Origin of the sequence: Mesorhizobium sp. WSM4313 (assembly GCF_002294725.1) — a bacterium.
Classification (GTDB): Bacteria; Pseudomonadota; Alphaproteobacteria; order Rhizobiales; family Rhizobiaceae; genus Mesorhizobium.
On record NZ_NSFT01000012.1, the window covers coordinates 1 to 57,671 of the forward strand.

Here is a 57,671-nt window from a genome sequence, read left to right on the forward strand (position 1 = left end):
TGCAGATAGAATGCTGAGACCCGTCGAAATTGGCCACTCCATCTTGAATCAGTCTCAATGTCTGGGAGGCACTCTGAAGTGTGTAATGAACTAGGCCCGATTAAACCGCCAACGCCGCGATACGAAGTGGTTTTGCAGACCGGCTTGCGCGTTCCAATGCGGGACGGCGTTGAGCTCGCCACGGACCTGTATCGGCCTATTGGTTACACTGGGGAACTCGGGTCAATCCTTATCCGAACTCAATACGGTAAGACGCCCTATCGCTGTCCGGTTGAGCCTCGCCACAAAGTGGCAAGAATGTTTGCTGGACAAGGCTTCGCCGTACTTGTGCAGGAGCTTCGTGGAGTCTTCGATTCCGGCGGCGTATTCACCCTCATGGAGAATGAAAGGGACGACGGTTATGACACGCTGTCCTGGATTTCGCAGCAGCCATGGTCGAATGGACGCGTGGGCACATATGGGTGCTCGGCGCTTGGTATCGCGCAGGTTTTGCTGGCGCAGTTGTGCCATCCAGCCCACCGATGCGCAATTGCGCAGGGATCGGGCGGCGCGAACGGCTCTGCCGGAGGGCGATATCGCAACGGGGATCTCCGTCTCGGCGGTGCGGTGGAGGTTGCCGCGTTTGTCCCCTGGTTCCACCAAACCGCAGCGAAGGACCGGTCCCGAGTGCAACCGAAAAGCGATGAGGAGTATCAGCGGGCTTTCGCGTCGCTGCCGCTCGTCAACATGCTTAAGAGCCTTGGGGGACCGCCGACTGACTGGGAGGACTGGGTCTCGCGTGACCCAGGCGATCCCTGGGGGGATCGGAATGGGATGCTTAGCGAGGACTCGACCATCGACGTCCCAGCCCTGTTCGTGAACTCGTGGTACGACGTGGGGGCTGCCGACGCGCTTCACCAGCAGCGCGTTTTTAGTGCTCGCGGATTGAGCCCGGCGGCACGCGATCACCAACATATCATTCTGTCGCCAGCCACGCATTGTGGCACCGAGAGTCTCAAAGCCCCGACGGTTATCGGCGAGCGCGAGCTGGGCGACGCGCGCCTGGATTGCTGGCAGATCTACCTGGACTGGTTCGACTGCTGGCTGAACGACAAGCCCGACCGGATCGAGGGAATGCCCCGCGTCCAGTACTACGTGATGGGTCGCAACGAGTGGCGTGCCGCGTCAGAATGGCCCCCTCTTGGTGTGGAACTGCAGCACTGGTTCCTCCGCAGCGGCGGGAATGCCGCGACCCGTCTAGGCGACGGGACTCTTGATGTAGAGCCTCCGAGTGCCGACGAGCCGGCTGACACGTTTACCTACGACCCTGGGGATCCGGCGCCGTTCTTGGGGATGGACGGCGGGAAGTCAAGTGGAACTACTATAGGACCCCGCGATTACCAGGACGTCCAGCTTCGTCCAGACGTCCTCTGCTTCACTTCACCGCCCCTCACAGAGGGCATGGAGGTTACCGGATTTGTCCGGGCGGTCCTCTTCGTCTCTTCTTCGGCCCCGGACACGGACTTCGTGGCCAGACTGTTGGACGTACATCCCGATGGCCGTGCGATTGACGTGGTGGACGGGATACTGCGCGTCCGCTATCGCGAGGGCTTTGATCGGGCTGTTTTCATGGAACCGAGCGTTATATGCAAAATCGAGATTGATCTCGACGCCACAAGTAATTGGTTTCCGGCCGGCCATCAAATTCGCCTGGAAATCACTAGTTCGGCCTTCCCGCGGTTCGACCGCAACCTGAATACGGGAGGTAACAACTGGGACGAAACTGAATGGGTAGTGGCTCGGAACACGATTCATCACTGCGAGCAGTTCCCCTCCCACGTACTGCTTCCTGTGATGACAGCGATGGGGTCCCATGCCGGCAAGGCGAATTTGAACAGCTTGCCGCCTGGCTAGCCTACCTCCACTATTTCAAACAAACGGTGATAACAAGCTGCGATCGGTCGGGGAGCCCGTCGCTTCTCACATCAAGCAGCTTGCCCCATCGGCCCGCGTCAATCAGCATGGAATGGGGGTCCATGGATCGGCACATAATGGCGGTGAGACTCACAATTGATGTTTTGCACAGCGGCGTAGGCGCGCTGTCACATTGATTTAAGCAATAGGGAAATTGGGGTGGCAACGCGCCATCATTGAGTGCCGGACCTGCTAGAGAAGCACGGTTGAGTTTCTTTTCAAACAACTTAGCAACGGCACAGAGTTCATCGTTGTACTGTGAATGCGACGAACACACCACCGTGCAGATAGAATGCTGAGACCCGTCGAAATTGGCCACTCCATCTTGAATCAGTCTCAATGTCTGGGAGGCACTCTGAAGTGTGTAATGAACTAGGCCCGATTAAACCGCCAACGCCGCGATACGAAGTGGTTTTGCAGACCGGCTTGCGCGTTCCAATGCGGGACGGCGTTGAGCTCGCCACGGACCTGTATCGGCCTATTGGTTACACTGGGGAACTCGGGTCAATCCTTATCCGAACTCAATACGGTAAGACGCCCTATCGCTGTCCGGTTGAGCCTCGCCACAAAGTGGCAAGAATGTTTGCTGGACAAGGCTTCGCCGTACTTGTGCAGGAGCTTCGTGGAGTCTTCGATTCCGGCGGCGTATTCACCCTCATGGAGAATGAAAGGGACGACGGTTATGACACGCTGTCCTGGATTTCGCAGCAGCCATGGTCGAATGGACGCGTGGGCACATATGGGTGCTCGGCGCTTGGTATCGCGCAGGTTTTGCTGGCGCAGTTGTGCCATCCAGCCCACCGATGCGCAATTGCGCAGGGATCGGGCGGCGCGAACGGCTCTGCCGGAGGGCGATATCGCAACGGGGATCTCCGTCTCGGCGGTGCGGTGGAGGTTGCCGCGTTTGTCCCCTGGTTCCACCAAACCGCAGCGAAGGACCGGTCCCGAGTGCAACCGAAAAGCGATGAGGAGTATCAGCGGGCTTTCGCGTCGCTGCCGCTCGTCAACATGCTTAAGAGCCTTGGGGGACCGCCGACTGACTGGGAGGACTGGGTCTCGCGTGACCCAGGCGATCCCTGGGGGGATCGGAATGGGATGCTTAGCGAGGACTCGACCATCGACGTCCCAGCCCTGTTCGTGAACTCGTGGTACGACGTGGGGGCTGCCGACGCGCTTCACCAGCAGCGCGTTTTTAGTGCTCGCGGATTGAGCCCGGCGGCACGCGATCACCAACATATCATTCTGTCGCCAGCCACGCATTGTGGCACCGAGAGTCTCAAAGCCCCGACGGTTATCGGCGAGCGCGAGCTGGGCGACGCGCGCCTGGATTGCTGGCAGATCTACCTGGACTGGTTCGACTGCTGGCTGAACGACAAGCCCGACCGGATCGAGGGAATGCCCCGCGTCCAGTACTACGTGATGGGTCGCAACGAGTGGCGTGCCGCGTCAGAATGGCCCCCTCTTGGTGTGGAACTGCAGCACTGGTTCCTCCGCAGCGGCGGGAATGCCGCGACCCGTCTAGGCGACGGGACTCTTGATGTAGAGCCTCCGAGTGCCGACGAGCCGGCTGACACGTTTACCTACGACCCTGGGGATCCGGCGCCGTTCTTGGGGATGGACGGCGGGAAGTCAAGTGGAACTACTATAGGACCCCGCGATTACCAGGACGTCCAGCTTCGTCCAGACGTCCTCTGCTTCACTTCACCGCCCCTCACAGAGGGCATGGAGGTTACCGGATTTGTCCGGGCGGTCCTCTTCGTCTCTTCTTCGGCCCCGGACACGGACTTCGTGGCCAGACTGTTGGACGTACATCCCGATGGCCGTGCGATTGACGTGGTGGACGGGATACTGCGCGTCCGCTATCGCGAGGGCTTTGATCGGGCTGTTTTCATGGAACCGAGCGTTATATGCAAAATCGAGATTGATCTCGACGCCACAAGTAATTGGTTTCCGGCCGGCCATCAAATTCGCCTGGAAATCACTAGTTCGGCCTTCCCGCGGTTCGACCGCAACCTGAATACGGGAGGTAACAACTGGGACGAAACTGAATGGGTAGTGGCTCGGAACACGATTCATCACTGCGAGCAGTTCCCCTCCCACGTACTGCTTCCTGTGATGACAGCGATGGGGTCCCATGCCGGCAAGGCGAATTTGAACAGCATCGCTAGGTGTTTAGATTGTGGTATTCGGCTTTGCCCCCCGCCTTGAACGGGTTGTTTTGAAGTGCTGCGCTTCGAGATGATGACAAAACGTGGTCTGTGTGAACAGCCACAAGCATCAGGAAAGGAAGCGCAGCATGAAAAATTATGCCGGACTGGACGTCTCCGTGAAAGAGACCACCGTTTGCATCGTGAGAAGGGCGCCGAATTTGCCGAGAGATGAAGGTTGCTAGTCATCCGGACGATCTTGCTGACGCATTGAAGAACCCCGCATGGAATCTCGCCCGGATCAGGCTTGAAGCCGGCCCCTTATCCCAATGGTTGGTCTGGCGGCAGCCGGACTACGTGACCTGTATCGAGCCCCGTCATTCCAAGGCGTTCTCAAGGCACAGGTCAACAAGACCGACCGCAACCATGCTCGCGGCATCGCGCAGATATGCGGGTTAACCTGTTCCGGCCCGTGCATGTCAAGAGTAAGCGGTATTCTCGGGCCACGGCCTTGAGCTCGAGCTTGTTGATGTAGACCCAAGGCAGGAGATCGTCGATCTGGCTGTTGGGGTGGCCGTTGACGATCCTGGTGAGGACATCGGCGAGATAAGCCGAGCGGTTCGACACCATTGAGCTTGCAGGTTTCGATCAGCGAGGCGATGACTGCCCAGTGTTCGGCGCCGCCGTCAGAGCCTGCGAAGAGCGCGTTCTTGCGGTTGAGCGCGAAGACTGATTCATTATGCACCCCCTCTTCAAATGGCGGGAAACAGCGATTTCTGATTATCGTCGTTGATGATACGCGGAGATTTGCGCGCCAAATCGGCCTTGATCCGTTCATCTTCAAGGTCGCTGGCGCGGATCTGGTAGGGCGCGCCGCGCATGACCTGCTCGGCTGGTAATATGCCGTCCCTGACGAACCGGCGGATTTTGACGTGCGACACGCCAAGCTTCGCGGCCGCGTCCGACATGGTAAGCCACTCGCCGTTCTTGTCGGAAGACCGATAGCCGCTGATCTTGTGCACCGTGCGCAGGGATTGGACGCGTCGCGCCGTCCAGGTCTTTCCCTGACCCGTCTTCATGCCCATGCGGTTGAGTGTGGCGGCGATTTCGGCATCCGACCATCGCGTTGCCATGGATCGCATGACCGCCAGAGCCTCCTCAGGCGTACTCTGGCCATGCTCTCCGGATTTGGACTTGCGAACCCTTACCTGGGAATGCTGGCCCCCATGCCAATGGATGGTCAGGATCACATCGCGCGCGTCGTCATCGACGTCCGCCACAATGTCCTTGATGAGCGCGCGCAGCAGTTGCTGACGGAACCGCATATCGACACCCGGCGCATTCCAGGCGGCTTCGAGATCCTGGGCGAGGCCGGTGAAGTCAGGGATCGCGTCGACAGGCTCCATACGCTGGACTTCACTGAGCCGGGCCTCGCAGGTCTCCACGCGCCTGAGCCTAGCTTCCCAGTTCCTCTCGAGCTGGGCCGCTATAAGCCGGTTCTCCGGGTCGCAGGCGGCGTAGCGGCGCTCGGCGAGCGATGCCTCATAGCGTGCCTGCTGCAGGTCCATCTCGATCATCTGCCGCCGCCTGGCTTCGCTCTCCAGCTGCATCTGTTCAGCCTCCAACGCCGCCTCGATCGCCATCGGCGCAACCGCCTCCAAGGCTTCGCGGGCCACCGCCGCATCGGTGCGAAAGCCGTTGAACGACATGCATCGCGCCTGCGCCATCATGGTGTTCTCGCAACGATAGACCGGGTAACCTTGGCCACGTCCGGCATACGTGACAACCAGTCTTCGCCCGCATCGACCACAGGAGAGAAGACCCGGGAGCAACGCGCGACCGCCGCGGCCCGACTTGACGCCGCCGGCTTTGCCATAGGCGTTGGCGGCGAGAAGTTCCTGGTTCCGTTCGTACTCGCTCCATCCGATATAGCCTTCGTGATGCTCCTTGAGCACCACCGCCCAATCGCTGGCCGGCTTGTAATGACCATAGCTCTTGCGGACGCGGCCATCCACGATCTCGGTGCGCTTCTCGCTCTTACCATAGACATAAGCGCCGGCGTAGAACGGGTTCTTCAGGACGGAGATCACGTTGCGGTAGCGGACCGGAACCCAGGCGAAGGACACCATCTTCTTGCCGTCGGAGGGTCTGGGGAAATGCACGCCATCGTCGATCATCGAGATCAGGACCTGGCGGGCACTGCCGAGTTCGCGGAAACGCGCGAATATCAGGCGAATGGTCTCCTGCAGGCGTATATCGGGATCGAACCCGAGACCGTAATCCCGGTGCCAGACGTAGCCGAAGGGCACAGAGATGCGCAGTTCGCCGCGCTGTGCCTTGGCGCGGTCAGCTTCGTACATGCGAGCACGCAGCACCCCGAGTTCGAACTCGCTTATGCTCCCCTTCATGCCGAGCAGCAGGCGATCGTTCGGCAGTCCCGGATCGTAGACTCCGTCCAGATCGATCACCCGTGCATCGACTTCGCCGCACAACTCGAGCAGCCGATGCCAGTCCGGTCCGTTGCGAGACAGGCGGGACGCCTCCAGGCAAAGCACAGCGCCCACATGACCGGTGCACAGATCGTCGACCAGGCGTTCGAAACCGGGACGTTCCACAGCTCCACTTGCGGTGCGTCCCAAGTCCTCGTCGATCACCTCAACCTTGCGGAATCCCCAGCGCCGCGCGACGTCGACCAGCTCATATTGCCGACGCTGGCTCTCAAGATTGAGCTGCACTTGCGCCTGCGTGGACTGACGTACATAGACAACGGCCTTGCGCTTGAGGATGGTGGCCGGAATCAGATTACGGCTCGTCATCGCGGCTCTCCTCCGTCACGATACCGGCGGCGGCCATCAGCACATTGGCGAGCCGGGCGATCACGATCGTTCGTTGCGCTGCGCTCAGCCCGACTAGCTTGTGCGAGTCGAGCGCATGCTGAGCTGGCGAACGATCACGAGAGATCGTGTCGGTGGCGGCAAGGTTCTCATTTTGAGTCTCCCCGATGATGAAACCATCCGGAGAGCCTCGCCGGAAACGGCGCTGGATCAAGAGCTTGTTCAGTTCAAGCAGTGCAGCAAGCGACGCGCGCGGGGAGCCCAGATCCATTGCTGCGCACGGGACTTCGACCTCCTGCCCAACATGGGCAGAATGACCCCGAGATTGCGATCGGACGGATCGAGCGTTCGACGGTGTTGCTGTCGATCTCGATGCGGCCGTCGTCAAGGAAGTGCGAGAGGCCTTCCCAGCGTGAGAGCGTGTAGCGGATTGCCTCTGCGAGCTTGGTCTTCTGACTGATCAGGCCGAGCTTCTCACGCAGCCAGGGTTCGAGATCGGCGACGATGGCGCGGCTTTTGTCCTGACGCATCGCGCGGCGCTCGTTGGCCGATCGGCCACGGATGTCATCCTCGATCTTGTAGAGTTCGGCGATCCGTCTCAGCGCGTCACTGGCGATCGGCGCGGGACCGGCTGCTGCCAGTTCATAAAAGCGCCGACGGACATGCGCCCAGCAGAAGGCGAGCGTGACGCCGCTTTTGTCGGCCAGCACGCGATAGCCGCCATAGCCGTCGACCTGCAAGATTCCGGTGAAGCCTGCGAGATGAGCGATCGGACGCTCGGCCTTTCGGTCCGGCGCATAGACATAGGCGACGCCCGGCGGGTCGCTCCCCTCCCATCGTCGGTCATCGCGGGCATAGGCCCAGAGTTGACCTGTCTTAGTCTTGCCGCGGCCGGGATCGAGCACCGGCGCGGTCGTCTCGTCGGCGAAGAGTTTTGCCGAGGACTTCAGCTTGCCAAGCAGCCGCTCATGCACCGGACGCAGGTGCCAGGCGGCGCGGCCGACCCAGTCGGCGAGCGTAGAGCGATCGAGATTGATACCCTGCCGGGCGTAGATTTGCGCCTGACGATAGAGCGGAAGGTGATCGGCATATTTTGAGACCAGCACCTGGGCGACCGTTGCCTCGGTCGGAAGACCACCCTCGATCAGCCGGGCCGGCGCCGGAAGCCTGAACCACGACGTCCTCGCAGGCGCGGCAGGCATATTTGGGCCGGCGCACGACGATTACACGCAGCTGCGCCGGAACGATGTCGAGCCGCTCGCTCACGTCCTCGCCGATCCGATGCAAGCCATTGCGGCAGCATGGGCAGGCATGGTCCTCGATGTCGACGACCATCTCCACGCGCGGCAGATGGGGTGGCAGCGCGCCCCGGTTGGCCCGGCGCCTCGTGGCCTTTGCTTGCCGCTCGGCGGGAGCAGATTGCTCCTTCTCTTCCTCACCGGCGGCCTCGATCTGCTCCGCCTCTTCGAGCCCCAGCAGCAATTGATCCTCGGGGAGCGTCTCGGCACGCCGGCCGAAGCGGTGACGCTGCAATTCCTTGATGATCTGAATCAGACGGGCATTCTCGACGTCGTGCGCCAGGACCATCGCCTTCAGCGCGTCCGGATCGTCGGGAAGCTGGTCAGCCGTCATCGCCATGAACGGATCAGACCATATTCGCCGACAGCCCGCGACAGCGGAATCTAGGCTGATTCACTTCGTCGCGGGTCAGCCCGCCTGGGCTGGCACGCGGGTCCGGCGCGCCTCATGGACTCGCCGCCAGTCGAGACCTTCGAGTAGCGCCGAGAGCTGCGCGGCCGTCAGCCGCATCATGCCGTCATGCACTTTCGGCCAGCGGAACTCCCCATCCTCCAAACGCTTAGCAGGCAAACCCCGGTGCCATCCCAGAAGATCAGCTTGATCCGGTCAGTCCGCTTCGCCCGGAAGACGTAGACGGCCCCGCTGAACGGATCGGCCCCCATTGTCTCTCGCACCAGCGCCGCCAATCCCTCCGCACCCTTGCGGAAGTCGACGGGCTTCGTCGCCACCATGACCTTGACCGCACCCGTCGGCCCGATCACGACGTCGCCTTCAGCGCGCGGATCACTGCGGCCACCGTCTTGGTATCGGCGCCCCGGCCGACGCGCATCGCGATGCCGTCGATCTCAAGCTCGATCATGCCGGCATCTCGGGTGGCTTGCCGTTTCCGCTGCTTCGGTGAACGGCTGGCTGCAGGTTCCGCCGCCGCCACAACCGCCGGCACAAAGGCAGGAGAATCTTGCTGCACCGAAGCGGCCTGTTTGCGCGCTTCGCGGCGCCAGGCGAAGACCTGCTGCGGCCTGAGACCATAACGGCGGGCGACCTCGGAAATGATCGCATTCGGCTCCAGCGTCTCTGCGATGATCCGCGCCTTGTCATCCACCGACCAGTGACGCCGACCGCCGGCACCGTTGATCACCTCGAAACGCCGAAGCTGCCGCTCCGGGTCAAGCGTAAGGTCAAGTCCAGACACAAGCCGATCTCCGATCCCAATACAGGATCGGCAACCTCACAGATCGCGACCACTCCCGAAAGGTGGTCCGGAAACACCGCTCTGATGTCCGCTGTCAAGGTTTGGAACGCATGAGGTCGCCCGATCCGAGGAACGGCTGCTCATTCTGATGATCGCGCATGGGTGGGGAGGCGGAACTGAAGGACGTCGGTGATCAAGCTCTGATGCGCGGGTTGGCTACCGCATTCCCGATTGTGCGTCCGGGGCTGTTCCTATCTTACTGCGGGCGTCGGTCGATTTGCCGGCCACAAAGCGTCTGACGGGCATTCCCCTGCCGTGGTCCCGCCTCCGCCCATGCGCGATATGTGCGCCATCGCGGCGAGCGATCAGGTGACGCGCGCCTCCCTTGCGACTGCCCACATAAAGCCGACCAGTTCACGGGCGATCGCGGTGCAGACGACCGTTGTCCGTTTGCCCCGAGCGCTCAGCATGCGGTAGCGGGCTGTCAGGCGGGACTGCGCCTTCCAGGCGATCTCACGCACCTTCGGTGACGCCTGCTCCAACCGGTATAGCTTCGCCTTCCCGACCTTGGGCGGATGTCGATAGGTCCAGGCGCTCTCGACCAACATGTGGCGAACCCGACCGTTGCCTGCCTTTGTGATGCCGCCGCGCCGGACTGTCTCCCCGGTTGAGCGCTCGCCGGGGACCCGACCGAGATATCCCATGAGCTGGCGTGGGCTTTCGAACCGGCTGGCGTCGCCGACTTCGGTGACGAACGTCACGGCGACAATTAGGTCTACCCCACGCAATGTCTGAAGCGCCCACACGATCGGTGCCAGCGACCAGGCCGGGACGAACTCTTCGATCACACGCTCCAGCCGCTCGACCCGCTCTTTCGAGACGCGCACCGCCTCGACCATCTCCTGGAGTGCGATCTGATGCGCGGGATGATCGAACCTTGTTCCTGAAGCCAGCGTAGATAGCGCATCGTCCAGCTCTTCTTTCGCGGATAGCTACGGCCGTGCTTGAGCATGAATGCGCTCACCTGCTGGCGATGGACCCGCAGCGTCTCGACCGCGCCCGCCCGCGCGCGAACAAGATCCCGTATGGACTCGTGCCCTTCATCGGGAACCCACACCGCGGTCAGCTCGCCGGCGCGCAATAGTCGGGCAAGGGAAATGGCGTCTCGACGGTTCGTCTTCACCCGATCGCCGGGCTTCCTTGGTATCAATGATGGTGCAACCACGGTGCACTCGTGCCCGAGCGACCGGATCAGGCGATAAAGGCCGTACCCGGTCGGCCCAGCCTCATAGCAGAAATGCACGTAATCAAAGCGGCTGGCGATCCGGCCTATGACCCGCCGCATGCTGGTCGCCGACGCGTCGACCTCACCGAAGAACCGAACCTCTCCTTCCCGGCCTGCCTCCGCAATCGCAATAGCGTTCTTAAGCTTCGCAACATCGATTCCGACAAATGCTTCTCTATAATCCGCCACGGCTCGTCCTCCTGTGGTGAGGATCGGCTCGGCCCGTCCGAGCAACCCTCGGACGCGCAGTGTAGGGCGAGCCACCTCATCGGCAGAGGCGGACATACGGTCTTACTGTCAAGACGCTGACGACCCAGAATCGCCGGGCGCTGCTGACGGCCCTCAAGTCGCTTCAGGAAAAGGCCATCGCCATCGAGAACGACATCCGTGGCCTGTTTCGTAACTTCGGTCTCAAAGTTGGCATTGTCGACGGCCGGCAAATTCGCGGATCGCATCCGGGACCCTTCCGGTGACATTCCGGAACTCGAGACATCATGGAGACGTTGCTCACCGCCCGTCGGAAACTTTGCGAGCAGTTCACGGTGCTACACGAAAGACTGTTGTCGATCGTGAGGGGTGACACGGTTTGCAGGCGGTTGATGACCGTGCTGGGCGTCGGCCCTATCGTTGCACTGGGTTTCAACGCCACGGTCGATATTCCTGCCCCCTTCAGGAATTCGAAGGACGTGGGGCCGTATCTCGGTTTGACGCCGCGGTTACATCAATCAGGCTAGGATAATCGCGTCGGCAGGTCAGCCTAGGAAGCTTGAATGGGATTGACTTCAACACGCCGAATAGACAAGTCCAGGCATTTGGTGGAGCGGATTGAGAGTGAAGCGCTCGGGCTGGGAAGCCCATGCCTTGCAGATGAACTCGTAGGGTGAGACCTTTGAGGGCCTTCAGCCTGCGGCCGAAATTTGTAGGCCGCAACAAAGTCGGCAAGATGCCGACGCAGTTGGTCATGATCGTCGTAGTGGAAACGCTTGCCCGTCGCGTCCTTGATGGTGCGGTTCATTCGCTCGACCTAGCCGGTGGTCCAAGTATGCTTTGGCTTCGTGGTTCGAAGCACAGCGCGACGATGCGGCCCCCGAACGTGCTTGCGGGCTTCCTGGCGCCGCGACGAGCGCTTGCAGGCGCTGACGGTCGCTGGCCAAAACGGTGAAGGGGGATGCTATTGCGCATGCATCTAACTCGCACGCCAAACCGCAAAACGGAATCCCGAAATCGGACTCTTTTGATCCGATCAATCCACTATGAGACGCCGATTCCGAAATAGCGGGTGTGGGCGACATTGAGGATGCGATTGATCAAGCTTACGAAGCTGTGTCCGCCGGCCGTTGCAGCTGTGCCATAACTGGAGTGTATACCAAGGGCCGGCACCGAGTTCATCTCTAGGACAAACGGTTGGCCTGAGCGATCGATCCGGAAATCGACGCGGGCATAGTCCCGGCAGTGGCAGGCACGGAAGGTCGCAACCGAAATATCCCGTAACATCGTCTCAAGCCCGCTCTCGATTTTCGCCGGGCAAATCTTGGGCACCGCTGCGGCCGCCACGTACTTCGCATCCCAATTCATAACACGCGTTTCGCGGTCACCGAAGTCCTGCTCCACTAGAGGCAAAACTTCGGGCTCCCCGTTTCCGAGCAACGCAACGCAGATTTCCCGCCCCTCGATGTATTCCTCCACTAGCGCATCCTGAGCATGCTGCGTGACGATCACTTCGACGGCCTGCCGCAACTTAGAGTGTTCATGTATGATCTGCAATCCGAAGCTGCAGTCCTCCTCCCGCGGCTTCACTACCACTGGGAATCTCAGGTCGCCGGTGTTCTCGGTGCCGCGACGCATCACGCGAAAGTTCGGAGTCGGCACGCCCTGATCGCGGATGAGCATTTTGGTAATGACTTTGTCTCCCGTCAGCCCAATCCCGAAGGGGCTACATCCAGTGTATGGAACACCGGCCATCTCAAGCATGGCAGGAACATGAGTGTAACGCTTTTCGCCCTGAATTCCCTCCGCCAAGTTGAAGACCATTCCCGAGGGGCGACCTTGCGGATCAGGTGGCATGAACCGCTCGAGACTGGCGAGCAGTCCTTTATCGCCTTCACACACTACCGTCTCGTGGCCGCCCTCTTGAAGTGCCGCCACCACATCTTCCAACGTGCCGCTATGCGGCCAAGGCTGCGGCGGCTGCGGACAAGGCTGACCGAACCGGTTAATCACACCGTTGAAATCACTGTTCGTTACGATGGCTACTCGCATGAGCTATCTCCTTTGACGTTTGTCTGCTGTCACGAAACCAATGAAAACTGGATGGAGGCCAACCGCTATATCAACATTGACGACCTGCACGAGTACAAGAGGCTCGAAGCACCATGGCTGACCCTTTTCACAACCCCCTCCACAAACATAGGTCCACCACCCGGTTCCCTCTCCGGTTCCCGACCCTTTCCGCTGGCGGTGCTCTTTTTGCCCAAGTAGCTCGAAAGACGGCGAGTTGGGTTGCGGTACCATCAATAAAGCCTTATGCAGGGTTTATGCCAAAACAGATGATAACCGGCGGATGAGAGCGCTCCGACGCGAAATGATCGCTTCAAAAACCGTGCCAACCTCGCAAAATGCACGTCGGCCAGTGCTTTGAGTTTGATATCAAACTTACGGTCATATCAGGTACTAAACTGGCCCGCACAACCACTATGTCGCAGGCGCGACAAAATCCGACAGAGATCGTATCCCAGGGGACGAGCGGCGACCCATCCGCAGTCTTTTGACGCTCGCCGGTCCCTTACATCGAGCCCTGGCGTCCAGAATTGAAGTTGGGCGAAGGCGATCCGCATAATCGTATGCCCGGCCTGGCCGGCTTCAACGTGCGAGCGCTGCAGCAGTTTCAACAATGATGGCGAGTCGGCATAAATCTTCTTGAGAGGCTGGCGCTTAATCCCGGAACAAACGCGGCAATCAGCACTTCGCCTTGCTCATTTCGATGACGGCCATAGTGTTATTGCGCGCTTCAAAAGCTGGACAGCGATTCCGCTAATTCCCGGACAGCGTTTTCACAAAAGTCCGACAGTTCGTCGAGGTTGGTCCTCGGCAGCCTGGTTGCTGTAGGGCTGATTGATTTCGGTGTTCTCGGAGTCGGTCAAGAGGGCCGAGGCTTTTTTCTTCGGATGCTCTCGCCCTGAAGGGCGATGCGGTGTGCATTGTGCACGAGCGGTCGTGTATAGCGTCGGCGACCGTGCTGTCGTTAATAAGGTCGTGCCAGCTTGCCACGGGGACCTGGGCGGTGATCAGGGTGGATTTTCTCTGATAGCGCTCCTCGACGATTTTCGAAGAGGTGGAAGCGCTGCTGATCGGAGAGAGCATGGTTGCCGAAGTCGTCGTGGATGAGCCAAGTGGACACGGGTGAGCTTGTCGATGAGGCGGGGAAAGGAACCATCGATGCGTCGCTCTCGAACAGGATAACAGTGCGGCTTCGGAAAAGTCCGGACAGGCTTTCCGGTAATCTCAATGATGAGATCCGCGCCCGCCGTTCCAAAAAAAGGTTCGGCACGAAGCCCGCATTTTTTGCACTGGGCTTACGGCGTGCTGATCCACTGTTTCGTCATTACTATTCCCGAGCCTTGCAACCGAGCCGGAAGCGTCAGGCGAATGCAGGATTCCTGCGCTCGTAGAGCGTCCCAGCTTGGTCAGCACAACCTGACGATACGCGCCATCTTGGCGGCAAAGGCATTTGACGCAGCTGAATTGTCACGATCAGACGGCAGTTGGATCCTCATTGGATGGCCAGTGTTGCAAAAATCACAGGCTGGAGATCGGACTTGCGCCCTGGTGAATTTCCGCCACCGCATCGGGGTCGGTCTTCAACCCGGCAACTTCGACTTCCCAATTATAATAGAGACCGCGGCCGGGGCTTTGGCGGAGAGGGTCAGTCCTGGCGATGCCTCTCTCGAGCCGGCCTACATTGCAGCTGCCAGGCGGTTGGTTGAGCGCGGAGCCGTCGCGATAACCAGGGACTGCGGCTTCAGTATCTGGTGCCAGGCTGCACTGGCCACGTCTGTCAAACTTCCCGTGGCCATGTCGAGCCTGCTACTGGCGCCCACGCTCCTCCGGCAGCTTCCGGCCGGCGCAAAGCTCGCCGTCTGGCCGCAGACTCAAGACACTGCGGCGAAGAGCTGCTGGGCATGGATTCATCCGCAGGGGCAAGAGTAGCCATCGGCGGCATCGAAGGTAATACGCGGCCGGCTAGTGTTACCGAAATGGAGTCCCCGGGTTGCAGTCTGTGTCGCGACTTCGCGCCGCACATCCCAAGATTGACGCACTCCTATTTGAATGTACATTGTCCCCGATGGTGACGTCAGCAATCCGTCGTAGGACAGGACTGCCCATCTATGACGCCGCGCCCCTTTATCGAATGACATTCGCGTCCGTGGCTTGACCGCTTGGAGGCCGTCAGGTGCTTGAGCGCGGCAGTCTCAAGTTTTAAGGGGTGGCAGCGTGGAATCTGCTCCTCGCGAAAGAAGGAAGCCCCAGGCGACTTTCGATCGTATATGCCGCGGCTAGGACGGAGGTGTCGGAATAGCGCGCGCCGACCAGTTGTAGCCCGACGGGCAGCCCTTGATCATCCAGGCCCGATGGAATCGATGCTGCTGGTTGCTGGGTCAAGTTGAAAGGGTAGGTGAAGGGCGTCCAGTCCACCCACCCCTTGTAACTATCATCCGGCACATTTCGCCCGACGGGGAACGGCGCGATAGGCATCGTCGGTGTGACCAAGAGATCGTAATTTTCGTGGAACTTCGCCATCAGAGCGGAGAGCTCGAACCGCATCGCCTCAGCTTCCTGAAATTCGGTAAGGGTGATCTTCAGCCCGCGTTCGGCACCTTCCAGAAAGCCAGGATCTAGTAATTGTCTTTGCTGTTTGTTCATTCGTGACACAATACGGGCGGCGCCAGCGAACCAGAATGTAGAAAACACCTCCACCGGATCCGCAAATCCCGGATTGACTTCGGCCACCTCGGCCCCAAGAGCTCGAAGCTGGTCGATCGCATTATCGGTAACGTTTTGGATATCTCGCGCCACCTTGACATAGCCGAGGTTCCGACTGTAGCCGATCCGCAGGCCCCTGATGGTGGTCTTTGCTGGATCGGGGTCGAGACCTAGGTACGCCGGACCCGCATAGCCATCGCGAGCGTCCTTTCGTGCAATCACATTCATCATCAGGATCGCATCCGCAACGGTGCGGGTCACCGGCCCCAAATGAGACAGCGTTGTCATGGCGCTAGCTGGCCATTGCGGAACGATGCCGAAGGTTGGCTTGAAGCCGAAGGTCCCCGTGAAGCTCGCCGGTATCCGGATTGATCCCCCGCCGTCGCTACCCTGATGAAGAAAGCCAAGGTTGAGCGCAGCCGCAACTGCCGCCCCTCCCGACGACCCGCCTGGTGTCAGGTCAGGATTCCAGGGATTGCGGGTGATCCCGTAGACCGGGCTGTCTGTTACCCCTTTCCAGCCAAATTCTGGAGTGGTTGTCTTGCCCAGGATAACGCCACCGGTCTCACGGATACGGGCTGGAACAGGGGCGTCTTCAGTCCAGGGTCCCTCGGTGCTGCCGGACAATGAGCCACGTCTTGTCGGCCAGCCTCGTGTCAAGGTGAGGTCTTTGATGGTGGCCGGAATGCCATCTAGTACTCCGGCTGGTTCCCCCTTCATCCATCGACCCTCCGAGGCCCGGGCAGCAGACCTGGCCCCTTCGTGGTCGACGAGGCAAAATGCGTTCAGCGCCGGGTTGTTGGCGTCGATGCGGCTGAGACAGTCATCGACGACTTCAACAGGCGAGAGCTGCCGCCTTCGGTAGAGTTCCAGGCATTCGCACGCCGACAGACCCTCAAGAGATGTTGGCACGGATGAACGAGTTTTCATTTTACGAGGTCCGCTACATTCAAGCCTGGCATAAGACGGCAGTTATTCATTCGTTCTGCGGCCCTTGTCAGACCGATCATCAAGACGTCGGACGGGATCCCAACGTGTTCTCTACGAGCTTGATCCAGTACGATGTTCCATAAGGAATCGCCTCGTCGTTGAAATTGTAGGCAGGGTGATGCAGGCCGGCGCTGTCACCGTTCCCGCACCAGACGAAAGCACCCGGCCGCGCCTGCGCCAGGAAGGAGAAATCTTCCCCCCCCATTACCGGTGGCGTCTCGAGCACATTGTTTTCACCGGCCACGCCCTTGGCCGCGCTTCTCGCAAGGTCGGTCTGCTGGACCTCATTGAAGAGAATTGCGTCGAAGCTCTGAAATTTAATATCTATCTTCGCGCCGGTTATCTGGGCGATGCCGGCGACCACTTCGCCCACCCGCTCCTTCACGAACTTGCGCACCTCCGGCTTTAGCGTCCGCATGGTGCCCACCAACTCCGCTGTTTGCGGAACGACGGGGACTAGTCTCTGCCCGGACTGGAACTGGTGGAACGAAATTCCTGCCGAGTCGACAGGGTCAATGTTCTGAGCCAGGATATGCTGCAGGGCCGTCACAAGCTGAGCGCCGACCAGAATCGGATCGATGCATTCATGAGGCCTTCCAGGGTGCCCCCCTCGCCCTTCAATGCTAATTTCTATGCTATCAGTTGCCGCCATCACTGGACCTTGCCGGATTCCGAAGACACCTACCGGCAAGCCCGGACGATTGTGCATTCCGTAGATGTGCTCGATGCCGAACCGCTCCATCAAACCGTCATCTAGCATGGCAACGGCGCCGGTACCGATCTCCTCGGCAGGTTGGAAGATCATGACCGCCGTTCCAGCGAAATTCCGAGTATCGGCAAGATAGCGCGCGGCACCCAACAGCATCGCGGTGTGGCCGTCATGCCCACACGCATGCATCAAGCCCTTGTTCTTGGACGCATAGGGCAGATCGGTCGCTTCGTTGATCGGCAGCGCATCCATGTCAGCGCGCAATCCGATAACCTTTGGGTTACCGTCGCTCACGACGCCGTTGCCCTTGATGACGCCAACGACGCCGGTTTTGCCGATGCCGGTCGCGACGGCGTCGCAGCCGAATTCGCGCAGGCGCTCGGCGACAAATGCCGAAGTACGGGGGATGTCGAAGCCCAGTTCGGGATGTGCATGGATGTCCCGGCGCCAAGCCACTATCTCGGGGAGAAACTCTGCGACGCTATTGAGAATTGCCACGGGGACTTTCCTTTCTTGCCGGTTGCAGGCGAATTTCACGCTTTGTCCTTGCGAGAGCCGGGAGACCCGTTTCCGCGCTGCCGGGAGCACAGCATCCTCTGTGCGACGTAGGCACCCCAGCTATTCCGCCGACTGAAGCCGCTCCAATTAGCCGGGGACCGACAATCCTGAATTCCGCTCCGCCCAGAATGTAGCAAGTGCCAAAGAGCTTGGTTGCGCGAAGGGCGCCTTGGTCCCGCAGAATATCATCGTTTTTTGGTCATTGGCGCATAACACCTGCAGGCTGAGAGGAGGTGCCCTGGTATATATGCGGGACCATTCAAAATAGGACAGCCGACATTCAGAAGTGCGGGACAACTGCGACCCGCGGAAGGCGCGTGGTGGTTGCCTGGGCGGGCTCTTTTGAAGGCTACTCTTCAGCAATTGGCAGAGCAAACGACGCCTTGATCCGATCCATTACAACGATTGTCTTGAACCCCTTTACTTCAAGATGTTCGTAAAAAAAACGACGGGTAAACGCCTCGTACTCGGCCATGTCCTGAGCAGAGACCGTAATAATAAAATCCGCTTCACCCGTAACGTAGTAAGCGTTCATGATCTCAGGCGTCCGCCGAATTGCCTGCTTGAAACGATCGATGATATCGGCGCGATCGCGCTCGAGAGTGATGGATACCAGCAGGAGCAGGGGCCGACCGACGGCTTCCGGTGAAACTATGGCAACGTCCGCTTCGATGACGCCAGCGTCTCGAAGTCGCTTTAATCTCCGCTGACAAGCGGTAGCCGATAGTCCGGCAAGTTCGCCCAATTCCTCTGTCGTAAGGCGATTGTTGCGCTGCACGACGTTGAGAATCTTCCGGTCAATTCGATCCAGATCCATTCACAATCTCTGCTCATGATGATATCGGCCAATGCCAAGGCCGCCAGTCCGTACGTCCAAAATGTAGCAAGTGCCAAACGCCCTCTCGGCGCTAAAGTCGGTCCAAGTCGCAGAAAATCGGCGTTTCTTTCGCCATCTGCGCACAATACCGGCATAGTATAACTATCTGAGGGGTGCCGCTGAATCGATGGGCGTTGCTGGTGAGCAGTTGCGGGCCAGCGCAAGAACGGCAGATTCGATCGGGTGGGGGCGATCCCCGGTCGAAAAGATCCTACCGATCTCGTTGCTCAGGCGCAGAAAACATGAGTTGCAGCACGCTCGCATCAGTTCGAGGCAAGCGTGTTAGGGAGCGACATCACCAAGGGTGTCGGCGTTGCAGCATAAATCGGAGACCATGAGAGTCAGGCTATGAACCGGCCCCGGCTTTCGGATGCCTTACGGCCCTCGCGCGTCGGCCGCGAGTGAACTATGATCCGCATGGGTGTGGGGCTGGAGGAGAAGGTCGTCGGCTCAGTCAGGCTAACGTCGCTCCAAGCACTGGTAAGAAGCCCTATCCGCGGTCTGAGAATTACCCAAATTGATCTCTCGTGAGGCAGTTGTTGCAGCTGCATTCCGTCGAGACGCTTCAGTGATCCGCGAGAATGGCTCGCGATCTCTGCGTGAATCGCGGTTTGGCGCAGGAATGCGGCGTGGGAGACCGAATGTTAGACCAAAGTCGGCACGAGCACCGTGTAAAATGGGCAGGTCAGCGCAGACCAGTCTGGCGGCATTCTTACCCTTGCCGGAACGATCGCCTGAACAAGGTAGCTCAACCGCCGTCCGCACTCCCAGGAGAGAAAGCCATATGCTTCCCTTGGACATCCTCCGAAAGGAGTTTCCAGCCACAGCAAACGCCATCTACATGGATGTCGCGAACCAGGGCCTCATATCAAGCACAACATTGGCTTCAATCGAGCCTCATTTGAACAATCGGCTGCATGGCCTAAACGACGAAGAAAGAATGCTCGAACACGTCGAGCGTACTCGCGCTAGGTTCGCACAATTTATCAATTCAGATCACGATGAAATTGCAATTACCAAGAATGCATCGGAAGGCATCAACATCATCGCTAATGCGATCGATTGGAGAGATGGAGACAACGTCGTTCTATGCCCAAAATTGGAACACGCAAATAATATCTTGCCATGGATTCAGATCAGAGACCGCTACAATGTCGAGTTGCGAGTCGTAGAGCCGGATAACGGCTCAATTCCCCCTGATGCATTCGTAAAGGCGATTGATTCTCATACCCGCGTTGTTGCCTTGGCGACGGTGACGATGGTTCCGGGGTTTCGGACCGTCATGGAGCAGATATCCGAAGCCTGTAGGCACTACGGTGCATTTCTTTTGGCGGACGCGACGCAATCTGTTGGGATACTCCACACCGACGTCAATCGACTTGGCGTAGACGGTGTAGCAGTGTCCACTGTGAAGGGTTTGATGGGTCTTTATGGATCGGGTTTTTTATATTGCCGTAAAGAATGGGCCGATCGGCTGAGCCCGGCCTATCTTGCGCGCTTCAGCGTAGATTTCGGAAACGCGCCAGAATCAGCTCCGGTACCTAGTTTTGTAAAGTTGCGCTCTGGCGCGCCCCGCTTTGATATCGGGCATTACAACTTCCCTGGCATGTTGGCTGCATATGCATCAATGGGCCAGCTACTTGATATCGGAACCGAGGCGATCGACCAGAGCGTTACCTCACTCGCAAAACGTATGGCCACTGGTCTCTTAGATATCGGGCTTCCGGTCTGCGGCGGGCCACCAGGCGCTCACACTGGAAGTATCGTAGCCGTTGGCGATTCCAGCGATCTTGTTGAAGGGCGCCCAGTCGACGCCCGCATTCGGTCGCTTCACGAGCATTTCACGAAGAACGGGGTAATCGTCTCAATACGCAGAGGCATGCTCCGGTTTTCCCTGCATCTTTACAACACCGCCGATGAAGTCGATCGCGTAATCAATCTGGCCAAGAGCTGGTCGAAGTAAGAGCGACACGGCTAGTTCATGCACACAGGAGAGTACATGTCGACCCAGAGCGCCGAGACTATCGGACTTCTCCAAGATCTTATAAAGATCGAGAGCATCAATCCATCGCTGTCGCCAAAAGGTAGTGGAGAGCAAGGTGTAGCCAAGTTCCTCGAGGGTTTTTGCAAGGAGCGGAAGCTGGCTTACGGGATACAGGAGGTGGCCGATGGTCGCTCGAATTTCCTGACCTGGGTACCTGGGAAAGAACCCGATAGGCGTATTCTATTCATTGCTCATATGGATACCGTTCCTATCGATAGGTGGGAATCAGATCCATTCTCGGGTGAGCAACGGGACGGGCGAATATATGGGCGAGGTAGCTGCGACACAAAAGGCTCACTTGCAGCTATGTTGATTGCGCTTAGCTCACTTGGTGAACGGCAGCCCCGGGCCACGGTTGTTGTGGCAGCCAGCATTGACGAAGAGTACCGCAAACTTGGCGCCCGCGCTATAGCCGATTCCGGTGTCGCTTATGAGGGTGCGGTAGTCGGTGAACCCACCGAATTAGAGCTCGTTGTAGCTCACATGGGTTCTGTCCGCTGGCAAATCGAGGTTCAGGGTGTACCGGCTCATACGTCGAAGCCTCATCTCGGAGTGAACGCGATCACGGGCATGGCCAAGGTGGTATTGGCACTTGATGAGCACCATCGATCCCTTGTGTCTCGGGCGCAGCACCCATTGGTAGGGTCATCACAGCTGACCGTGAGCCTCATCGAAGGAGGTTTGGAACTTACCACTGTACCGCCGGTATGCCGTATCTGGGTCGATCGGCGTCTCATACCCGGGGAGCGGCCGCAGGACGCGTTGGCGGAGGTAGAAAGCATACTGGAAGGCCTTCGCCAGGGCGAAGACAAGATCAATGTTCGGTCATTGCTTCCCGCATTGGAAGACCCGCCTCCAATCAGTTCCGGGTCGAGCAAAATTGCAGCAGTCGCAGGAGCGGCTTGTGCCCACGTCGCGGGGACCGGAGAGCAGAAGGGAGCCACCGGCGGCTCGGATGCAAATCAGCTGTCATTGGCTGGGATCCCGTGTGTGATTATCGGACCCGGGCGTACTGCCCAAGCCCATACGAACAACGAGTTCGTTGAAATCGATCAACTGACCAAGGCTGCTGATTTGTACCAGAGAATCATGCTCACATATTAGGAGTGGCCGGCCTGATGGGGGTGCTCAAACCCCGTCCATTGGGCCGCGGACGCCCCGGATGCTGCATGAGCGTGGCGGCCGCAACGTCCCGATCTTCGCTGGTCTCGTCGGCGCTTCCCACGTAGATCTTGCCGCCCGTGCTTGAAATTCTGTTGCGACAGGCAGAGTGCGTCTTCACCATAGGGAGGGCATGATCTTCCACCGGAGACGCAGAGCCACCGAAAATTTGGCGCTCATATGCGGATAACGTACGGCAAGTGCCTAGGAAATGCAGATTTTCCGCGACAAGAAGAAATCCTCGGGGAAAACAGCCTCTTGTGACGTGATACGAAGAGAAAGTATGCGGACAGGACGAATGCCTGATCCGTTCGAGGAATGCCTGTTTTGAAGGACTCGACGAGATGAAATATGAGAAGCCATTTCCGCCCGAGGAGTTTCGGCGTCGTGTTCATGACGTGAAGCAGCGGATGGAGCGAGCGGGGCTGGACTTGCTGATCTGCCAGGATCCCGCGAATATGTATTGGCTTACCGGCTTTGACGGCTATTCGTTCTACGTGCCTCAGGTGGTCTTAGTGCATCTCCAGTCGGACATGCCCCTCTGGTTCGGACGTTTCGTCGATGTAAATTCCGCTTATATAACGACGGATCTGCCTAGAGAAAATATAAGCTCATTTTCCGATCATAGACTTCAACATCCAGAATTACATCCATTTGACGATCTTTGCGAGCTTATCAATTCGCGCGGCTGGGGATCTGATCGAATCGGTGTCGAGCTTAACGCCCACTTCTATACTGCCCGAGCACATCAACATCTCGTCAAAGGCCTTCCGAATGCAAAATTCTCTGATAGCCGCGAATTAGTCAATTGGGCACGGCTTATAAAATCTGACCTTGAACTAGTCTACATGAGAGAAGCGGGCCACCTTGCAACGCATACGATGCAGACGGCAATCGCTAACCTAAGGCCTGGAGTGCCGCAACATGAGGTCGTCGCGGAGGTGTACCGGGCCCAGACACGAGGGGTGGACGGTAAATATGGCGACTCTAGCGGTCCTCCTCTTATCCAGACTAGCGAACAAACGAACGCTCCGCACCTCAGTTGGACCGAGGAGCCCTTGCCGACCTCTGGCCTGGTTCTCATGGAGTTCGGCGCCACCCGACGCCGCTACTGTGCGCCGCTGTGCCGCACCGTCCACATCGGAAAGCCACCCGCAGAGGTCTCGCGTCTTGCTGAGGTTATAGTGGAAGGCGGGGATGCTGTGCTCGAGATGGCAAAGCCTGGTACCGTCGTTGAGGAGCTTAATGCGGTGTGGCAAGATATCCTCAAGCGGAACGGGTATATCAAGATAGGCCGCTCCGGCTATTCAATCGGACTCAACTTCCCGCCGGAATGGGGCGAACGCACGGTTAGTATTCGCGCGGGCGACAAGACCATCCTACAACCAGGAATGTGCTTCCATTTTCAGTCGGGGGTTAGGCTCGAAGGGTTCGGCGCCGCCATCTCTGAATCATTTATTGTAACCGAAAGGGGCGGTGAGCGATTGGCAGATGTTGATCGCCGCTTGATCGTCGTGGACTAGGTGATTTGGATGTGACCCAAATCGTTTTGCGATCTCACTGGGTCCGTTCGAAGCCGGTTGAAATTTGTTTCTGCGGCGAGCGGATGAACGGATCTAGCTTAAGGACGGCGCTGTCTGAGAGGTGCGGCATGCCCAACCTCTGGGACAGGAGAATCTCGCCTAGCACATGAGTTCTCTGCATCAGCGGAGATTAAGATCCGTAGGCCGAAATGAGCCACCTGTGACGCGAGCGCGGCGTGAACGTTGCCCCATTCTACAAATGCGCGGATGACGCAAGAGGACTTAGCTTTTGAGGAGCATTGAGGACGAGTTTACGCGCGCCTGAAGCGGGCTCTTGCCAACCCTGCGCGCCGGTGGGAACGCGAGTATGGTCCGCCCCGTCCGTGCAACACGTCGCGACATCAGCACACGTTGTTCCCGATAGATGGCTCGGCAGCGAAGCTCGCCTTTTGCCCGGGGCTCGCTTCATCCTTTTCTGCTGTTTCGTGCGACTTCACCACTTCACCAAGTGAATGTCTGGGTTATCGCGGGGACCTCAATTTCGGGACCCCAAGACCTCCTTCCGAATGAAGTCGTCCGCGATGCCATCGTGTCTGAAGCGGTCGCGGTCACCCTGCACAGTGCCGGACGAAAGTAGCCTTGCGGCGAGTTCCGTCTAAGATTCGAGGCGGTTGCGCCTGCGTCAGTGCGCCTGATCGGTGTCGGTCGAGAACTTAATGCCACGAGGCCAGATCGGGAACTCGGGATCGGGAGATCGGCGCTGGAACCAACTACTTTCCGCGCCGCCGGCGACCAGCGCGACCTTCGCTCGCGGTCGCTAAGCCTCCTGGCAAGTGAAGTTGTGAGCCGTGTCCAATTCTACGCGAATTGGCTGCTGTTTGCAGGAATGCAGCTAAAGGGGCATCAACTGCGCTGCCGATCGGCGCTGTGGCAGCAATAACCTAAAGGCATCAGCATACCATTGGAGTCTTAGATGAGGGGTACGTCAATCACGGCATTACGCAGGCTCAAACGGCCAGACCTTTTGCGTGGTGATGCGTATCTGAACGGCGCCTGGCTCTCCAAATCAGATACTCTTGCCGTGTTTGATCCTGCCAGCGGTGACGAGATCGCTCAAGTTGCGGCTTGCGCAGACGCCGACGTTGACGACGCGGTCCATTGCGCAAGAGCAGCGTTCCTCAAGTGGCGCGACATGCTTCCGTTACAGCGTGGTGCATATCTGCGGAAATGGGCGGCAGGCATGCGGGAGAGCGCCGAAGACCTGGCTGTCATCATAACGGCCGAGCAAGGAAAACCGATTGCTGAAGCCCGCGGCGAAGTTTCATACGCTGCCGGCTTTTTAGATTGGTTTGCAGGGGAAGGGGAGCGGGCTTACGGCGAAACGATTCCCAGCCATCTCCCCGCAAGCAGGCTGGCCGTGCATTTGCAGCCGATCGGGGTGACTGTCGCCATTACGCCATGGAACTTCCCAGCGGCAATGATCACCAGAAAGGCTGGAGCTGCACTGGCCGCTGGCTGCACAATGATTGTAAAGCCGGCACCCGAAACGCCACTGTCGGCCCTCGCGCTTGCCCGCCTTGCCGGGGATGCTGGCATTCCGCCCGGCGTGTTTCAGGTGATCACGGGCGAAGCTCCGCCACTTGCCAAACGGCTGTTGTTGCATACCCACGTGCGTGCGTTCTCTTTTACGGGCTCCACCGAGGTCGGCAGAATCCTTCTCGAGCAATCCGCGAAGACAGTGAAGAAAGTCTCGCTCGAACTTGGCGGCAATGCTCCTTTCATCCTTTTCGGCGATGCGCCGATCAACGCTGCGGTCGCCGGTTGCATGGCAGCCAAGTTCGCGACATCCGGTCAGGACTGTCTCGCGGCAAACCGGATTTATGTGCAGCGAGAGATTTACGAGCATTTTACGGAAAAATTTGCCGAGGCCACCAGTAAACTAAAGGTCGGGCACGGATTGGAGCCAGGTGTCGACATCGGTCCGATGACAAAGACGTCTGGTGCTGACAAATGCAGGCACCAGGTTTCTGAGGCTCTAGCAGCCGGGGCTCGAATGGTAGCAGGCGCACAGCACAATTCGCTTGGCGGGAACTTCGTCACGCCGGCCGTGCTTGCTAATGTGACCGATGACATGGTGATTGCGAAGGACGAAACGTTTGGACCTGTCGCTGCAATCCTGCCCTTCGACGACGAACGGGAGGTGGTCGCGCGAGCCAACAATTCCGAGATGGGACTTGCGGCCTACGTCTATACCCAAGATCTCAACCGAGCCATGCGGCTCTCCGACCGGCTCGAATATGGCATGGTTGCCGTGAATACTCCAAAATTTACGGGGCCGGGCATTCCGTTCGGCGGCTGGAAACAATCCGGCCTTGGTCGCGAGGGCTCAAGGCACGGTCTTATCGAATATCTCGAACCCAAATACCTCTGCATCGGCAACATCGCGGCCTGAAAGGAAGCATTCAATGACCATCAACATCAAAGAGATCACCGAAAAGGACCGCAACTCGGTCTTGCATCCTTTCACTCAGCTTAAAGATTTCGCCACTGGCAAGCTCGGCGACCCAACGATCGTGGTGACAGGGAAGGGGATCCGCATCCAGGACGCGCATGGCAACCAATTTATCGATGGCTTTGCCGGCCTATACTGCGTCAATGTCGGGTATGGCCGCACGGAAGTCGCCGATGCGATCTCGCGTCAGGCCTATCGCTTGGCGTATTACCACTCCTATGCGGCGCACACGACCGACGAGCTTGCGATCCTCTCCGATCGCCTTGTGAAGATGGCGCCGGGCAAGATGAGCAAGGTGTTCTATGGCATGTCCGGCTCGGATGCGAACGAGACCCAGGCCAAGCTTGTTTGGTACTACAACAACCTGCGTGGCAAGCCGACCAAAAAGAAGATCATCTCCCGTGAACGCGGCTATCACGGCTGCAGCGTCGTGTCGGGCTCGATGACGGGCATGAGCTTTTATCACGACCACATGGACCTGCCACTTCCGCAGATTGTTCACACGGGTGTTCCACATCATTACTGGGGCGCAACCCCGGGCGAAACCGAGCGCGAATTCTCCGCTCGCCGCGCCGCCGAGCTTGATCAGTTGATCGAGCGGCTCGGCCCGGACAACGTCGGCGCCTTCATTGGCGAGCCCGTCCTCGGCACAGGTGGTATCACGCCTCCGCCGGAAGGCTATTGGGAAGCGGTACAGACGGTCCTCAAAAAACATGATGTGCTGCTGATTGCCGATGAAGTGATCACAGGGTTCGGCCGCACCGGTTCCATGTTCGGCTCACAGCACTATGGCATCGAGCCAGACCTCATCACGATCGCTAAAGGTTTGACGTCGGCCTACTTCCCGCTTTCAGCGGCAATCGTCGGTGAGAAGGTGTATAAAGTCCTGGAGGATGGAGCCGACAAGGTCGGGGCATTCTCGCACGGCTACACCTACTCTGGTCATCCGATCGGCGCCGCCGCGGCCAACGCGGTCCTCGATATTGTCGAGAAAGAAGACCTCCCCGGCAATGCGCGTGACGTCGGCGCGTTTTTCCAGGCGCAGTTGCAGGAGAGGTTCGCGCAGTTGCCGATCGTCGGCGAAGTGCGGGGCGTCGGTCTTATGGGCGCAATCGAGTTCGTTGCCGATCGCGACAATCGGAAGCGTTTCGATCCGGCGCTCAAGGTAGGTGCGCGAATCTCGAAGGCCGCCCGTGACCGTGGTCTTATCGCTCGGGCCATGCCGCACGGGGACATTTTGGGCTTTGCTCCGCCGCTGGTTACAACCAAAGCTGAGGCGGAGGAGATTGTTGCAATCGCAGAAAGCGCCGTGCGCTCGGTTATGGATGAGCTTGTTCGCGAGAGTGAGAAAATCTGAATGAGTTGGGCCATCTTGTCGTAATCAAGGCGCAAACTCAAGCGACGGCCTGATCGGCTTGCGGGGCTGCCAGCTGAGCTGGTGCCGCGTTCCGCTCATTGAGTTTTCGGCGGAATTCAATGCAGACACTGCTCAGGAGGAACTGGTGGCCAATTCGACCGCACTCAATCCCTGGGAATGGCCTGAAAGCCATTGGCGGCGGCGCATCAACAAAGTCAGAGCGGGCAAGGCACTAAGACCAATGTGGCCCGGCGGTAAACGCTGTGCCTTCGCCATCTCGTTCGACGTCGATCATGAGTCGAACGAATTGCGCAGGGGAGGGCGATCGCTAAGCAGATTATCCTGGGGTCAGTACGGGAGCCGACGAGGGATGCCTCGGGCTTTGGAACTCTTGAGAAAGTACGACGTTCCGGCGAGTTTTTTCGTTCCCGCTGTGATCGCTCAGTTGTATCCAGACGAGCAACGCGCAGTTGTCGATGAAGGCCATGAAATTGGCATGCACGGCTGGATACACGAGCTAAACTCGGAACTGAGCGCAGAGAGCGAGCGCTCTTTAATGATGAGGAGTGCCGACACTCTTGAAAAAATCACTTCCAAACGCCCGACGGGAATTCGAACGCCTTCCTGGGATTTTTCCGACGCAACTCTACGGATCATACGTGAAACCGGATTGACATACGACTCATCCCTTATGGCCGATGATAGTTGCTATGAGCTGCTGGAAGACGAGGAACCCACGGGAGTGATTGAAATACCGGTCGAATGGATTCGAGACGATGCCACTTATCTTTGGATGAGTCCCGATGGGTCTTCACGGCCAGATTTATCAGTCGACGACGTGCTTTCTGTATTTATTCGGGAGTTCGAAGGGGCCTATCAAGATGCCGATTTATTTCAGCTGACTCTGCATCCACACGTCATTGGATATCGCTCACGGATCTGGATCGTAGAAGAATTAATTCGACGCGCCAAAGCAAAGGGTGACGTTTGGTTCGCCACACATCATCAGGTCGCCGAGCGTGCGTCCTCATGTCTCTGAAAACTCTCAGACAGGAACGCCGGTAGAGTGCGGTGTTCTTGGGGCGGCGCAAGCCGTCCTGCGCCTCGACCGTTGCGGCGGTCACCAATGGATTTGGAATGACGCGGATCATCCGCTGTCCGGTATTCGCTTTCAGAGCGGGTACAGTGGGAGTTCTTATCTTGGAGGAGGACTACAATCTTGATTGACACGACCTTTGCCGGAAAAACGGTGCTGATTACCGGCGGGTGGCGCGCTTGGCCCGGCCAGTGCCAAACTGCTGGCGGCGGGTGGAGCGGATTTGGTGTTGGCTGACCTGTCGCAAGAGGCTCTGGACCAAACTCTGGCCGCCTGTCCTGGTGCCCGTTGAGTTGTCTGCGACGTGACCGATCCGGCGATGCTGGAAGGGCTGGTCGACCTCGCCCGCGAGAGCTTTGGCCGGCCGGTTGAGGGCTTGGTCGCGGCCGCTGGCATTACGGTGCGATGAAGCGGCTGATAGACGTGAAGGGTACGAAGCCATGTTCAGCTTCAACGTCGGGGCCATTTGGCGAATCTGCAAGCTGCATCCCGCAGATGCGCGAGCTTGGCCGCGGATCGGTGGTGCTCTTCAGCTCGACTGCTGGTCTGCAGGCCTCGAAGGACGTGCCGATCTATTCGGTGACCAAGGCGGCGGTTGTGATGATGACTCGCACGCTGGCGCTGAACCACGCGGCAGAAATATCCGCGCAAACTGTGTCTGCCCCGGAACCATCGCCAGCCGTTGGCCGAGGCCGGCGTCGCCTTCGCCCGGGGAGAAGCGGCACAGGTCGAGCGCCGGACGAAGATCATCGCTGCGCATCCGATGGGCCGAATGGGGTTGCCGTCCGAGGTGGCGACAGCTGTCGGCTATCTGCTGGACGATGCGGCGGGCTTCACCATCGGCGCCGCGCTTACGGTCGACGGAGGCAGCCTTGCCTAAGCTCCGGTCAGAAACACTGTCGTCGTCACCGGCGCGGCGCGCGGGATCGGTGCCGCAACAGCGGCGTGGCTTGGCTCGGAAGAGGCGTGGGTGTTGCTAGTGGATGTTCTGGATAAAGTGCACGACACAGCTGCGGGCCTTGGCCAGACGGCGCTCGTCTGCGATCTGGCCATGCCCGACGCCGCAGGGCGGGTTCTGGCCGCCTTGGATGCCGCAAGGATCGAGACGCTCGACGTCCTCGTGAACAATGCCGGCATTGGCGGTTCGAAGTCGCTCGCCGATACTGACGATGCCTTTTGTTCCCGCTGATCGATATCAACTTGCGTGCAGTCATCAGCCTGACCCGCGAGTTGCGGCCGCGGATGCGCCAGCCGGGCGGGCGGATCATTAATGTCAGCTCGATCCTCGGGCTTACGGGCTATCCCGGAACGGTAGGCTATTCGGTGGCCAAGGCCGGGATCGCGTATCTCACGCTCCAGCAGGCCGGCGAGCAGGGCCTGTAGGGTATAACCGTGAATGCGGTGGCGCCCGGCGTGGTCCCCACCGACATGACTCGAGCGCTGCACGTACGCAGCTACCAACGCCTGATGGTCGCGCCAATCCGCTCGAGCGCGTCTCCTCGCCGGAGGAGCAGGCGGCGGTGATCGCCTTCCTGCTTCGGACGACGCGTTCTACGTCTCGGGCGCAGTGATCCCCGTCGACGGCGGCTCCCGCCTGTCACAGTAGAGAAGAATAGCGCAATTTAAGCCTATACACAGGATGGCCCTGCAATTCCCGGATGCAGACCGACTCTGCCGGTAACCGGTTCCGGTGGTCGATCCTGTTAGCGGCGCCATTACCCGGCGCACATTTGATCGCGGTGGTGGGCAAGTTGAATTTACCCTTCGCGCGCTTCCCAGCGATCAATATGGCAGTGTCGTACTGCTCGGTCATTGTCGCAACGGTCGCGTTCAGCGTCGGCGCGAACCACAGCGCCTTGGCCACACCAGGTTGTAGCAGACGGATCGCCTCAGTGACCCGCCGAAGAAGCTGAGGCCGTCAATCCAGTCGGGCAGCTTTTGAGTCAGAGTTGGCAAAGGCTGCTCGAACTGAACGACTGTTGAGGAAAGCCTTTGCAGGCGCGGCGGGCGCGAGCACCGCGGGGAGCCGCAAAAAGGCACGCGGAGAGCTCTGCTGAGGCTGCAGTCAACTCAGCGTCCTTGGGAGCATATTGAAGTAGTATTTGCCCATCTCTCCCTGTTATGGCGATTTGAGAAGCAAAAAGCCCGTTCAGCGTTTAGCTTGGAGAATGTGCCCACTGCACTGCTCGCCCGCGAATCACCGATATTATGCAGATTTAGGAGCTCGACGCCGATCTCCTGCATTTGTTGGCGAGGATTGCTGGAAGAGTACCCATTCAATGCACTAAAATCCTGGAGTGGTCTGATCCTCATATTGTAAGTGTAGGCTGGCCTGATGCGGCTGGTTCCAAGTCTTCACAAAGGTTCCAACTACGCCTCCTCCCAAGGCGCATCGGCCCGGCAGCGAGTTCAATCTCCTGCCGGGCGTTGTAACTATTTGCGCACATTGGCCGATTCGGACCTTCAACGGGTTGGGCGGCTGCTGGCTGTCGGAGCAATGTAAAACTGGCTCATAGGCAAGAGTTAGATTGATGAGCAGTCTTGCGGACCAAGTCGCCGATCCAAATTCGCCAGGAGCATTTGCGCCCCTCAGAAATCCGAGCTTTCGTTCAATCTGGTTCGCCACGCAGGTCAGCTCGCTCGGCTGGTTGATGCAGACTGTTGCCATCAGCTGGCTGATGGCTACGATTTCGACTTCCGATCTGATGGTCGCGCTGGTTCAGGCTTCTTCAAACCTGCCAGCGTTCATCTTATCCGTCTTCGCCGGGGCCTTGGCTGATAATTTCAGCCGGCGCCGGGTCATGTTCGCCGGCCGGTGCCTTATGGTATTGGCATCTGCGATGCTGACGGCTTTTGTGGTGCTGGGCTTTGTCGATCCGTGGATGATCCTCGGCTTCAGCTTCTTGATCGCATGCGGCGGCGCTCTCCACGATCCAGCCTGGCAGGCCTCGGTTGGCGATATGGTGAACCGACGCGACGTTCCCGCCGCCGTCACGCTCCTCTCCGTTGGCTTCAACACTGTTCGGACCGTAGGCCCGGCGCTCGGTGGCATAGTAGTTGCCTCTTTTGGGCTGATGACGGCTTTCGCCGTAACCAGTCTTACCTATCTGGTCCCTTTGGTAACCATATGGCGCTGCAAGTGGATGGTTCGCTCATCACCTCTCCCACGTGAGTCGATGAGGACGGCGATCTATGACGGGCTACGCTTCACGGCGATGTCGTCGGAGATTAAGACGGCGATCACTCGCGGAACCCTCTTTGGTCTGGCGAGCATCGCCATTCTCGCGCTGCTGCCGCTGGTTGTCCGCGACCAGCTGGGAGGCGGACCGCTCGCCTATGGCACGCTCATGGCCGGATTCGGGACAGGCGCCGTCTTCGCCGGCATCTCGAACAGCGTGTTCAGACGGAGCTTGTCACAAGAGCGGCTGATGACGCTCGCATGCGTCGCCTGCGCGGCATGCTCCCTTTCGCTTGCGCTGACTTCTTCGATTGCAGTGGCGGCAATTGCACTCGCCATGGGTGGCGCGGGCTGGGTCACCGCCTGGTCCGGGGTCGGCGTGACCGTGCAACTGGCAAGCCCGCGCTGGGTCGTGGGGCGCACCATCTCGATTTACTATGCATTGATCGATGGCGGCATCGCAGCGGGCAGTTGGGTGTGGGGCACGGTGGCCCAGAACCATTCACTGACCTTGGCACTGGAGGGCTCCGCTGGAGCCCTTCTGCTGGTCGCCGCCACGGGCCTCCTGTTTCCCCTTCGCGAGCGCCGCGAATCCGATCCAGATGCTTTGGAGGACTTCGACGCACCGGCAGTCGCCCTCAATCTCAAGCCAAGAAGCGGTCCCATCGTGGTCAAAGTCGAGTACCTAGTGCCCGAGGAAAATCGCGAAGCATTCCTGGAACTCATGCGGGCGCGCCGGCATGTGCACAGTCGCGTCGGCGCTCGTCATTGGACTCTCCAGCGCAACCTTCAGGAGCCTATGCAATGGATAGAGACATTCCGCACGCCGACCTGGACCGACTACCTTCGCCTGAACCATCGTCTCACGGAAGCAGACAAGGAATTGGGTAAACAAGTGCTGAAATTGCATGCAGGACAGCTTCCGCCTAAAATCATGCTTTTTATCGAGCGACCAACAAGCTCGGCCCTAAAGTCCGATGAATCAGCACGTTATTTTCTCCGACACTGACTCTTCGAGGTTAACCCCTTGTATCTGCACGCAGAGGACTTTGTGCGATGGAAGCGACTGAGCCTCGAACCGGATGGCCATCCGGTTCGAAGCAAGGCGAAGTCGCCCGACACCCCTCCGGCCACAACCGTGGGTGAGCCTGGGATCTTCGCCTTCGTCACGTACGACCGAATAGTCGCTTGGCTCCAATCGCACGCACAAGGCAGGTTACCGTGAACAAGACTATCTGTGGAGTGGATGTTTCGAAAGACTGGCTCGATACCCATGTCGTGCCGAGCGGAGCGGCGGGCCGCTTTCGCAACGATGCGGCAGGCATAGCCGAGCTTGCTGCCTGGTGTTAGGTCAATGGTGTCGAGCTCGTCGTCATGGAGGCCAGTGGCGGCTACGAACGGCTTCCCTTCCTGCTGTCGTGGGAGTTGGGAGTAGCCTGCGGCATGGCCAATGCGAGGAGCGTACGCTGATTCGCCGAGGCGATGGGCTTCCTGGAGAAGACCGACAGGATCGACGCCGCCGTCATCGCCCGCTATAGCGAGGTCAAACGGCTGCAGCCGACGCTGCCGCCGAGCGCGGCCCAGCAGCGGCTCAAGGCGCTGGTCGCCCGGCTTTCCCAGGTAACCGCCGATCTCACCGTCCAGAAGCAGCGCAAGAGCGCTGCCACTGATGCCGATACCATTGCCTGCGTATTCCGATGAAGCCGGCCACCGATTCCGATTTGAAGCCGGCCAGTCATTCCGATTTCATTCCGGCCAGCATTCCGATTTGAAGGCGGCCATTTTTCGGTCTGATCCTGGGTCTCGTTGATGTTTGGGTTGGGTTTTGTTTCAGGTCAAGCTGACGGATAAGCCCGAAAGCGGCACCATGCAAGAATACAATAGGTCCACCGGTTCCATTCTCGCAATACAAAGTCGCGACGGCCCCAATCAATATGCAATGTTCGGTGATCATTGTTTCCTCAGCAAAAGCGAGCCAGATCGGTCTGCATTATGCATATGGGAAGCGAGGCTTCTGGTATTTACTTCATAAGCGTAGCAGCGTCTACAGGCCTTTTGCGCCAATTGCCCCCTAGCCGAACGCAGGAATTCGGCGTAGGCGCCCCAGTTCTTCAACCGCGAATTTGCAGGAAATTCCTAAACAAGCGCGGTGACCGTCTAGTGCATCAAGTTACGCGCGGAGCATCCTCCCCAATGCCTGCATCTGCGGCCTTCTAATCCGATCAATGTGGTCGCAAGCGGGGTGCGACCCGAAGCGCGCAATCACCATCTCCGCCTTTGGCGCTATGTACAGGTTCTGGCCGTAAAGGCCCCGACCTTCAATAGCATCAAGCTCGTCGTGTGATACCCACCATTGGCTTCGGTATGTATAGCCGAATGGGAGGTCCGGCTTGGCGGGGTGGTCGAGATCTTGAAGGTCGTAGACAACACTCGCGGGAACCAGTTGCTTGCCATTACACGAGCCTTCACATCGCATCAGCTCGCCGAAACGCGCCAAGTCGCGCAACGTCACATTGAGTCCGCTATGCGCCCTCGGCATACCGTTTGTCGGGTCGATCTCGACATAGGCGTCTTCTTCGCAGCCCAGTGGCAACCATAAGCGCTCCTCCAACAGTTGTGCGAACGACCGGCCCGTTGCGCGCGACATAACCCAAGCCATAACATTGGTATCGACGCCTTTGTAGACAAATTTGCCGTGCGCCCCTTCCTTTCGTATGGTACGCAGGTATTCGCATCTATATGACTTGTCTACACTTGTGTAATCTTCAGTAAAAGCAACGTTAGTTTGCATGTCCATGACTTGGCGGAGCGTTGCATCTTCCCACCCTGTACCTCGTAATTCCGGCACAAACTGCGATATTGTCTTCCTGTCGTCGAGAATGCCCTCATGCACCAACGCCGCGGCTAGGGTGCCCGCATACGATTTGGTGATTGACTGACACGAATGTTGTACGTGCGGCGCGAGTGCGCCGAAGTATCGTTCGTATATGATCCGCCCCCGATGCAGGACCAAAATGCCGTCGGTGTAGGTGTCGAATAGCGCCTCCTCGAACCGGTTGGTGCGGTCGTCCATGTCGACGAACGTGAGCCCATCGATTTCGGTAGACCTGTTGCTGCACTCAAGCTGCGACGGTCCGCCCCGCCCTCGCCACACTTGGACTGTGGGCCGCAGCTCACGCATATGCGATAGCGACCAGCGAAGCTGAGGAAAGGTCCAAACAGTTTCATTCTCGAATGTTACACGCTTGTCTGGCGGCGGCGGCGCACCGCGCATCCAGCCAAATTCGCGAGGATCCGATGCACGGCCGTCCAGGTATTGCTGTCCGTCGAATTCGAGTACGCTCTCCGACGCGTTACCGACGGTTTGCCGTTGTTTGAATTCTGTCATACATGGGATCCAATTTCATGCCTAGGCGCCCCCGGCGCCAGCTGGCTATCGAGAGTTGCGACCCAACCTCGGGAGTTCGGACTGGACTAAATCACAACATGTTATGATCATAGCAGCGGCAGGCGCGCATTCTATGCGAAATGTCCTCGACAACGCAGCAAATCAGCGTTGTATTGCGGCCGGCGCATACTTGCGGCCCCGCTCTCGCGTGGCAAGTAGGACCTAACTTGCCGAACGCTTCCAGCTACAAGAGGCATGAGCCATCATGCGCAGTATGCCGAGTACATCTCGATTAAACCGGGTCCGAACGGGTTGACAATTGTAACGCGTCTCCGCTGTCCGAGCTACGATGAGTCAAAAATTCTCTGGTCTATCAACGATGTTGACCCAGAGGGATACGTGCGAACTCGCAAGGCAAGAAATCGCGAAATGGCATGGGCGACTCTGCATGTTGGCGACGCGATAGTGGATAACGCCGTCGCCTTCGTAGGTGGGCTCGGCTTGAGTCGTCGCATGCGACGTCTCGAAGCAACCGCCCTGGTCAATAGCGACGTCGACCAGCTCCGAGCCCTTCTTCATGCCGGACATCATTTCGCGGGTGACGAGCTTTGGCGCGGCAGCACCGGCGATCAGCACGGCCCCGACCACGATGTCGGCAGAGAAGCATTCTTCCTCGAGCGCCCCGACGGTTGAGTAGCGGGTGCGCACACGGCCGGCGAAGAGGTCGTCGAGATTAGGGAGGTCGAGATTAGGGAGGTCGAGATTAGGGAGAGAGAGGGGCTTGGACCGCAGTTCCCACGTGACCAGAGTCAGCCCTGCAAGGTGTAATTCAACGCGCCAGTCCAGTTTAGATCCTTCCAAACAAGACGTCTTGTGGCGATGCAATCTGCAGCCTTCGGAGTCCAGCGAGTTGGCGAGTTCGCCGACCTCTCTGAGGCCAGGGTATCCGTGCTTTGTGAAATCGCCAGAGCGATCCGGCGAAAGCCAAGGGTAGTTCGCAGGAAACCTGCATCATCGAACTCGATTTCGCTGAATGCCAACAATGCAGAGCGATAAGGTGTCGTTCGTTAAATGACGGACCGGGATGGGTCCAATCAGCAGGGAGCAATGGCGCACCGCTAAGACACTCCTCTCGGTGGCGACGAAGGTAGCTTTCAAGAAAATAAGAACGAGAAAAAAGGGAACTATAGATGAACAATCATGTAACGACGGTCGTAGTTGCAGTCTCCATGGCGGTTGCGTCGATGTCTTTGTCAGCCAAGGCTTGCGCCGGCGAAGTCCTTGATCGTGTGCTCGCGGCACAGACATTGACGGTAGCGGTCGGGTCCGACTGGGGAGCCTTGTCTCACTTGAACGACCAACATGAACTCGACGGTGATGATGTAGAGGTCGCGAAGGGCATTGCGGACTACTTGGGCGTGAAGATCAAATTCGTGACCCCGGGCTGGGATATCATTCAGGCAGGCCAGTGGGGGGGGCGTTGGGACATGGCCATGGGTCAAATGACGCCGACCAACGATCGCGCCAAAAAATTCGCCTTCCCGGCCATGTACTTCTACGAAGGCGAAGTCGCTGTCGTTCACAAGGATAGCAAAGCGACGAAGCCTTCCGACCTGGAGGGCAAGATCGTCGGCGTCCGAGCGGGAACTCTTGGCGATTTGTATGCCAATCACAAGCTCACACCGGCATGGATCGGCGCTAAGCCAATACAATATCAATTTACAGCGGGCCAAGTGAAGGCTTATCCAAGTGCTAACTCTCTTACGCTTGACGACCTGCGCCTCGGCGATGGTGTTCGTCTCGATGGCGTCATTACTGAAGGAACGACGGCGGCTGCGGCAATCAAATCTGGCTATCCATTGAAGGTTATTGGCGATCCCTTATTCTACGCCCCGGGCGCTGTCACAATCGAGCGTGGCGATAAGGAGTTTATCGACAAGGTCGCTGCCGCGGTCAAGAAGATGAAGGATGACGGCACTCTTGCTAAACTCTCGGTCAAGTGGTTCGGGGGGGATTTCAGCGTCGATAAATAACATGACACAATCGTGGGCGTCCCCTTCCCGGGGGCGCCTCTTCTTAGGAAGAAAATGCTTATGCTTTACCACGATACAGTTGAATCTGAGGTGCTCGTCCACAAGCCATGGTTTATCGGCTGCATATTTGCAATTGTGCTCGCGGTTTTTCTTATCTTCAACGTAGCGGGCACCACGATGGGCGAACTCCTACGGCCCGTGATTGGCGATCACGCACAAGTGAAGTTTTACAGTCGCATTGCGATCGCTTTTGTAATTGCCGCAATGTTCTGCCTCAACCTCGTGCTGATTGGTTTTGTCCCGCTCAAAATCCAAATCGGGATCGTATGGTTTGAGTTGGTGCTACTGTTCCTTTCGCTCTTCGCGGCATTTGACTTAAGCATGCCATTTATTTGGGCAAACCTGCCATTTCTAATTACGCAGGGGGTAGTTACTACAGTTTACGTATCAGCGATGTCACTGCTATTTGCGTCGGCTATCGCAATAATCGGCGCGATTGCGAAACTGTCAAGCAACGGCATGGCTTACGCGATAGTCAGCTTCTACACTTCATGCTTCCGGGGTCTGCCGCTTCTCATGCAGGTTTATCTGATCTACATGGGCTTGCCCCAGGTAGGTTACGTTATTAATGCCGTGCCTGCAGGCGTGTTGGCGCTTTCGCTATGCAGTGGTGCCTACATGACGGAGATCTTCCGTTCGGGCATAGCCAGCATCGATCGCGGCCAGTGGGAGGCATCCCGGTCATTAGGTTTCGGCTTTGCGCTCACAATGCGCAGAATCATTCTGCCGCAAGCGCTTCCGGTTATCATTCCCCCGATGGGAAACACGTTCATCTCAATGCTCAAAGACAGCTCTCTCGTTTCGGTTCTTGGCGTTTGGGAGCTGACGTATCTAGCTCACTCACTCGGCCAGCCAACCTTCCATACTATGGAGATGCTAGTAACAGCGGCAATGATTTATTGGATTTTATCCGCCTGCCTGGAACTGGTCCAATCCCGGATCGAGGACCATTTTGCCAGAAGTAAGAAGCGATGATCGTGAATTCATTGGTCAAGCTAAAAAAGACGTCTAAGTTGGTTCGGCCATTTTCAAGGCACTTACAGATGCGCCAATGAACAAGAGAGATGCAATATTGAGCGACGAAGTCATCGAAGCTAAGAATGTATCCAAATGGTATGGTGCCTTCAGAGCACTAACTGACATCAACCTAACCGTCCGCAAGGGCGAACGTATCGTCATCTGTGGGCCCTCAGGCTCGGGAAAGTCGACGCTGATCCGTTGCGTCAATCGGCTCGAAGCGCACCAGGATGGCGAGATTACCGTCACTGGGATTAGGTTACATAACAAAATGCGCAACGTAGCTGAAGTTCGCAAAAGCGTCGGCATGGTTTTTCAGCACTTTAATCTTTTCCCGCACATGACCGTGCTGATGAACTGTATGGCGGCGCCGATGTGGATAAAGGGCGTTCCAGAGGGTGAGGCTAGAAAGATCGCGCTTAAATTCCTAGAGCGCGTGCGCATTCCCGAACAGGCGAACAAATATCCGGCTCAGCTCTCCGGGGGACAGCAGCAGCGCGTCGCAATTGCCCGGTCCCTCTGTATGGAGCCTGCAGTCATGCTCTTCGATGAGCCGACCTCCTCGCTCGATCCAGAGATGGTCGCTGAAGTGCTCGAGACTGTGACCGGACTCGCACGCGACGGCATGACCATGGTATGCGTCACCCACGAGATGGGCTTTGCGCGCGCCGTGGCCGATCGAGTAATCTTCATGGATCGAGGTGAGATCGTCGAAGAGGGTACACCGCACGACTTCTTCAGAAACCCGCAGCACGAAAGAACGAAATTGTTTCTCAGCCAGATCTTGTCGCATTGAGGGAGCCATCCTTCAACGAGGCCGTTCGACCGAGTTACTGTGTATCGAATGCGTTGCCTCAGGCCAGCGAGACAACATGTGCGGATATTGTATTCGTACGTATTGGCTGACATACATCAGAGCGTTCTCGGCAAGCGCCTCGTTCCCGGAAGCGCGAGAGTAGGATCCCGCTGAGCTTGTGCGCAGCCCACCGTGCCAGTTCGCGTCCAGGCGCGCTGAGGATTGGCTCGCCACACATGATCAGGTTGCAAGAGTGCGGCCTCAACCCTCTGCCCGCAACCGACCACAATCTGCAGACGTCGTCCTCTGGCAGATTCCCGACCATCTTTGGGTGAACCAAACGGATCAACACATGTTAAAGAACATAACCTTCGACCGCCACAGCTCCGACAAGCTTAAGAGTGAGGTCACGATCGACATTGATAAATGGGGGGTTCCTCATATCAAGGCTCAGAACTTGCACGACCTATTTTTCGCGCAGGGTTGGAATGCAGCTCGAGACCGCCTCTGGCAAATTGATATTGCGCGCAAACGAGGTCTCGGTCTCCTGTCACGAGACTTTGGCCCCGGATATTTGGAGCAGGATCGGGCGGCGCGTCTCTTTTTATTTCGCGGAGCCATGAGTGCAGAATGGCAGGCGTACGGCCCGGATTCCGAAGAGATATGCTCAGCGTTTGCCGAGGGGATCAATTCCTACGTAGACAGTTGCCATGACGGTTTGATTGCCTTGCCACCCGAGTTTGGCCTCCTCGGTCACACTCCCGACTATTGGAAACCCGAAGACGTCGTTCGCGTGCGAACGCACTCACTAACCCGAAATGCGATTTCGGAGCTTCTGCGCTGCAGGGTGATGGCATTGGCAGGTGTGGAACGAGGTACCCGCCTCGACAGGTTGAGACAAGAATTGTCACCTCCGATAGCGCCACGACCAGCGGAGGGCCTTGACCTCGCCTTTATGACAGATCGAGTACTGCAGGATTTTCGCTTGGCAATCTGTCCCGTCTCATTCTCGAGGGAAAGACTTGCAGCAAGTCTTCAGGAAGCTGACCGTTGGACCCGCGTAACACCGAGTGATGAGATCATGCAGACGGTGTTCCAAGAGGGCTCAAACAACTGGGCCATATCCGCAACAAAAACCACAACGGAGCGACCAATCCTTGCTCTAGACCCGCATCGCAAGCACGTCCTTCCGTCCATCAGGTATCTTGTACACCTGAGTATGCCCGGGCTCGATGTAATTGGCGCTGGAGAGCCTATGATCCCAGGAATCTCCATGGGTCACAACGGGACAGCCGCCTTTGGTCTGACTATTTTCGGCGCTGACCAAGAAGATATTTATGTTTACGAAACCAAGAGTGAGGGAAATAAATACTTATATAAAGGGGCCTGGGAGCAGGTGAAGACTATACACGAGAAAATTCCAGTTCGCGCCCACACCGACCAGGAGGTAAAGCTTCAGTTCACACGCCATGGACCCATTTTAAACCAAAATGCTGAAAAAGACCGCGCCTTCGCACTGAGAACCGTATGGATGGATCCCGGCATGGCACCTTACATGGCCAGCTTGGCCGTAATGCGCTCTAAGACATTTTCAGAATACACCTCCAGTCTAGCAAACTGGGGTTGTCCTTCAGTTAATCACATCTATGCGGACACGTCGAATGTAATTGCGTGGAAACCGTCAGGTGCGGCTCCGGTCCGAAGAAATTGGGACGGCCTGCTTCCGGTTCCAGGAGACGGTCGGTTCGAATGGGAAGGGTATTTGTCACCGGACGATGGGCCGTTCGAGATGAACCCCGCCAAAGGTTTTGTCGCCACTGCCAACGCAATGAATGTTCCGGAGGAATGGAGTAGATCGCATCCTGCTTTTGGCTACGAGTGGTCTGACAGCAGCAGACATGATACCCTTCATACAACTCTCTCACGATCAGAGAAGATCTCGTTGCGGGACTGCATGTCGCTGCAATGTTCGGTGTATTCGCCGATAGCAGTTCGTATTCTTGCGAAACTAGACACTCTTCTCGGTTCGGTTGCAAACATGCCTGCGTTGCACTTATTTTCTAACTGGGACCGGCATTTGGATGCGAGTTCGCCAGCCGCCGCGTTCTTTGAGATTTGGCTTAGCAAACACCTTGGCCCGACAGTAGCTCGCTTAGAAAGCGCTGACGATGAAGTGTTGGCACTGCTCGTGCCTTTACAGCCTTCGGCCATAGCCTCTTGGCTCGAACAGGCAGAGCCTAGTGAAAAGTTGAAGCATTCCATAATGGAATCCCTAACTTCTGCCTGGAGTGAATGCATATGTCGATTTGGCGACGATTCTGCCTCATGGGCATGGGGCAGTATACATAAGCTTGATTTGCGCCACCCTCTGCAGGCACTGACGTCTGAACAATGGTCGTTGGGCGCCATAGCCCTCGGCGGAAGTAGCTCAACGCTCAATTTTTCGAGTTACCGAAGCGGCCAATTCTCTGTTTCAGAAGGACCGTCAGTGCGGATAATCATGGACGTTGGGTCATGGGATGACAGTCTCTTTATTAACAATCCAGGTCAGTCGGGTGTTCCGATCTCAAGTCATTATCGTGACCTCAATCACGATTGGCAACGGGGCGAATACAAGCCCTTGTTATATTCAGAGGAGTCCATACGGAGGGAGCTCGAACATAGGGTCGTCCTGTCTCCCGCTGACTGTTGAGGATGCGACAGTATAGGCCGCTTACCATTGTAGCAGGAACATATCGGTCGAACTCACCTGGCGGCAAGGTGAGGATCGACACTTTAGCGCCCGCCGGCCGACTTTGATATTGACAGCGGAACGCCCGGCCGGAATCTGGATGCGCTTGTGGGGCAATGATCCCGCTGGTGTGCGGCGACCACCCCTGATCGTCACGAGCAGGGCCGTCGCGGCCTCCAATAATGTTGCAGGAGACTTAGAAGCGGGATGTCCCGCATTGGCAATTGCTCTGCCTTGGGGCCATAGGGAAGAGGGGTAAGGTGCTGGCCCGACCACCGGAGAGCGCGTCTGTTACTACAAGGCTCGATCGCGGCCGCATCACGGCCCTCGGCGGCTGCCGATAACGCGCGCTTCGGGCGCTACCAGTACGCATTGGCGATAATCGCATCTGCTGTAGGAGAGCACTTGATTCGAGACTGACAGTGCGACGGTCAACAGGGTTCGCTATCATTGTCGAGCCGAGTTCAAGAATGGACACATACCTCAGGGAGGACCTTTCAGGGGGCAGACCATTGTCTGTCTCCTCATCCGAGAAACAAGCTAACCTCGCAGAGAGTGGCATCAGGGCAACACGTCATTGTCCTTCGATGCGACTGAATATCGACGACTTCAACGCGGCTTGCCGCCTTCGCGTATAGCCGCAGGACCTTGAATGCCGGGAACCAGCCGAGAAATGTTGGCGGTGGGTGAGCGCCTTTCATTTTTCAAGTCCGCTACATTCTGTCTGTCATATACCCGAAGGCGGCGATGCTTGTTGCCCGCCCGATGTGGTTAGCAGTTGACGTGCCTTCTTATGTATCTTCATTCAGCCTGCGGTGGCACGCTGGCCGTTTCGTTGAATGGCGGGGGAAAAAAGGCGTTGATGACTCAGGCTTGCGTGGAGCACTCGTGGGGCGCTCGATTGACAATGTTATTCGTGGAGAATGCTTTCCTTTGTGGAGGAGGATGATTCTCTCGTCCAGTTCCTTGTCGGCCTCGGTAAGGCGATGATTCAGGCGAAGGTAGTCGGTCCAGGTCGGCGTACGGAATGTCTCCGTCCATAGCACAGGCTCCTGAAGGTTGCGCTGGAGAGTCCAGTGCCGAGCACCAACGCGACTCTGTACATGCCGGCACCCGCGCATGGCGAGGAATTCTTCTAGATTTTCCACGAGTATGAGGTACTCGACTTTGACCACGATGGGGCCGCTTCTCGGCTTGAGACTGAGGGCGACTGCCGGCGCGTCGAATTCCTCCAAAGGGTCGGGCTCGGCCTCGCGACCCTCGCGAAGGGGAAACAGGACGCCGCTCGCAATGGAAGAGGCAGTGCCAGAAAAAGGGAGCACGCCGCACAGGCGACGCATGCCAGCGTCATTAGTTGCTCTTCTGACAAGCTCCGTCTTAATAGGCTGTTGGCGACGCCAGCCATGACGGCGCCTGTGCCGAAGCCGGCGATGATGGTGCCATAGGCGAGCGGTCCTTCGCCCAGCTGATCGCGGACAACCAATGGCAGCAGTGCGAGTATGGCGATGCCCGACAGGCCAAAGAAGGTTCCGCGGGCGATCGCCGTCTTGATTTCCGATGACATCGCTGTGAAGCGCAGCCTGTCATAGATGGCCGTCCTCATTGACTCACGTGGGAGAAGTGAGGAGCGAACCTTCCATTTGCATCGCCATATGGTGACCAAAGGGATCATATAGGTGAGTGTAAACATAGCGAAAGCCGTCATAAGTCCGAACGACGCAATCATGATGCCGCGAGCGCCGGTCCCACGGTCCGTGCAGTGTTGAAGCCAATGGAGAGGAGGGTGACGGCAGCGGGAACTTCGCGTCGGTCCACAATATCGCCAACAGAAGCCTGCCAGGCGGTATCGTTGAGCGCGGCACCACTTGCGATCAAGAAGCTGAAGCCGAAGATCATCCACGGGGCGATAAAGCCCAGCACCACTGAAGCCGTAGCATCGCGGATGCTATTACCATTAGGCATCGGCCGGCGAACATGACTCTTCGACGGCTGAAGTTGTCGGCGAGAACCCCTAGCGAAAATGGACAAAATGAAAGCGGGCAGGTTAGACGAAGCCTGCTCGAGCGCAACCATCAGATCGGAGGTCGGAACCGTTGCCATTAGCCAGCTGATAGCAACGGTCTGCATCAGCCAGCCAAGGGAAGAGACTTGAGAGGCTAAACCAGATTGAGCGAAATGTCGTATTCCTGAGCGGCGCAAACGTCTTCGGCGAAACTACATCCGCATCTGCGCCCGCCGCTTTGCTCATTGCTCCGACCGATTCGGTTCCGCCAAGCTTAACCACTTCGCGCGACACGATCCTCTTACACGTCGGATGCGCCAAATGCAGTCTTTGTATTAGTGTCATCTGGTAGCGAGATGCGGAGGTGGCGGCGGAGAGCCGTCGCTGGTGTCGCAGCGGCCTTACATCAGTGCAAACATGCTGTTGCGTGGCGCCGGCACAGTTCCCCCGGCGTCGGCGGCTTCGCCGGCAAGAATGCGAAGGCGCGCCGACTCGCTGCCAAGCTCAAGGTCGTCAGCATGGTTCTTCTGGCCGAGGCTGACGAGCTTGCCGAGCAACTCGGCGCCTTTGTCGGCGATCCTCTGGCGAGAACAAAGCTGTCGGAGACCAGCGTTGCCTGCATTGAGCGGCCGATGAAGGCACTATGCGCATCTCGCTGCGAGATGCAGCCGATATAAAAACAGCATTTGACGCTAGCCGCCAGGAAAGGGGATTGTCACCCCGCATGAGCCGGCGAAGCTTTTGTTCAATTTCGAACATGGACGCGATCGCGCGTTTTGCGCAACCAAACCACGACACACTGATTGAGGTGAGATATGGCGACGACACGCTCCGCAATTCCTCTGACTGGTGTACCGTTTCCGATATCAGAGTATGAGCGCCGGCAAAACAATGTGCTGGATGCGGTTGCTACGGCAGGCTTGGACGCAATCGTAGTAACGGCGCACGGCCACTTGAAGTATCTCAGCGGCTACGATGGGAGCGGTGGATATTTCGCGCCTTTCCCTCTTATTCTGATGCCGGGTCGGGTCCCGATATTTGTTGTCCGAGAATATGACGAGCAGGCAGTACGTTCATATAGCTGCATCGAGGAAATTGAAACCTATACACATCAGCCTGATTTTGGCAGGGTCTGCGCCGATGTATTGCGTCGACTCGGACTGGACAATAAGCGAGTCGGTTTCGAGCTTGGCTGCTGGAATCTCGCGCCCGCCGACGTGCGCGCAGTCCAAGACCAGCTCCCGGATCTGAAGATTACTGACGTCACCCGACTGGTCTCGTCAGTGTCAGCAGTGAAAGGAGAACTTGAGTTGGCGTGTATGCGCGATGCTGTTCGACTCACTGACGTGGCAATTCGAACCTTTCAGCAATCGCTTCGTCCCGGCATTACGGAGATCGAAATGGCAGCGGCCCTAGCTGCGGCGGTAACAAACGACCCCAGCAACGCCGCTGGGGATATCGGGCTTGCGCCGGGTACCATTTTGTTTGGAGAGCGAGTGAAGTTGCCCCATGCGCCAGCGACCCATCATCCTCTCAGCAACAACGAACCTGCCTTTCTGGAGATAGGGGCTTCGAAACACGGGTATACAGTGGGAATGGTTCGATGCGCAGTCCTTGGCAAACATCCCGAAACCGAATCTTTGCACGGCTTGGCTGAAGAGGTCATTGCGGCCCTTGTCTCCTCGATTCGACCAGGTGCTACGCCGGCGGACGTTCACGCTGCTGGGGGCGAGGTGTTGAAGCGATCTGGACGCAAGGGCGTCTTCCGCCAACGAACAGGATACCAAACTGGCATCAATTGGACTGAGCGCGGCGACCTAAGCCTGGAGCCCGATGTAAATGAACCACTCCGAGCTGGCATGACCCTGCACATGCCAAACATTTTGTGCAGCGAAAGTGGCTACCTATTTGGTGCCGGCGCACACGTGCTCGTGACAGAGCGCGGCGCGGAACTCCTGAGCGAAATCCCGCCAACACTTTATCGGGCGTGATGCTAGGCGGCGTGGACAAATTTGAGCCAGTATCTGGCGGTGGCTAGGTAGACCATTCCGAGGAAGCTATTGGCCAATTGATCGTAGCGGGTGGCAATGGCCCGGTTGATTTTGAGGTGGCCGAACATGCGCTCGATTCGGTTCCGCTGCTTGTAGAGCGCCCGGTCATACTCGATCTTCACGCGGCGGTTTGATCGGCCGGGTATGACGGGTTTAATCTTCCGCTCGGCGAGATCGGCGCGAATGGTATCGGCATCGTAGCCCTTGTCCGCAAGGAAGGCGTCCGGTGCACGAGTCCCCCTTTTCCGCCCGCTGCCGAGACATGGGCGCGAACTGTGGTGCTGTCGATGCTGTAGTGGCCGCTGTCCGCCATGACCTCGGCGAGCATTACCGCCACGGTCTCCCAGACCCCGGCCTCGCTCCAGCGTCGGAACCGACGATAGATGGTGTTCCAACTGCCGTATTTGGGCGGGACATCCCGCCATGGAGCGCCGCAGCGGAGCCGCCAGAGAATGCCGTTGATGATCGAACGATTCTGCTTGGGAGGTCTACCTCGGCCGCGTTTGTCAGGGTCGATGGGCAGCAAGCCCTTGAGAACACGCCATTCTGCTTCGGTGAGATCGCCCCTGCTCAAACCTGCCTCCAAAAAGCAGCCTTGAATCAATCCTCTTGGGCTACGTCAATCGCATCGACGTCCGAAATTCCGTAAGGCGGATATACTATTCCGCCAAGGTGATGGACAGTTCGAGAGGGCTGTCGCTATCCGCGAAAAATCGGCTGCCATCCTCAAACTCGATCACCACCTCTCCATCGCGGTGGCGCATGACACGGCGAACAACCTTGCCAATCAGCATCGACGTAGCTCGTTCGCTCTCTTCTTCCAGTGTCATTCCCAATGCTAACAACCCGATCGCAGGAAAGCGACCCTGCTAACATCGAATTTGTCCACGCCGCCTAGGGTCTGCGGTTTGCGGATTGAGTGGCAAAGCGCATGCAGTCCTGGAAAGTAGGTCGTGGGAGGGGGAGGAGTGTCGCGATGGTGACAGCTCTTCCTACTCAGACCTTTGCCATTGGCCGTTGCCAGCAGAGCCAGAGTTTATGATTGCCAGCACTTCGCAGCTGGTCCTCTAAGGCCGAAGCTTATCCATTTGAGGGCAAACGGCTTGTTATCGGGTCGCAGTCGCCGGCGCCAACACCGAGGCCTGAACGCGGGGCTATCTCGGTTCTAGATGGTTACGATATCCAAACTGCATTTGACGAAAACACCGGTGGCATCGATCATTAATTACGCACCGGCGCCTGATCCAAATTACTCAAATGCGGGAACGTGCCTATGGTTGGCGTTGACAGGTTCAAGGAGATCGAGATCGAAGCGATGACTTGGCGCCGGTACCTGCACGAGAATCCGGAGCTTGACTATCGGGTGAATGACACAGCGGCATTTGTGGCGGAAAAGCTGGCTTCCTTCGGGATTAACCACATCGAGTGCAGGATAGCTGAAACCGGCGTGGTTGCGTTGATCCAAGGTCAACTCGGAGATGGGCCCACTATCGGGTTGCGGGCCGACATGGACGCTCTGCCTATACTCGAAGCTTCAGGCAAACCTTGGACGTCGAAAAGGTCCGGACAGATGCACGCGTGTGGTCACGACGGGCATACTGCAATGCTCCTTGGCGCCGCGAAATACCTCGCCGCGACCCGGAACTTCAAAGGGTCCGTTGCCCTGATCTTCCAACCTGCCGAGGAAGATGGCCGCGGCGGCCAAAGAATGGTCCAGGAGGGGATCATGGACCGTTTCGGGATATCTCAGGTCTTTGGCATGCACAATTGGCCAGGCATGGAGGTTGGTGCGTTCGGCATTTGCGAAGGTTCGATTTTTGCCGCGCTCGACGAGTTCGATATTGTGGTCAAAGGCAGAGGGGGTCACGCGGCCGCTCCCCATCTGACAATTGACCCCGTCGTTGTTGCAGCTCAGATCATTTTAGGCTTGCAGACACTAGTCTCACGCAACACGGACCCCACCGAGTCCCTGGTGATCTCCGTCACAAAGCTGAACGCCGGACAAGCTTACAACATCATTCCCGAACGCGCGGAGATTGCCGGAACAGTCAGGACACTGTCACCGATTTTGCGCGACTTCGCTGAAAAACAGATTGAGGCGTGCGCGGAAAATATTGCACGCGCTTCCGGGGCGAAGGTCGAGTTTCAGCATCGCCGCCTGGAGCCCCTCACTGTCAATCATCCCGATCAAACGCGTCGGGCAACAGAGGTGGCGCGTGCTCTGGTCGGCCATTCATCGGTGAACCCCAAAGTCAAACCTAGTTTGGGGTCAGAGGACTTCGCGTACATGCTAGAGGCGCGGCCGGGGGCATGTATACTGCTTGGAAATGGATCGACTGCTGCTCTCCATAATCCAACCTACGACTTTAACGATGAAGCACTGCCATACGGCATTGGATACTGGGTCAACTTGGCCGAGGCTGCTCTAGCACCATGACATTGTCCAAGCAAAACAACCTTGGCTAATCAAGGCTGAGATCACAAGAAGAGGGTAACGACATGAAATACGAAATAAATCGCCGACGATTGCTGCAGGCGACATCGACCGCCATGGCGGCTGGCGCTCTGTCTTCAATTGCGGGCCGCGTTGCGGCCCAAACACCCAACCAGATCAACGTAGTGCTAGGCGGCGGCGATTGGGGAAAGGCTAACATTGAGGCTTACGCTAAGCCATTTGAAGCTGAGACCGGTATCAAGGTCAACCCAATCACCGACGACATGGGTATGGGACAGGTCGAGTTGATGGTAAAATCGGGCAATGTCACGGTAGATGTCGGGGCGCTTACGCAAGGGTCCGGCTTGGTCGCAGCTAAGAAAGGAATTCTTGAAGAAATTGATTACTCCTTGTTCAGGAAAGAAGAGCTAGACGGAATTTATGAATTTGCCAAGCAACCGTTTGGCGTGGCAAATTTGATTTACTCATATAATATGGTATATAGCACAGACGTATTCCCAGCTGATAAACCCCGGCCGACAAACTGGGCTGAATTCTGGGATGCTGATAAGTTTCCCGGCGTTCGCACCTTGGTGTCCGGCCAGTTTGGTTCAGAAGGACCCTGGGAAGAGGCCCTGTTAGCGGACGGTGTATCTCCCGATAAGCTCTACCCGATGGATATCGACCGGGTGTTTGCCAGTTTGGACAAAATAAAGCCGCACATCCGTAAGTGGTGGAGCAGCGGATCAGAGATTCAACAGATGTTGCATGATAAGGTCGTTGACATCGCTCAATCGTATGACGGAAGAGCTCTACTGTTGATCGATCAGGGCGCCGCGACGGAGATCAATCGAAACCAGGCGAAGCTGCAGTGGGATTATTGGGTCATTCCAAAGGGTTCACCCAACGCGAAGGCTGCGCAGAAGTTTATCGAATTCGCCACTCGCGCGGAACGTCAGGCAGCATTTTGCCAATTGTTTCCTGAGGGACCAAGCAACGGCAATGCGTTCAAACTTCTTCCCGAGAAAGTTGCGCGCAAGCTCCCTACCCACCCAGATTACATCAAGAGCAGCGTTTCCATCAACGGCAAATGGTACAATGAGGTAGGCCCCAGCGGTGTTTCCAACACTGAGATGCTTATCCAGCGGTGGAATGAGTGGATCCTGCAGTAGGGTTGGTTGAAGTGCGAAAGTCCGGTCGGGGTAACTCCATACCGGGCTAAAGTCGAAACTGATGCTGAAAATGTGACGGGGAGCGGGGTAGCCCACTAGCCTCTCCGCTCACGGCATCGGGTACGACGGCAGAAGGTACGGCAAATGCCTGCTAATGCACGCCAGCGATGGTGGAGGAGCCACAGTGAACATGCACGCAATGAATACCGCCCCCCGTTCGGAAGTTGACGCTGCAGATGTGAACCAATCGGTGCCACAAATTCAGTTCAGCAGTGTTACCAAGATGTACGGGAGTGTTCCGGCGGTCAGGGATCTGTCGCTGACCGTGCGTCGCGGCGAGTTCTTGACGATTCTCGGCCCGAGCGGCTCGGGTAAGACCACTACCCTGATGCTCTTGGCCGGCTTTGAGGCCCCGAGTTCGGGTGATATTATGATCGCCGGCCATTCAGTGGCTTCGGTCCCGTCCTACCGGCGCGATCAAGGAATTGTGTTCCAGAGCTATGCGCTGTTCCCGCATCTCACAGTGGCTCGAAACCTGGAATTCCCTCTCGAAATGCGGGGCATGGCTCCCGATCAGAGGAAGGTTCGGGTAGCCCGTATGCTTGAGCGCGTGCATCTAGGGGAATTCGGCGGTCGCATGCCATCCCAATTGAGTGGCGGTCAGCAGCAGCGCGTGGCGCTAGCCCGCGCGCTGATTGCCGATCCACCCTTCCTATTACTTGATGAACCGCTTGGCGCACTCGACCGTAACCTGCGTGAGCAGATGCAGATCGAGATGAAGAGCTTGCACAAGGAGTTCGGTATCACGACGGTGTGCGTTACGCATGACCAGGAGGAGGCGCTTACTCTGTCAGACCGGATTGTTGTAATGCGCGCAGGACGTGTCGAGCAAATCGATACACCAGAGGCCCTCTATGATCGGCCATCATCGTGCTTTGTCGCTAAATTTCTGGGTGAGGCGAACATTCTCGAGGATGCCTTGTTGCTGGCCAGAGGGGGCAACGCGCCGCAAATCGGCACCGTTGCGATGATAAGGCCAGAGCGCATCAGTGTACTTCCGAAGACTGCGGAGTGGGCTCAAACGGACCAGCGGCAATATGTTGCCGGTGCGGTCGACGATATGATTTTTGCCGGCCCTCTGCGAAAATACCATGTTCGCGTTGGCAACAATGTTCTCATCGTCCGGGAACATGTCGCGGCAGACCAACCTGTTTTCCAGCCAGGCGAGGAGGTTTGCCTCACGTGGCTGCGGTCAGACATTCGCTTCGTTTCGCCATAAGCGATTGATAAGGGATATCCATGAAGCTTTTGCGCAGAATGGCCAAGGTGCCACTTGGGTTAACCGCGCCCGCGTTCGCGCTTTTGCTTGTGGTTTTCGGTGCCCCTATAACCTTGCTTTTCCTAAGCAGTGTCAATGCCCCCGATTTCTCGTTCCAATACTACGGAGCGTTTTTCGCCCAGCCAGCTAATGTGCGGGTGCTCTTTCAAACGATAGAAATAAGTCTGGTCGCAACTGCCATCTGCTTAATCGTAGGCTATCCAACCGCGTATCTGATCGTCACGGCATCCAAGACTCTGCGCATGACGCTCATCGCTCTCGTGATCATCCCCTATTTGACCAGTGGGCTGGCGCGTACCTACGCATGGATTGTTATTCTTGGGGATCGCGGGGTCATCAACAACATCTTGCTGGACGTCGGATTGATCGATCGACCTCTGCAACTCATCTATAACCGAACCGCGGTCTATATTGGCATGGTCCACATCATGCTGCCGATGATGATACTTCCCTTGGTTAGTGCGATGATGGGGATCGATCGGTCCTTGATGGCTGCTGCACGCAGTATGGGAGCGGGACCTTTCACCGCTTTCAGGCGTGTATTTCTCCCCCTTAGCATTCCAGGCGCACGGAGTGGCTCGCTCCTAGTTTTTGTGTTCTGCCTAGGATTCTATATCACGCCGGCGGCACTTGGGGGATTGCGCGATGCCATGCTTTCAACCTTCATTGCGGCCGAGGTGAATAGCTCGTTCGATATTCCGCGCATTGCCGCTGCGTCCTTCATCCTTCTCGGGTTTGCCATTGTGGTGCTTTCCATGGTCGGGCTTGACCTCTCCGGCAAACAAGAGCAAAGCCAAACTCGAGCTCCGAAGGGCTCGATGTCCCGACTACCCATTGTTCTTGTTATCAAACGAAACTTCAGCGAAATTCTGCGTCCCTATCGTGTCAAACGGTGGACGGGACGGCGCTACGTGCCTGGGGCGGAAAGGCGATGGCCTAAAGTCGTCGCGATCGTTTTTATCGTTTTGGTGATGGCCTTTCTTTTATTCCCAGGGATAATCGTTGTCATCATGTCGTTCAGTTCCGGGGCATTTTTGCAATTTCCGCCTTCGGGCCTGTCGCTTCAATGGTATCGCTCGTTTTTCGGCGATGCATCTTGGAGCGGAGCAGCTTGGACCAGCGTCGAGATTGGTGTCGAGGTAGCTGTTATTTCTACTCTATTGGGAACACTTGCTGCTTTCGGATTGAGCCGAATAAGCGCAAGACTTCGCGGCGTGCTGACAATGATCATAATCACGCCTATCACCTTTCCAGTTATCGTGGTCGGTATCGCGACTTATCTGGGTCTCATCCAGATTGGTCTAATCGGCACAAAGGGTGGTATCGCCCTCGCTCACAGTATCGGCGCTGTTGGAATTGTGGTGGTGATCGTTTCTGCGACGTTGGCCAACTTCGATCGGACGTTAGAGCAGGCGGCCAAGAGTATGCGTGCCGGACCACTGCAAACGTTTTTTCGCGTAACACTGCCGTTAATCAGGCCGGGAGTGATCGGCGGCGCCATGTTCGCATTCCTCCAGTCATTCGATGAAGCGGTCATAACGTCTTTGGTCGGCGGTCTGTCGGTGCGGACGTTGCCCTTGAAGATGCTGGAGAATATCCGCCACCAAATCGACCCGACGATTGCTGCAGTCGCTTCTCTTTTGATGCTTCTGCCTTTAATCTGGATGCTTGTCCTCTATGCCGTCTGGTGGCGTTCTCGACCGAGCATGCAGCGAACATTACAGGAAGCCGCTGCCTAACTGGCGTGGCAGATCCACTTCCTGATGATGCGTCCGACCTATTCCTACGGACTGGCGACAAGCATCTGTTCGGGGCTTCAACGGGCGGATAAAATGGCCACCTGGTCCAAAACGGAAACCAGTAAAGCTCTTGCAATTATCATCTGGCACATGCGGATCAAGGATTCGGACTATGTCTGGGATCGGCCGGCCTTGCTCGCCAGCAAGCTCAGACCTGCCGATCCTCTTGCTGCGCGCCAGGATGGAATTCGAGGTCAACGGCGCTGACCGGATCGCACAGATCCTTCGCCCGTCTGAACAACGAACAGCTAGCCAACGTCAACCGGCTGATCGCGCGATTTCTGAAATCGGCTACCCACCGCGACTTTGACCTTCCTCCTCCCTTAGTGCACCGGGATCAAGGTGACGAACCAAGGGACAGGTCAGCAGAGCGAGCCCTGGTCATCTGAAAACGCGATGGTGCCGTCTCGGACATTATATTGGCGAAGTGGTGACCGCGTGTGCATAGTTCCAGGCGAAAAAAATAGCCGTGTACAAGACCATATGCCCGGTCAAAGTCGCCAGATCACCCGCAATAGGTTAAGCAATGAACGAAGCACCACATCTTACGTTTGATCTCGATGCGCATGGCGTGAGCAGAGGACACCTCGTTGTGCCGGGAGGCGCCGACCATGAAGAGTTCTCGCTTCCGGTTTTTAGTCTTAATAAGGGCGATGGACCGCGCCTTCTTATCACCGGTGGGAATCATGGCAATGAAATGGAGGGGCCATTAGTCGCGCGGCGGCTTATCGAGTGGCTGCCACAAGCGCAAACCAGTGGTAGGATCATCGTGCTGCCAGTGCTTAATCCATTGGCAGTTCAAGCATGGAGCCGCAATACTCCGCTTGATGGTTTGAATCTGAACCGCGTGTTTCCGGGCCGTGCCGACGGGTCTGTTACGGAACGAATCGCGGATGCGGTTTCACGCGTATTGTTGCCAAATGCCGACATCGTTTTCGATCTGCACAGCTTCGGCCCAACGTGGGATTTTCCCCCGGCGGTCATCACGCATCCAATTGCTGATGCGGATCTCATGGCTAAGACGCTCGCAATGGCAGCGGCATTTAAGCTGCCCGTAACATTGCTCTGGCAACATGACGACACGGCTGGGATGTTCGACAGTTGGGCACATAGCCTAGGGAAGGTATTCGTTTGCGCGGAATTCGGCGGTGGTACGGTTAGCGCAGAAGCTCTAGCGATTTATGAAGCTGGAGTTCGCAACGCGCTCGTTATGCTTGGACTCGTCGAAGGAAAAGTCGAGGACGTGTCTTTCCGTAACAAAAGGTCCAGTCAGACCCTTGAGACGCTGATATCAGACGAGTTGAAATCGCCCGCGCAGGGTATCTTCGAACCTCGCTGCTCTGTGTTGGATGAAGTGAGGTCGGGAGATCTTATAGGTATCCTACACTCTATGGATTCTGTTTCCGCTCCGTCCATTGACATCCGAGCGCCTGGGCCATCAATCGTCCTAGCCATAGGATCGGGCGCGCATGTCGACCGCAATGAAGGGGTAGCCATCCTTGCGCGGCCGCTGCATAACTAGAGGTACAGATTAGCCGCGCCTTGGCCAGCTGTAGTAACTCCGGTATGAAGGCACTGGCCTCGACTGGAGCTTATAGGCCAGCTCCTCGGATCGATCAGCGGCTGATCCTGTCTTCCAAAATCATGCCAAAAAGATTGCTTGATCCTTGATCGCTTGGTTTATACTAACCATGGTTGAAAGTGGCGGTCCGAGATGGGAGCTGGCCGGACGGATTGATCGCCTAGCTTCTGTTATGGAAGCAGGGGCGACGATCCGGCGCACCGCGACCAAGAGGGGAGGCGGACGGTGCCGTCCCCGCTGACGCCCGTAAAACAACTTTATCGTATCTTAAAACGAGATGGGCACGTTCGGGGCTTTATATTGGCAAAACCGATTCCGAACGGGGCATAACTTAGGACAGAGCGCGCAAATCCGGCCGCAGCTCATAGCTTGGCCAAACTCGAGTATAATTCAGTGCAGATCAAAGACGTCATTCTCACGCCCGGCAACGGCGCCTTCTTTTATGACGATCAAGCTGCCATTAGGGCAGGGGTTGGCCAGGACGGTTTTGTTTACGTCGGCGAGCCATTGACGCCCGGCTTCCGTGATATCCGTGTTCCGGCAGCTTGCTTAAGCGTCGGGCTTGTCCTGGAAGACGATATGGTCGCCTGGGGCGATATGATGGGAGTGCAATACTCAGGGGCTGGCGGGCGTGACCCCCTGTTTGACGTCGGAGCCATCATGGATCTCACGTCACGTGTTGTTGTCCCGCGGCTCTTAAACATTGATGCGTCCAGCTTTTTGACAGCCTGCTCCAGTGTCTTCGATCTCCATACTGGGAAACGACTCCCACTATGCATCGAATATGGGGTCAGCCAAGCCCTTTTAAGCGCTGCTGCCCATGCTGCGCGTCGTACCATGGCGGAGGTGGTTTGTTCGGAATTTTGCCTATCCATGCCGCATCGTCGTGTCCCAATTTATTGCCAGAGCGGTGATGCGCGCGAAATCAATGTCGATAAAATGATCCTGAAGGGGGTGGATGTGATCCCGCATGGCCTCATCAACTCGCGTAGCAAATTCGGCGTTGGGGGAGAAACCTTTCTGGATTTCGTCAAATGGGTGGCGCACCGCGTCAAGCAAATCGGCCAACCAGACTATTCTCCGGTGCTGCATTTCGATGTGTACGGCTGGATCGGTATGGAGATCGGGCTCGACGTCCAGCGCATCGCCGACTTCATCAGTAAGGTTGCTGACGCGGTTCCGGAGTTCACGGTGAATATCGAATCGCCAGCCGACTTCGGGTCTACGCCGGCGCAGGTCGAAAATTACGGGCAGATCGTCGGCATTCTGAATGCGCGCGCGTCACGTGCGCGCATCGTTGTCGATGAACGCTGCAACACCTTAGAGGATGTGCGTCTGTTTGCGGAGGCTAAGGCGACCCATCTCGTGCAGATCAAGACGCCGGACGTGGGCTCGATCGCCGACAGCGCCCGTGCGGTGCTTCTGTGCAAAGAGAACAACGTGGACGCCTATGTGGGAGGCAGCTGCAGCGAGACGGATCTCTCCGCGCGAGCGACGGTTCACATTTCGGTGGCAACACAGGCGGACATGATGCTCGCGAAGCCTGGCATGGGCATCGACGAAGGTCTTTCCATTGTAGGCAACGAACAAAATCGGTTGCTCGCCATGCTTGATCGGCGTCGGGCACAAAACCTGAAAGCCGCGTAGGAAGCGCCCTGATGCTAAACAGTCTCAAGGACATCACGGTTGTGGCGGTCGAACAGGCCGTTGCAGCTCCCTACGCATCGTCTCGCCTTGCTGACGCAGGCGCCCGGGTGATCAAGGTCGAAAGGCCCGAAGGGGACTTTGCCCGAAACTACGACAAGCTGGTGCGGGGGCAGAGCGCGTACTTCGTCTGGCTCAACCGGGGTAAGGAGTCGGTCTGTCTAGACCTGAGGTTGGAGGCGGATCGCGCCGTCCTCGACACGCTCATTGCCAGTGCTGATGTCTTCATCCAGAATCTAAAGCCGGGCAGCATAGAAAAACTGGGGTTCGCGTCCGCTGATCTGCGTCGACGATATCCGCGGCTGATCACCTGCGACATTTCTGGTTTCGGGGAGTCAGGGCCGTATTCCCATTTGAAGGCCTACGATCTGATCGTCCAGGCCGAAACAGGTCTATGCGCTATCACCGGCAACCAACAGGGGCCTGCGCGTGTAGGGGTCTCGGTTTGCGATATCTCGGCGGGCATGACAGCGCACAGCGCCATTCTTCAGGCACTGTACCACCGCGAGGTCACCGGCGAAGGGACCAGCATCCAGGTGTCACTGTTTGATGCCGTCGCCGACTGGATGAACGTGCCGGTTTTGCAAAATGATTACAGCGGCTACCAGACGGTACGCGCAGGCGTGAAACACCCGTCGCTCGCGCCGTATGGTGCCTATCGCTGTGCCGACGGCAAAGAGGTCATCTTTTCGGTTCAGAATGACCGCGAATGGGTGAATTTCTGCGAGAAATTCCTGAAGCAGTCCGGGCTCACACGCGCACCTGGTTTTGCTGACAATATGGAGCGCCTCGCTCATCGTGCGCAACTTGATGAGATCATTGAACAGCGGTTTTTTGAACTATCCTGCCACGATGCGATGCAGGAGCTCGAGGCGGCCGGCCTGGCATATGGCCGACTGAACGAAGTGGTGGATGTTTCAAAGCATCCACACATTCGCAGGGTGCAGGTTGGAACACCCGATGGAGCCGTCGAGACGATAGCGCCGGCGGCGATTTTCAACTCGGAGCTCCCCTCGCTTCGCCCAGTCCCGGCTCTTGGCTCTCATACCGAGGCTGTCCGCGAGGAGGTGCGGGCGCTTTTGCGCGAAAGAGCCGCGTCAGCGTGAGCGCGCGTTTCAGTAAGGTGAGACTGCTCGCGGTTTACAAAATGCCTGTGTACCTCGGATCATTTCAGCGCACCGGCCGCCTAGAAAGCTCACTGGCAGCGCCCGCGCTAAAATCGGCCGCAAAGGCGTCTCCATGATCAAGGACACCTTTGCGGCCGTTGAAGGCGCGATGTCTGTACCGCGCTGGAGATCCCTGCTCTTCGTTCCTGTTCACGTTCCGCGCTTTGTAGAGACGGCCCATGAGCGGGGCGCAGATGGCGTCATTCTCGACCTGGAGGATTCCGTGCCCCAGGATCGGAAAGGAGAGTCACGGCAGCAGCTTCCTGAATGCGTGGCAGAGGTGGGCCGGAAAGGCGCATCTGTTTTGGTCCGCGTGAATCATGGTCTGCGCGCCTTGGCGGCCGATCTCGATGCAGCCGTGATGGCGGGTGTTGACGCACTGGTTCTTCCGAAGACGGATTCGGCAGAGTGGGTTATAGAGATCGCGAATGCGGTTTCGGAACTAGAACGTGAAAGAAATCTTCCGCAGGGAGGCATCCGGTTCCTTGCCCAGATTGAGACCCCGGGCGCCTTGCAAAGGCTTGCGGCCATTGCGTCGGCGCATCCAAGGATGGTCGCAATGGCGCTTGGCCCTGAAGACTTCAGCGCCGCTGTTGGCGGCGCCCCAGGATTCGACCTTCTTTTGACGCCGAACCTTTCTGTTCTGTTTGCCGCCCGCGCGGCCGGCTTGCTCCCGCTGGGCTTCATAGGAAGCATCGGCGA

Annotated in this window: 38 protein-coding genes and 12 pseudogenes (1 of these 50 running past the window's edge); 30 read left to right on the forward strand and 20 right to left on the reverse strand. The window is 57.6% G+C overall.

What is annotated here, in order from left to right; all coding sequences use genetic code 11:
- The first annotated feature begins 156 nt into the window (after nucleotides 1–156).
- The 3 genes and pseudogenes from CK219_RS22945 to CK219_RS32265 all read left to right on the forward strand — a co-directional run.
- Nucleotides 157–1,893 (forward strand): CocE/NonD family hydrolase, encoded by a 1,737-nt coding sequence (locus tag CK219_RS22945; RefSeq protein ID WP_245340586.1) that lies wholly within the window; start codon nucleotides 157–159, stop codon nucleotides 1,891–1,893.
- Nucleotides 1,894–2,391: 498 nt separating this feature from the next.
- Nucleotides 2,392–4,161 (forward strand): CocE/NonD family hydrolase, encoded by a 1,770-nt coding sequence (locus CK219_RS22950; protein ID WP_063169339.1) that lies wholly within the window; start codon nucleotides 2,392–2,394, stop codon nucleotides 4,159–4,161.
- 88 nt (nucleotides 4,162–4,249) lie between these two features.
- Nucleotides 4,250–4,587, forward strand: a pseudogene (locus CK219_RS32265) (IS110 family transposase); the annotation flags it as partial.
- Between the two features lie 44 nt (nucleotides 4,588–4,631).
- On the opposite strand, the pseudogene CK219_RS22960 reads toward CK219_RS32265, so the two are convergent.
- The 7 genes and pseudogenes from CK219_RS22960 to CK219_RS22990 all read right to left on the reverse strand — a co-directional run.
- Nucleotides 4,632–4,824, reverse strand: a pseudogene (locus CK219_RS22960) (transposase domain-containing protein); the annotation flags it as partial.
- A gap of 28 nt (nucleotides 4,825–4,852) precedes the next feature.
- On the reverse strand, nucleotides 4,853–6,916 hold the full coding sequence (locus CK219_RS22965) for a recombinase family protein (RefSeq protein ID WP_063169338.1): 2,064 nt from the start codon (nucleotides 6,914–6,916) through the stop codon (nucleotides 4,853–4,855).
- Nucleotides 6,903–7,205 (reverse strand): hypothetical protein, encoded by a 303-nt coding sequence (locus CK219_RS31795; protein ID WP_063169337.1) that lies wholly within the window; start codon nucleotides 7,203–7,205, stop codon nucleotides 6,903–6,905. The genes CK219_RS22965 and CK219_RS31795 overlap by 14 nt, the downstream gene beginning before the upstream one ends.
- Nucleotides 7,206–7,254: 49 nt before the next feature.
- Nucleotides 7,255–8,572: pseudogene (locus CK219_RS22975) on the reverse strand (IS66 family transposase); the annotation flags it as partial.
- Between the two features lie 69 nt (nucleotides 8,573–8,641).
- Nucleotides 8,642–8,994 (reverse strand): annotated as a pseudogene (gene tnpB, locus CK219_RS22980) (IS66 family insertion sequence element accessory protein TnpB).
- Nucleotides 8,991–9,371 (reverse strand): transposase, encoded by a 381-nt coding sequence (locus CK219_RS22985; RefSeq protein WP_199489649.1) that lies wholly within the window; start codon nucleotides 9,369–9,371, stop codon nucleotides 8,991–8,993. Before CK219_RS22985 ends, tnpB begins: the two are co-directional and overlap by 4 nt.
- Nucleotides 9,372–9,790: 419 nt before the next feature.
- A pseudogene (locus tag CK219_RS22990) lies at nucleotides 9,791–10,995 on the reverse strand (IS110 family transposase).
- Nucleotides 10,996–11,309: 314 nt separating this feature from the next.
- Between CK219_RS22990 and CK219_RS32270 the strand changes: the two are divergent.
- The gene (locus CK219_RS32270; protein ID WP_224570036.1) at nucleotides 11,310–11,444 is read left to right on the forward strand and encodes an IS110 family transposase; all 135 of its coding nucleotides are present in this window, start codon (nucleotides 11,310–11,312) and stop codon (nucleotides 11,442–11,444) included.
- Between the two features lie 48 nt (nucleotides 11,445–11,492).
- Here CK219_RS32270 and CK219_RS23000 read toward each other — a convergent pair.
- From CK219_RS23000 to CK219_RS31965, 3 genes and pseudogenes are all read right to left on the reverse strand, one after another.
- Nucleotides 11,493–11,773: pseudogene (locus CK219_RS23000) on the reverse strand (integrase core domain-containing protein); the annotation flags it as partial.
- Between the two features lie 188 nt (nucleotides 11,774–11,961).
- Complete coding sequence (locus tag CK219_RS23005; RefSeq protein ID WP_063169333.1) at nucleotides 11,962–12,969, reverse strand: ATP-grasp domain-containing protein; 1,008 nt, start codon at nucleotides 12,967–12,969, stop codon at nucleotides 11,962–11,964.
- Between the two features lie 771 nt (nucleotides 12,970–13,740).
- Nucleotides 13,741–14,070, reverse strand: coding sequence for an ATP-binding protein (locus CK219_RS31965; RefSeq protein ID WP_272482847.1), 330 nt, complete (start codon nucleotides 14,068–14,070; stop codon nucleotides 13,741–13,743).
- A 20-nt stretch (nucleotides 14,071–14,090) separates the two neighbouring features.
- Between CK219_RS31965 and CK219_RS32620 the strand changes: the two genes are divergently transcribed.
- Nucleotides 14,091–14,378 (forward strand): hypothetical protein, encoded by a 288-nt coding sequence (locus tag CK219_RS32620; protein ID WP_164754281.1) that lies wholly within the window; start codon nucleotides 14,091–14,093, stop codon nucleotides 14,376–14,378.
- An 808-nt stretch (nucleotides 14,379–15,186) separates the two neighbouring features.
- On the opposite strand, the gene CK219_RS23020 is transcribed toward CK219_RS32620, so the two are convergent.
- The 3 genes from CK219_RS23020 to CK219_RS23030 all read right to left on the reverse strand — a co-directional run bounded on the left by CK219_RS23020 (nucleotide 15,187) and on the right by CK219_RS23030 (nucleotide 18,764).
- Nucleotides 15,187–16,620 (reverse strand): amidase, encoded by a 1,434-nt coding sequence (locus CK219_RS23020; protein ID WP_063169332.1) that lies wholly within the window; start codon nucleotides 16,618–16,620, stop codon nucleotides 15,187–15,189.
- A gap of 79 nt (nucleotides 16,621–16,699) precedes the next feature.
- On the reverse strand, nucleotides 16,700–17,887 hold the full coding sequence (locus CK219_RS23025) for a M20 aminoacylase family protein (RefSeq protein ID WP_063169331.1): 1,188 nt from the start codon (nucleotides 17,885–17,887) through the stop codon (nucleotides 16,700–16,702).
- A gap of 409 nt (nucleotides 17,888–18,296) precedes the next feature.
- Nucleotides 18,297–18,764 (reverse strand): Lrp/AsnC family transcriptional regulator, encoded by a 468-nt coding sequence (locus CK219_RS23030; protein WP_063169330.1) that lies wholly within the window; start codon nucleotides 18,762–18,764, stop codon nucleotides 18,297–18,299.
- 844 nt (nucleotides 18,765–19,608) lie between these two features.
- Here CK219_RS23030 and CK219_RS23035 point away from each other — a divergent pair.
- The 9 genes and pseudogenes from CK219_RS23035 to CK219_RS32635 all read left to right on the forward strand — a co-directional run bounded on the left by CK219_RS23035 (nucleotide 19,609) and on the right by CK219_RS32635 (nucleotide 29,900).
- A complete protein-coding gene (locus tag CK219_RS23035; protein WP_063169329.1) occupies nucleotides 19,609–20,787 on the forward strand; it encodes an aminotransferase class V-fold PLP-dependent enzyme in 1,179 nt (392 codons plus the stop codon).
- 36 nt (nucleotides 20,788–20,823) lie between these two features.
- Nucleotides 20,824–21,972 (forward strand): M20 family metallopeptidase, encoded by a 1,149-nt coding sequence (locus CK219_RS23040; protein WP_063169328.1) that lies wholly within the window; start codon nucleotides 20,824–20,826, stop codon nucleotides 21,970–21,972.
- Between the two features lie 401 nt (nucleotides 21,973–22,373).
- Nucleotides 22,374–23,552, forward strand: coding sequence for a Xaa-Pro peptidase family protein (locus CK219_RS23045; protein WP_063169327.1), 1,179 nt, complete (start codon nucleotides 22,374–22,376; stop codon nucleotides 23,550–23,552).
- Nucleotides 23,553–24,525: 973 nt separating this feature from the next.
- On the forward strand, nucleotides 24,526–26,004 hold the full coding sequence (locus CK219_RS23050; protein WP_063169326.1) for an NAD-dependent succinate-semialdehyde dehydrogenase: 1,479 nt from the start codon (nucleotides 24,526–24,528) through the stop codon (nucleotides 26,002–26,004).
- Nucleotides 26,005–26,017: 13 nt separating this feature from the next.
- The gene (locus CK219_RS23055) at nucleotides 26,018–27,421 is read left to right on the forward strand and encodes an aspartate aminotransferase family protein (RefSeq protein ID WP_063169325.1); all 1,404 of its coding nucleotides are present in this window, start codon (nucleotides 26,018–26,020) and stop codon (nucleotides 27,419–27,421) included.
- A 145-nt stretch (nucleotides 27,422–27,566) separates the two neighbouring features.
- Nucleotides 27,567–28,460 carry a polysaccharide deacetylase gene (locus CK219_RS23060; RefSeq protein WP_224570030.1) on the forward strand — a complete coding sequence of 298 codons (894 nt, stop codon included), beginning with the start codon at nucleotides 27,567–27,569 and terminating at the stop codon, nucleotides 28,458–28,460.
- Between the two features lie 739 nt (nucleotides 28,461–29,199).
- Nucleotides 29,200–29,397, forward strand: coding sequence for an SDR family oxidoreductase (locus CK219_RS32625; protein ID WP_063169323.1), 198 nt, complete (start codon nucleotides 29,200–29,202; stop codon nucleotides 29,395–29,397).
- Between the two features lie 27 nt (nucleotides 29,398–29,424).
- Nucleotides 29,425–29,706 (forward strand): annotated as a pseudogene (locus CK219_RS32630) (SDR family NAD(P)-dependent oxidoreductase); the annotation flags it as partial.
- Nucleotides 29,694–29,900 carry an SDR family oxidoreductase gene (locus CK219_RS32635; protein WP_199489648.1) on the forward strand — a complete coding sequence of 69 codons (207 nt, stop codon included), beginning with the start codon at nucleotides 29,694–29,696 and terminating at the stop codon, nucleotides 29,898–29,900. The pseudogene CK219_RS32630 and the gene CK219_RS32635, both read left to right, overlap by 13 nt.
- Before the next feature lie 400 nt (nucleotides 29,901–30,300).
- On the opposite strand, the pseudogene CK219_RS32285 reads toward CK219_RS32635, so the two are convergent.
- A pseudogene (locus tag CK219_RS32285) lies at nucleotides 30,301–30,467 on the reverse strand (IS21 family transposase); the annotation flags it as partial.
- 581 nt (nucleotides 30,468–31,048) lie between these two features.
- Here CK219_RS32285 and CK219_RS23085 point away from each other — a divergent pair.
- Nucleotides 31,049–32,704 (forward strand): MFS transporter, encoded by a 1,656-nt coding sequence (locus CK219_RS23085; protein ID WP_063169321.1) that lies wholly within the window; start codon nucleotides 31,049–31,051, stop codon nucleotides 32,702–32,704.
- 269 nt (nucleotides 32,705–32,973) lie between these two features.
- Nucleotides 32,974–33,360 (forward strand): annotated as a pseudogene (locus tag CK219_RS23090) (transposase); the annotation flags it as partial.
- Between the two features lie 505 nt (nucleotides 33,361–33,865).
- Here the strand turns inward: CK219_RS23090 and CK219_RS23095 are convergent.
- Both CK219_RS23095 and CK219_RS23100 read right to left on the reverse strand, forming a co-directional pair.
- Nucleotides 33,866–35,083, reverse strand: a complete 1,218-nt coding sequence (locus CK219_RS23095; protein ID WP_063169320.1) for a serine hydrolase — start codon at nucleotides 35,081–35,083, stop codon at nucleotides 33,866–33,868.
- Nucleotides 35,084–35,437: 354 nt separating this feature from the next.
- Nucleotides 35,438–35,815 (reverse strand): annotated as a pseudogene (locus CK219_RS23100) (alanine dehydrogenase); the annotation flags it as partial.
- Between the two features lie 458 nt (nucleotides 35,816–36,273).
- Between CK219_RS23100 and CK219_RS23105 the strand changes: the two are divergent.
- The 4 genes from CK219_RS23105 to CK219_RS23120 all read left to right on the forward strand — a co-directional run bounded on the left by CK219_RS23105 (nucleotide 36,274) and on the right by CK219_RS23120 (nucleotide 41,681).
- Nucleotides 36,274–37,116: a transporter substrate-binding domain-containing protein gene (locus CK219_RS23105; protein WP_063169318.1), complete on the forward strand. Its 843-nt coding sequence runs from the start codon at nucleotides 36,274–36,276 to the stop codon at nucleotides 37,114–37,116.
- Between the two features lie 60 nt (nucleotides 37,117–37,176).
- Nucleotides 37,177–38,151, forward strand: a complete 975-nt coding sequence (locus tag CK219_RS23110; RefSeq protein WP_063170377.1) for an amino acid ABC transporter permease — start codon at nucleotides 37,177–37,179, stop codon at nucleotides 38,149–38,151.
- A gap of 94 nt (nucleotides 38,152–38,245) precedes the next feature.
- A complete protein-coding gene (locus CK219_RS23115; protein WP_135921822.1) occupies nucleotides 38,246–38,989 on the forward strand; it encodes an amino acid ABC transporter ATP-binding protein in 744 nt (247 codons plus the stop codon).
- A gap of 352 nt (nucleotides 38,990–39,341) precedes the next feature.
- Nucleotides 39,342–41,681: a penicillin acylase family protein gene (locus CK219_RS23120; RefSeq protein WP_063170375.1), complete on the forward strand. Its 2,340-nt coding sequence runs from the start codon at nucleotides 39,342–39,344 to the stop codon at nucleotides 41,679–41,681.
- An 830-nt stretch (nucleotides 41,682–42,511) separates the two neighbouring features.
- Here CK219_RS23120 and CK219_RS23125 read toward each other — a convergent pair.
- Nucleotides 42,512–43,968 (reverse strand): annotated as a pseudogene (locus tag CK219_RS23125) (MFS transporter).
- A gap of 155 nt (nucleotides 43,969–44,123) precedes the next feature.
- Nucleotides 44,124–44,279, reverse strand: coding sequence for a hypothetical protein (locus CK219_RS31810; protein WP_164548527.1), 156 nt, complete (start codon nucleotides 44,277–44,279; stop codon nucleotides 44,124–44,126).
- A gap of 258 nt (nucleotides 44,280–44,537) precedes the next feature.
- On the opposite strand from CK219_RS31810, the gene CK219_RS23130 reads away from it, so the two are divergent.
- Nucleotides 44,538–45,713, forward strand: a complete 1,176-nt coding sequence (locus CK219_RS23130) for a Xaa-Pro peptidase family protein (RefSeq protein ID WP_063169317.1) — start codon at nucleotides 44,538–44,540, stop codon at nucleotides 45,711–45,713.
- Nucleotides 45,714–45,715: 2 nt separating this feature from the next.
- Here the strand turns inward: CK219_RS23130 and CK219_RS23135 are convergent.
- Both CK219_RS23135 and CK219_RS31815 read right to left on the reverse strand, forming a co-directional pair.
- Nucleotides 45,716–46,347, reverse strand: a pseudogene (locus CK219_RS23135) (IS5 family transposase).
- 85 nt (nucleotides 46,348–46,432) lie between these two features.
- The gene (locus tag CK219_RS31815) at nucleotides 46,433–46,603 is read right to left on the reverse strand and encodes a hypothetical protein (RefSeq protein WP_164548526.1); all 171 of its coding nucleotides are present in this window, start codon (nucleotides 46,601–46,603) and stop codon (nucleotides 46,433–46,435) included.
- 443 nt (nucleotides 46,604–47,046) lie between these two features.
- Between CK219_RS31815 and CK219_RS23140 the strand changes: the two genes are divergently transcribed.
- The 9 genes from CK219_RS23140 to CK219_RS23175 all read left to right on the forward strand — a co-directional run.
- A complete protein-coding gene (locus CK219_RS23140) occupies nucleotides 47,047–48,210 on the forward strand; it encodes a M20 aminoacylase family protein (protein WP_063169316.1) in 1,164 nt (387 codons plus the stop codon).
- A 62-nt stretch (nucleotides 48,211–48,272) separates the two neighbouring features.
- Complete coding sequence (locus tag CK219_RS23145; protein WP_063169315.1) at nucleotides 48,273–49,379, forward strand: ABC transporter substrate-binding protein; 1,107 nt, start codon at nucleotides 48,273–48,275, stop codon at nucleotides 49,377–49,379.
- A 190-nt stretch (nucleotides 49,380–49,569) separates the two neighbouring features.
- A complete protein-coding gene (locus CK219_RS23150) occupies nucleotides 49,570–50,658 on the forward strand; it encodes an ABC transporter ATP-binding protein (protein WP_224570037.1) in 1,089 nt (362 codons plus the stop codon).
- Between the two features lie 20 nt (nucleotides 50,659–50,678).
- Complete coding sequence (locus CK219_RS23155) at nucleotides 50,679–52,457, forward strand: ABC transporter permease subunit (protein WP_063169314.1); 1,779 nt, start codon at nucleotides 50,679–50,681, stop codon at nucleotides 52,455–52,457.
- 24 nt (nucleotides 52,458–52,481) lie between these two features.
- Nucleotides 52,482–52,724: a hypothetical protein gene (locus CK219_RS31390; RefSeq protein WP_127273917.1), complete on the forward strand. Its 243-nt coding sequence runs from the start codon at nucleotides 52,482–52,484 to the stop codon at nucleotides 52,722–52,724.
- A 319-nt stretch (nucleotides 52,725–53,043) separates the two neighbouring features.
- The gene (locus CK219_RS23160) at nucleotides 53,044–54,039 is read left to right on the forward strand and encodes a succinylglutamate desuccinylase/aspartoacylase family protein (protein WP_063169313.1); all 996 of its coding nucleotides are present in this window, start codon (nucleotides 53,044–53,046) and stop codon (nucleotides 54,037–54,039) included.
- Nucleotides 54,040–54,492: 453 nt separating this feature from the next.
- Nucleotides 54,493–55,746, forward strand: a complete 1,254-nt coding sequence (locus CK219_RS23165; RefSeq protein WP_063170371.1) for a methylaspartate ammonia-lyase — start codon at nucleotides 54,493–54,495, stop codon at nucleotides 55,744–55,746.
- An 11-nt stretch (nucleotides 55,747–55,757) separates the two neighbouring features.
- Entirely contained in the window at nucleotides 55,758–56,909 is a 1,152-nt protein-coding gene (locus CK219_RS23170) for a CaiB/BaiF CoA-transferase family protein (RefSeq protein ID WP_063169312.1), read from the forward strand.
- 133 nt (nucleotides 56,910–57,042) lie between these two features.
- Nucleotides 57,043–57,671 carry the 5' portion of a CoA ester lyase gene (locus tag CK219_RS23175; RefSeq protein WP_210326668.1) on the forward strand. Its footprint extends 274 nt past the window's final position, so 629 of the gene's 903 nt are visible here — the first part of the coding sequence; it begins with the start codon at nucleotides 57,043–57,045; the stop codon falls past the right edge of the window.

What these genes read in the sequence shown, in the direction of transcription:
- CK219_RS22945 (WP_245340586.1), top strand. Translation starts at nt 157, where the DNA reads ATGCGGGACGGCGTTGAGCTCGCCACGGACCTGTATCGGCCTATTGGT.
- CK219_RS22950 (WP_063169339.1), top strand. Translation starts at nt 2,392, where the DNA reads ATGCGGGACGGCGTTGAGCTCGCCACGGACCTGTATCGGCCTATTGGT.
- CK219_RS22965 (WP_063169338.1), bottom strand. Translation starts at nt 6,916, where the DNA reads ATGACGAGCCGTAATCTGATTCCGGCCACCATCCTCAAGCGCAAGGCC.
- CK219_RS31795 (WP_063169337.1), bottom strand. Translation starts at nt 7,205, where the DNA reads ATGGATCTGGGCTCCCCGCGCGCGTCGCTTGCTGCACTGCTTGAACTG.
- CK219_RS32270 (WP_224570036.1), top strand. Translation starts at nt 11,310, where the DNA reads ATGACCGTGCTGGGCGTCGGCCCTATCGTTGCACTGGGTTTCAACGCC.
- CK219_RS23005 (WP_063169333.1), bottom strand. Translation starts at nt 12,969, where the DNA reads ATGCGAGTAGCCATCGTAACGAACAGTGATTTCAACGGTGTGATTAAC.
- CK219_RS31965 (WP_272482847.1), bottom strand. Translation starts at nt 14,070, where the DNA reads ATGCTCTCTCCGATCAGCAGCGCTTCCACCTCTTCGAAAATCGTCGAG.
- CK219_RS32620 (WP_164754281.1), top strand. Translation starts at nt 14,091, where the DNA reads ATGAGCCAAGTGGACACGGGTGAGCTTGTCGATGAGGCGGGGAAAGGA.
- CK219_RS23020 (WP_063169332.1), bottom strand. Translation starts at nt 16,620, where the DNA reads ATGAAAACTCGTTCATCCGTGCCAACATCTCTTGAGGGTCTGTCGGCG.
- CK219_RS23030 (WP_063169330.1), bottom strand. Translation starts at nt 18,764, where the DNA reads ATGGATCTGGATCGAATTGACCGGAAGATTCTCAACGTCGTGCAGCGC.
- CK219_RS23035 (WP_063169329.1), top strand. Translation starts at nt 19,609, where the DNA reads ATGCTTCCCTTGGACATCCTCCGAAAGGAGTTTCCAGCCACAGCAAAC.
- CK219_RS23040 (WP_063169328.1), top strand. Translation starts at nt 20,824, where the DNA reads ATGTCGACCCAGAGCGCCGAGACTATCGGACTTCTCCAAGATCTTATA.
- CK219_RS23045 (WP_063169327.1), top strand. Translation starts at nt 22,374, where the DNA reads ATGAAATATGAGAAGCCATTTCCGCCCGAGGAGTTTCGGCGTCGTGTT.
- CK219_RS23050 (WP_063169326.1), top strand. Translation starts at nt 24,526, where the DNA reads ATGAGGGGTACGTCAATCACGGCATTACGCAGGCTCAAACGGCCAGAC.
- CK219_RS23055 (WP_063169325.1), top strand. Translation starts at nt 26,018, where the DNA reads ATGACCATCAACATCAAAGAGATCACCGAAAAGGACCGCAACTCGGTC.
- CK219_RS23085 (WP_063169321.1), top strand. Translation starts at nt 31,049, where the DNA reads ATGAGCAGTCTTGCGGACCAAGTCGCCGATCCAAATTCGCCAGGAGCA.
- CK219_RS23095 (WP_063169320.1), bottom strand. Translation starts at nt 35,083, where the DNA reads ATGACAGAATTCAAACAACGGCAAACCGTCGGTAACGCGTCGGAGAGC.
- CK219_RS23105 (WP_063169318.1), top strand. Translation starts at nt 36,274, where the DNA reads ATGAACAATCATGTAACGACGGTCGTAGTTGCAGTCTCCATGGCGGTT.
- CK219_RS23110 (WP_063170377.1), top strand. Translation starts at nt 37,177, where the DNA reads ATGCTTTACCACGATACAGTTGAATCTGAGGTGCTCGTCCACAAGCCA.
- CK219_RS23120 (WP_063170375.1), top strand. Translation starts at nt 39,342, where the DNA reads ATGTTAAAGAACATAACCTTCGACCGCCACAGCTCCGACAAGCTTAAG.
- CK219_RS23130 (WP_063169317.1), top strand. Translation starts at nt 44,538, where the DNA reads ATGGCGACGACACGCTCCGCAATTCCTCTGACTGGTGTACCGTTTCCG.
- CK219_RS31815 (WP_164548526.1), bottom strand. Translation starts at nt 46,603, where the DNA reads ATGACACTGGAAGAAGAGAGCGAACGAGCTACGTCGATGCTGATTGGC.
- CK219_RS23140 (WP_063169316.1), top strand. Translation starts at nt 47,047, where the DNA reads ATGGTTGGCGTTGACAGGTTCAAGGAGATCGAGATCGAAGCGATGACT.
- CK219_RS23145 (WP_063169315.1), top strand. Translation starts at nt 48,273, where the DNA reads ATGAAATACGAAATAAATCGCCGACGATTGCTGCAGGCGACATCGACC.
- CK219_RS23150 (WP_224570037.1), top strand. Translation starts at nt 49,570, where the DNA reads ATGCACGCAATGAATACCGCCCCCCGTTCGGAAGTTGACGCTGCAGAT.
- CK219_RS23155 (WP_063169314.1), top strand. Translation starts at nt 50,679, where the DNA reads ATGAAGCTTTTGCGCAGAATGGCCAAGGTGCCACTTGGGTTAACCGCG.
- CK219_RS31390 (WP_127273917.1), top strand. Translation starts at nt 52,482, where the DNA reads ATGATGCGTCCGACCTATTCCTACGGACTGGCGACAAGCATCTGTTCG.
- CK219_RS23160 (WP_063169313.1), top strand. Translation starts at nt 53,044, where the DNA reads ATGAACGAAGCACCACATCTTACGTTTGATCTCGATGCGCATGGCGTG.
- CK219_RS23170 (WP_063169312.1), top strand. Translation starts at nt 55,758, where the DNA reads ATGCTAAACAGTCTCAAGGACATCACGGTTGTGGCGGTCGAACAGGCC.